This is a genomic window from Paraburkholderia sartisoli (assembly GCF_900107685.1).
GTDB classification, from domain to species: domain Bacteria; phylum Pseudomonadota; class Gammaproteobacteria; order Burkholderiales; family Burkholderiaceae; genus Paraburkholderia; species Paraburkholderia sartisoli.
In genome coordinates this window covers 975,082-1,031,885 of the sequence record NZ_FNRQ01000001.1, presented here as the reverse complement: position 1 = coordinate 1,031,885, position 56,804 = coordinate 975,082, and the positions used below count along the sequence as shown (strand labels likewise).

50 protein-coding genes and 2 tRNA genes (2 of these 52 only partly in view) are annotated in these 56,804 nt (G+C 63.4%); 21 read left to right on the top strand and 31 right to left on the bottom strand.

All coding sequences use genetic code 11. The features are described from left to right. On the bottom strand, positions 1 to 366 hold the 5' portion of the coding sequence (locus BLV45_RS04730; RefSeq protein ID WP_090529597.1) for a LysR family transcriptional regulator. 558 nt of this gene lie to the left of the window's left edge; the window shows 366 of its 924 coding nt (coding positions 1-366); it begins with the start codon at positions 364 to 366; its stop codon lies off the left edge, out of view. Positions 367 to 493: 127 nt separating this feature from the next. Between BLV45_RS04730 and BLV45_RS04725 the strand changes: the two genes are divergently transcribed. The 5 genes from BLV45_RS04725 (at position 494) to BLV45_RS04705 (ending at position 4,941) form a co-directional block, all read left to right on the top strand. Further along, entirely contained in the window at positions 494 to 1,462 is a 969-nt protein-coding gene (locus BLV45_RS04725; RefSeq protein ID WP_090529594.1) for a hypothetical protein, read from the top strand. Between the two features lie 96 nt (positions 1,463 to 1,558). Then, complete coding sequence (locus BLV45_RS04720) at positions 1,559 to 2,230, top strand: glutathione S-transferase family protein (RefSeq protein ID WP_218133527.1); 672 nt, start codon at positions 1,559 to 1,561, stop codon at positions 2,228 to 2,230. 373 nt (positions 2,231 to 2,603) lie between these two features. Continuing rightward, positions 2,604 to 3,284, top strand: coding sequence for an isochorismatase family protein (locus BLV45_RS04715; protein WP_090529591.1), 681 nt, complete (start codon positions 2,604 to 2,606; stop codon positions 3,282 to 3,284). Between the two features lie 312 nt (positions 3,285 to 3,596). Then, positions 3,597 to 4,235: a hydrolase gene (locus BLV45_RS04710; protein ID WP_090529588.1), complete on the top strand. Its 639-nt coding sequence runs from the start codon at positions 3,597 to 3,599 to the stop codon at positions 4,233 to 4,235. A 298-nt stretch (positions 4,236 to 4,533) separates the two neighbouring features. Then, positions 4,534 to 4,941, top strand: coding sequence for an OsmC family protein (locus BLV45_RS04705; RefSeq protein WP_090529585.1), 408 nt, complete (start codon positions 4,534 to 4,536; stop codon positions 4,939 to 4,941). Positions 4,942 to 5,066: 125 nt separating this feature from the next. On the opposite strand, the gene BLV45_RS04700 is transcribed toward BLV45_RS04705, so the two are convergent. The 4 genes from BLV45_RS04700 to BLV45_RS04685 all read right to left on the bottom strand — a co-directional run bounded on the left by BLV45_RS04700 (position 5,067) and on the right by BLV45_RS04685 (position 11,682). Further along, on the bottom strand, positions 5,067 to 8,087 hold the full coding sequence (locus BLV45_RS04700) for an FAD-binding and (Fe-S)-binding domain-containing protein (protein WP_090529582.1): 3,021 nt from the start codon (positions 8,085 to 8,087) through the stop codon (positions 5,067 to 5,069). A 24-nt stretch (positions 8,088 to 8,111) separates the two neighbouring features. Then, positions 8,112 to 8,861, bottom strand: a complete 750-nt coding sequence (locus BLV45_RS04695; RefSeq protein ID WP_090529580.1) for a 2-keto-4-pentenoate hydratase — start codon at positions 8,859 to 8,861, stop codon at positions 8,112 to 8,114. A gap of 37 nt (positions 8,862 to 8,898) precedes the next feature. Then, complete coding sequence (locus BLV45_RS04690) at positions 8,899 to 10,182, bottom strand: MFS transporter (RefSeq protein WP_090531118.1); 1,284 nt, start codon at positions 10,180 to 10,182, stop codon at positions 8,899 to 8,901. A gap of 279 nt (positions 10,183 to 10,461) precedes the next feature. After that, complete coding sequence (locus tag BLV45_RS04685; protein ID WP_090529577.1) at positions 10,462 to 11,682, bottom strand: pyridoxal-phosphate-dependent aminotransferase family protein; 1,221 nt, start codon at positions 11,680 to 11,682, stop codon at positions 10,462 to 10,464. 162 nt (positions 11,683 to 11,844) lie between these two features. Here BLV45_RS04685 and BLV45_RS04680 point away from each other — a divergent pair, with 162 nt between their 5' ends. Then, on the top strand, positions 11,845 to 12,570 hold the full coding sequence (locus BLV45_RS04680) for a GntR family transcriptional regulator (protein ID WP_090529574.1): 726 nt from the start codon (positions 11,845 to 11,847) through the stop codon (positions 12,568 to 12,570). Positions 12,571 to 12,780: 210 nt separating this feature from the next. Here the strand turns inward: BLV45_RS04680 and BLV45_RS04675 are convergent. The 15 genes from BLV45_RS04675 to BLV45_RS04600 all read right to left on the bottom strand — a co-directional run bounded on the left by BLV45_RS04675 (position 12,781) and on the right by BLV45_RS04600 (position 26,677). Then, a tRNA-Pro gene (locus BLV45_RS04675) sits at positions 12,781 to 12,857 on the bottom strand. 159 nt (positions 12,858 to 13,016) lie between these two features. Further along, positions 13,017 to 13,421 (bottom strand): MerR family transcriptional regulator, encoded by a 405-nt coding sequence (locus tag BLV45_RS04670; protein ID WP_090529572.1) that lies wholly within the window; start codon positions 13,419 to 13,421, stop codon positions 13,017 to 13,019. Between the two features lie 41 nt (positions 13,422 to 13,462). Then, positions 13,463 to 13,876 (bottom strand): integration host factor subunit alpha, encoded by a 414-nt coding sequence (locus BLV45_RS04665; protein ID WP_090529569.1) that lies wholly within the window; start codon positions 13,874 to 13,876, stop codon positions 13,463 to 13,465. A 57-nt stretch (positions 13,877 to 13,933) separates the two neighbouring features. Then, entirely contained in the window at positions 13,934 to 16,366 is a 2,433-nt protein-coding gene (pheT, locus tag BLV45_RS04660; RefSeq protein ID WP_090529566.1) for a phenylalanine--tRNA ligase subunit beta, read from the bottom strand. A 122-nt stretch (positions 16,367 to 16,488) separates the two neighbouring features. Next, positions 16,489 to 17,502 (bottom strand): phenylalanine--tRNA ligase subunit alpha, encoded by a 1,014-nt coding sequence (gene pheS, locus BLV45_RS04655; RefSeq protein WP_176954064.1) that lies wholly within the window; start codon positions 17,500 to 17,502, stop codon positions 16,489 to 16,491. A 166-nt stretch (positions 17,503 to 17,668) separates the two neighbouring features. After that, positions 17,669 to 18,028, bottom strand: coding sequence for a 50S ribosomal protein L20 (rplT, locus tag BLV45_RS04650; protein ID WP_006052502.1), 360 nt, complete (start codon positions 18,026 to 18,028; stop codon positions 17,669 to 17,671). A 29-nt stretch (positions 18,029 to 18,057) separates the two neighbouring features. Beyond that, positions 18,058 to 18,255, bottom strand: coding sequence for a 50S ribosomal protein L35 (gene rpmI, locus BLV45_RS04645; protein ID WP_090529561.1), 198 nt, complete (start codon positions 18,253 to 18,255; stop codon positions 18,058 to 18,060). A gap of 243 nt (positions 18,256 to 18,498) precedes the next feature. Further along, a complete protein-coding gene (gene infC, locus BLV45_RS04640) occupies positions 18,499 to 19,023 on the bottom strand; it encodes a translation initiation factor IF-3 (protein WP_090529559.1) in 525 nt (174 codons plus the stop codon). 49 nt (positions 19,024 to 19,072) lie between these two features. Then, positions 19,073 to 20,980, bottom strand: coding sequence for a threonine--tRNA ligase (gene thrS / locus BLV45_RS04635; protein ID WP_090529556.1), 1,908 nt, complete (start codon positions 20,978 to 20,980; stop codon positions 19,073 to 19,075). Positions 20,981 to 21,242: 262 nt separating this feature from the next. Then, positions 21,243 to 21,319 (bottom strand) — tRNA-Val (locus BLV45_RS04625). 106 nt (positions 21,320 to 21,425) lie between these two features. Further along, the gene (locus BLV45_RS04620; protein WP_090529553.1) at positions 21,426 to 23,669 is read right to left on the bottom strand and encodes a RelA/SpoT family protein; all 2,244 of its coding nucleotides are present in this window, start codon (positions 23,667 to 23,669) and stop codon (positions 21,426 to 21,428) included. A gap of 56 nt (positions 23,670 to 23,725) precedes the next feature. After that, positions 23,726 to 24,079, bottom strand: coding sequence for a RidA family protein (locus BLV45_RS04615; protein WP_090529550.1), 354 nt, complete (start codon positions 24,077 to 24,079; stop codon positions 23,726 to 23,728). 63 nt (positions 24,080 to 24,142) lie between these two features. Then, entirely contained in the window at positions 24,143 to 25,042 is a 900-nt protein-coding gene (locus tag BLV45_RS04610) for an alpha/beta fold hydrolase (RefSeq protein ID WP_090529547.1), read from the bottom strand. 286 nt (positions 25,043 to 25,328) lie between these two features. Next, entirely contained in the window at positions 25,329 to 25,970 is a 642-nt protein-coding gene (locus BLV45_RS04605; protein ID WP_090529544.1) for a CoA transferase subunit B, read from the bottom strand. Between the two features lie 2 nt (positions 25,971 to 25,972). Next, positions 25,973 to 26,677 carry a CoA transferase subunit A gene (locus tag BLV45_RS04600; RefSeq protein ID WP_090529541.1) on the bottom strand — a complete coding sequence of 235 codons (705 nt, stop codon included), beginning with the start codon at positions 26,675 to 26,677 and terminating at the stop codon, positions 25,973 to 25,975. Positions 26,678 to 26,895: 218 nt separating this feature from the next. Here BLV45_RS04600 and BLV45_RS04595 point away from each other — a divergent pair, with 218 nt between their 5' ends. Further along, positions 26,896 to 27,441, top strand: coding sequence for a PAS and helix-turn-helix domain-containing protein (locus BLV45_RS04595; protein WP_090529538.1), 546 nt, complete (start codon positions 26,896 to 26,898; stop codon positions 27,439 to 27,441). 91 nt (positions 27,442 to 27,532) lie between these two features. Here BLV45_RS04595 and BLV45_RS04590 read toward each other — a convergent pair whose 3' ends face one another. Together BLV45_RS04590 and BLV45_RS04585 are read right to left on the bottom strand one after the other, a co-directional pair. Further along, entirely contained in the window at positions 27,533 to 27,964 is a 432-nt protein-coding gene (locus BLV45_RS04590; protein WP_090529535.1) for an acyl-CoA thioesterase, read from the bottom strand. Between the two features lie 88 nt (positions 27,965 to 28,052). After that, positions 28,053 to 28,832: an SDR family oxidoreductase gene (locus BLV45_RS04585; protein ID WP_090529531.1), complete on the bottom strand. Its 780-nt coding sequence runs from the start codon at positions 28,830 to 28,832 to the stop codon at positions 28,053 to 28,055. Between the two features lie 186 nt (positions 28,833 to 29,018). Here BLV45_RS04585 and BLV45_RS04580 point away from each other — a divergent pair, with 186 nt between their 5' ends. Then, positions 29,019 to 30,692: an electron transfer flavoprotein-ubiquinone oxidoreductase gene (locus tag BLV45_RS04580; protein WP_090529528.1), complete on the top strand. Its 1,674-nt coding sequence runs from the start codon at positions 29,019 to 29,021 to the stop codon at positions 30,690 to 30,692. Positions 30,693 to 30,809: 117 nt separating this feature from the next. On the opposite strand, the gene aroC is transcribed toward BLV45_RS04580, so the two are convergent. The 3 genes from aroC to BLV45_RS04565 form a co-directional block, all read right to left on the bottom strand. Beyond that, complete coding sequence (gene aroC / locus BLV45_RS04575) at positions 30,810 to 31,910, bottom strand: chorismate synthase (RefSeq protein WP_090529525.1); 1,101 nt, start codon at positions 31,908 to 31,910, stop codon at positions 30,810 to 30,812. A gap of 169 nt (positions 31,911 to 32,079) precedes the next feature. Beyond that, positions 32,080 to 34,017 (bottom strand): MFS transporter, encoded by a 1,938-nt coding sequence (locus BLV45_RS04570; protein WP_090531115.1) that lies wholly within the window; start codon positions 34,015 to 34,017, stop codon positions 32,080 to 32,082. A gap of 159 nt (positions 34,018 to 34,176) precedes the next feature. Beyond that, complete coding sequence (locus BLV45_RS04565; RefSeq protein WP_090529522.1) at positions 34,177 to 34,632, bottom strand: CBS domain-containing protein; 456 nt, start codon at positions 34,630 to 34,632, stop codon at positions 34,177 to 34,179. 164 nt (positions 34,633 to 34,796) lie between these two features. Here BLV45_RS04565 and BLV45_RS04560 point away from each other — a divergent pair, with 164 nt between their 5' ends. From BLV45_RS04560 to BLV45_RS04550, 3 genes are all read left to right on the top strand, one after another. Then, positions 34,797 to 36,146, top strand: coding sequence for an O-acetylhomoserine aminocarboxypropyltransferase (locus tag BLV45_RS04560; protein ID WP_090531112.1), 1,350 nt, complete (start codon positions 34,797 to 34,799; stop codon positions 36,144 to 36,146). After that, positions 36,143 to 36,973, top strand: a complete 831-nt coding sequence (locus BLV45_RS04555; protein WP_090529519.1) for an alpha/beta fold hydrolase — start codon at positions 36,143 to 36,145, stop codon at positions 36,971 to 36,973. Before BLV45_RS04560 ends, BLV45_RS04555 begins: the two co-directional genes overlap by 4 nt. Before the next feature lie 169 nt (positions 36,974 to 37,142). Next, on the top strand, positions 37,143 to 37,463 hold the full coding sequence (locus BLV45_RS04550; protein WP_090531109.1) for a DUF962 domain-containing protein: 321 nt from the start codon (positions 37,143 to 37,145) through the stop codon (positions 37,461 to 37,463). Positions 37,464 to 37,517: 54 nt separating this feature from the next. On the opposite strand, the gene BLV45_RS04545 is transcribed toward BLV45_RS04550, so the two are convergent. Continuing rightward, complete coding sequence (locus BLV45_RS04545; RefSeq protein ID WP_176954093.1) at positions 37,518 to 38,819, bottom strand: YihY family inner membrane protein; 1,302 nt, start codon at positions 38,817 to 38,819, stop codon at positions 37,518 to 37,520. A gap of 99 nt (positions 38,820 to 38,918) precedes the next feature. Here BLV45_RS04545 and wrbA point away from each other — a divergent pair, with 99 nt between their 5' ends. From wrbA to BLV45_RS04525, 4 genes are all read left to right on the top strand, one after another. Next, positions 38,919 to 39,521, top strand: a complete 603-nt coding sequence (gene wrbA, locus BLV45_RS04540; RefSeq protein WP_090529515.1) for an NAD(P)H:quinone oxidoreductase — start codon at positions 38,919 to 38,921, stop codon at positions 39,519 to 39,521. Next, positions 39,518 to 39,946, top strand: a complete 429-nt coding sequence (locus BLV45_RS04535; RefSeq protein WP_090529511.1) for a DUF2069 domain-containing protein — start codon at positions 39,518 to 39,520, stop codon at positions 39,944 to 39,946. Before wrbA ends, BLV45_RS04535 begins: the two co-directional genes overlap by 4 nt. A gap of 147 nt (positions 39,947 to 40,093) precedes the next feature. Beyond that, positions 40,094 to 41,533 (top strand): FAD-binding oxidoreductase, encoded by a 1,440-nt coding sequence (locus BLV45_RS04530; protein WP_090529508.1) that lies wholly within the window; start codon positions 40,094 to 40,096, stop codon positions 41,531 to 41,533. 37 nt (positions 41,534 to 41,570) lie between these two features. After that, complete coding sequence (locus BLV45_RS04525) at positions 41,571 to 42,401, top strand: metallophosphoesterase (RefSeq protein ID WP_090529504.1); 831 nt, start codon at positions 41,571 to 41,573, stop codon at positions 42,399 to 42,401. A gap of 201 nt (positions 42,402 to 42,602) precedes the next feature. On the opposite strand, the gene BLV45_RS27405 is transcribed toward BLV45_RS04525, so the two are convergent. Both BLV45_RS27405 and BLV45_RS04515 read right to left on the bottom strand, forming a co-directional pair. Further along, entirely contained in the window at positions 42,603 to 42,758 is a 156-nt protein-coding gene (locus tag BLV45_RS27405) for a hypothetical protein (protein ID WP_176954063.1), read from the bottom strand. Between the two features lie 224 nt (positions 42,759 to 42,982). Further along, positions 42,983 to 43,921 (bottom strand): LysR family transcriptional regulator, encoded by a 939-nt coding sequence (locus BLV45_RS04515; protein ID WP_090529498.1) that lies wholly within the window; start codon positions 43,919 to 43,921, stop codon positions 42,983 to 42,985. 153 nt (positions 43,922 to 44,074) lie between these two features. On the opposite strand from BLV45_RS04515, the gene BLV45_RS04510 reads away from it, so the two are divergent. Genes BLV45_RS04510 through BLV45_RS04495 form a run of 4 tightly spaced genes read left to right on the top strand, consistent with a single transcriptional unit; the run spans position 44,075 to position 48,973 of the window. After that, positions 44,075 to 45,694 (top strand): efflux transporter outer membrane subunit, encoded by a 1,620-nt coding sequence (locus tag BLV45_RS04510; RefSeq protein WP_090529495.1) that lies wholly within the window; start codon positions 44,075 to 44,077, stop codon positions 45,692 to 45,694. Positions 45,695 to 45,707: 13 nt separating this feature from the next. Then, positions 45,708 to 47,909, top strand: coding sequence for an FUSC family protein (locus BLV45_RS04505; protein ID WP_090529492.1), 2,202 nt, complete (start codon positions 45,708 to 45,710; stop codon positions 47,907 to 47,909). Continuing rightward, entirely contained in the window at positions 47,899 to 48,099 is a 201-nt protein-coding gene (locus BLV45_RS04500) for a DUF1656 domain-containing protein (protein ID WP_090529489.1), read from the top strand. The genes BLV45_RS04505 and BLV45_RS04500 overlap by 11 nt, the downstream gene beginning before the upstream one ends. 13 nt (positions 48,100 to 48,112) lie before the next feature. Next, a complete protein-coding gene (locus BLV45_RS04495) occupies positions 48,113 to 48,973 on the top strand; it encodes an efflux RND transporter periplasmic adaptor subunit (RefSeq protein ID WP_090529486.1) in 861 nt (286 codons plus the stop codon). 980 nt (positions 48,974 to 49,953) lie between these two features. Here the strand turns inward: BLV45_RS04495 and BLV45_RS04485 are convergent. Next, positions 49,954 to 51,642 carry a methyl-accepting chemotaxis protein gene (locus BLV45_RS04485; protein WP_090529481.1) on the bottom strand — a complete coding sequence of 563 codons (1,689 nt, stop codon included), beginning with the start codon at positions 51,640 to 51,642 and terminating at the stop codon, positions 49,954 to 49,956. A gap of 433 nt (positions 51,643 to 52,075) precedes the next feature. Here BLV45_RS04485 and BLV45_RS04480 point away from each other — a divergent pair, with 433 nt between their 5' ends. Beyond that, positions 52,076 to 53,314, top strand: a complete 1,239-nt coding sequence (locus BLV45_RS04480; protein WP_090529478.1) for an MFS transporter — start codon at positions 52,076 to 52,078, stop codon at positions 53,312 to 53,314. Between the two features lie 328 nt (positions 53,315 to 53,642). Continuing rightward, positions 53,643 to 55,559 (top strand): propionate--CoA ligase, encoded by a 1,917-nt coding sequence (locus BLV45_RS04475; RefSeq protein ID WP_090529475.1) that lies wholly within the window; start codon positions 53,643 to 53,645, stop codon positions 55,557 to 55,559. A 153-nt stretch (positions 55,560 to 55,712) separates the two neighbouring features. Here BLV45_RS04475 and BLV45_RS04470 read toward each other — a convergent pair whose 3' ends face one another. Beyond that, on the bottom strand, positions 55,713 to 56,501 hold the full coding sequence (locus tag BLV45_RS04470; RefSeq protein ID WP_090529472.1) for a 5'-methylthioadenosine/adenosylhomocysteine nucleosidase: 789 nt from the start codon (positions 56,499 to 56,501) through the stop codon (positions 55,713 to 55,715). Further along, positions 56,498 to 56,804: the final stretch of a UvrD-helicase domain-containing protein gene (locus tag BLV45_RS04465; protein ID WP_090529469.1), read on the bottom strand. Its footprint extends 2,054 nt past the window's final position; 307 of the gene's 2,361 nt are visible here — the last part of the coding sequence; the start codon falls outside the window, past its right edge; its stop codon occupies positions 56,498 to 56,500. The genes BLV45_RS04470 and BLV45_RS04465 overlap by 4 nt, the downstream gene beginning before the upstream one ends.

Below are 56,804 nucleotides of genomic sequence, written 5' to 3'. Positions count from 1 at the left end.
ATCAACCTTCATGTGCGGATATGTCATCAGGAACGAGCGCACGGCGGGTGCGACGTGCCGCCGTCCGAAAGCCGACGGCGCGGCGATGGTCAGCACGCCGCGCGGCTCGGTATCGCTGCTCGACAGGAAATCGCGCGCTTCCGTCAACTCCAGCAACACGTTGCGCGCGGTGCCGAGGAAGTGCTGCCCCGCGTCGGTCAACACCAGCCTTCTCGTTCCGCGCCGGAAAAGCGGACGGCCCAGTTCGGCTTCGAGACCGTCGATCCTGCGCGTCACCGACGACACCGCGACGTCAAGCTCGCGCGCAGCCGTAGAAAAGTTGCCCGCTTCGACAACGGCGACAAACACCTCCAGGTCTTTCAGCATCCCGCCCCTCCACTTTTGCTTTTATTGCAATCCGACTTTGCATGTTAGCCGATTGTTTAGCGATTCACGCAAAAGCACAATCACACCATCGAATCGACGGCATGGTGCCGGGGAAAAGGAAACGATGATGAAAACTCGCAACAGGCATTTCAACGCACGGAAGCTGTGGACCGGCGCGGCGCTGGCGGCAACCTTGCTGGCGTCGAACCTGGCCATCGCCGCCGACATCACGTTCACCGCCAACCAGGCCTATCCGGAAAGCGTCACGTGGTCCGCCCGGCAACACGTCTTCATGGTGGGCTCGGTGCGGCACGGCACGGTTGGCAAGGTCACGCCGGACGGCCGCTACACGGTCTTCATCAAGGACAGCCGTCTCGTGTCCACGCTCGGTCTGCTGGTCGACGACCGGCGCAACGTGCTGTGGGTCACCAACGCCGACCCGGGCGCCGGCGAACGCACCAGCGAGGCCACGCGCGGCAAGCTGGCGGCCGTGGCGACCTACGACGCCACCACCGGCGCGCCGCGTGCGTATTACGACCTGTCGAGTCTCGATCCGGGTGCGCATCTGGCCAACGACCTGGTCCTCGACGCCCGCGGCAACGCGTACGTGACCGACAGTTTCGCGCCGGTCATCTATCGCATCGACACAAAGGGACACGCGTCGGTCTTCGCGCGCGACGCGCGCTTCAAGACCGGCGAAGGCTTCAACCTGAACGGCATCGCAATACACCGCGACGGTTACCTGCTGACGGGCAATTACAACTCAGGCGAGTTGTTCCGTGTCGACATCAACGACCCGTCGAAAATCGAACAGGTGAAGTTGCCGGAGCCGCTGAAAGGCGCGGACGGATTCAACCTGATCGACGGCAACCATCTGGTGGTCGTGCAAAACGCAGGGGTGGACCGCACCGTCGAACTGGTTTCCACCGATGGCTGGCAAACCGCCACGATCGTCCGCACGCAAAAGAGCGAACAGTCGATGCCCACCGCCGCCGTGAAAAAGAATGGCCAGGTGTACGTGCTGAACTCGCGGATAGACACGCTGTTCAAGCCGGATGCACCCAAGGTCAGCGAATACATCCTGCAGCAGTTCTAGACACGCACTTTCTCAGGCGTCTGGCAAAGTCCGCTGCTCCGCGGCCTTTGCCAATGCATGCCCTTGATCTGCTCAATTCAAACTGAAGGAATCCACATGTTGACTCTCTACTTCCACCCGACGCCGAACGGCACGAAAGTCGCACTGATGCTGGAAGAACTGCAGTTGCCGTACACCGTGCAGCCCATCGACATCTTCAAGGGAGAGCAGCACACGCCTGAATTCCTGAAGATCAATCCGAATGGAAAGGTCCCGGCGCTCGATGACGATGGCATCACGCTCTTCGATTCTCACGCGATCCTTCTGCATCTGGCGGAGAAACATGGCCGGCTGATGCCGTCCGCACCCGTCGAGCGCGCGGCTGCACTGTCATGGCTTCAACTCGTTGCGACCGGCCTGTCGCCGTTCTCCGGTCAAGCGGTGCATTTCCTGCACTATGCGCCGGAGCCGGTTCCGTATGCCCGCAACCGGTATCTCAAGGAAGTGGAACGGCATTACCGCGTGCTCGATCAACGGCTCGCTCACACGCCTTATCTTGCCGGCAGCGATTATTCGATTGCCGATATCGCGCTATGGGGCTGGGCAAATTCAGCGGCCTATATCTTCGGCGAACAGGGGCTTTCTGGTTATCGACATGTGAAACGTCTCGTCGATGAAATTTCGGCGCGCCCCGCCGCCGCACGCGTCAATGCGTTGAAGAGCAGCTTGACGCTCAAGACCGAAATGGACGATGACGCCCGGCGCGCGATGTTTCCGCAAAATCAATAGCGTCTGATGTTCGTGACGGGACAGAAGATGAACAGGTCATCGCGAACTATCGCGAGGTGCGCGAAGAAATAGAAATCGTTGGGATCCTGCATCGGGATGCATCCAGCGTTCCATTAATGAGACTCAGTGGACACCCCACGACGTCTACCGGACAGAGCGCCACGCGTCTATCGTGTTGACACGCGAACGAGGTCAATACGACCTGAACCGGGCAGGTGGTGTCAGTGCAACCGCGCCCGGCCGGCGTTTTCATATCGCGCCCGCCTGCTGCGCGGCGCTGTCACGCTGGGCCAGGTGGCTGCGTCGACCGGGTTCGCCTGAGTCCAGGATGTTCCGGGAACACCTGGCTGACTAACTGAACAGGAGTCGTCTCATGAGTGCACCCGCCAACTTCAATGGCCAACGTCCTGTCATCGATCCCAACGATGCAGCCATGCTGCTGATCGATCACCAGAGCGGCCTGTTCCAGACCGTGAGGGATATGAACGTCCCGGAACTGCGCGCCAACGTCACGACGCTCGCCAAAGTGGCGACGCTCGCGAAGATGCCGGTCATCACGACCGCGTCGGTGCCGCAAGGGCCGAACGGGCCGCTGATTGACGAAATTCATCGATACGCGGCGCACGCGAAATACGTGGCGCGCAAGGGCCAGATCAACGCGTGGGACAACCCCGATTTCGTGGCAGCCGTCGAGGCAACGGGCCGCAAGACGCTGATCATCGCCGGTACGATCACCAGTGTGTGTCTTGCATTCCCGAGCATCAGCGCGGTCCATGCGGGCTACAAGGTGTTCGCGGTGATCGACGCATCGGGTACGTACTCGAAAATGGCCCAGGAGATCACCCTGGCACGTATCGTCCAGGCCGGGGTCGTGCCGATGGACACCGCCGCGGTCTGTTCCGAGATCCAGCAAACGTGGCATCGCGAAGACGCGCTTCAGTTCGCCGAAGCGTACAGCGCGGTCTTCCCGGCCTACCAGCTACTGATCGAGAGCTATCAGAAAGCGCAGGACGTGCTGAAGAACAACGAACAACTGGATTCGGAACGCGCGTAAGGCGCCCCTATGGCGAGGCAGCGGTCAGCGTACACCGGCTCCTGAACAGGGGAGGAACCCGGCTACGCTGCGCGCCGCAGCGCGCGCATTTTCACGATCCACGCGTTGCGTCCGTACAGAGTCATTGCGTTCCGCAATGCGGACACGATGTTCGTCAAAACGCACTCACGTTCTGTGCGACAGTTCACCTATGCTACGAAAGCTGATCGAGTACTTCTGTCCCGAAACAGGCATCGACGGGGCCCGCCGTCTGGCACAACCCGACTGCGCCTGTTGAAAGACCACACTCACCTCTTAACCGGAGAAATAGCCATGGCTAGCGAACCCATTCGCGATCCCGCAAGCGATCATCTGTTGACCCCGCAAAACGCCGCCTTCATCGTCATCGACTACCAGCCTGTCCAGGTCAATTCGATCGCATCGATGGACCGCCAGCTGCTGGTCAACAACATCGTCGGCACGTCGAAAGCGGCGGTTGCCTACAAGCTGCCGATCATCCACTCGACGGTGAACGTGAAGACCGGCCTGAACAAGCCGCCCATCCCGCAATTGCGCGCGGTGCTGGGCGACTATCCGACATACGACCGGACCTCGATCAACTCCTGGGAGGACGTCGAGTTCCGCGCGGCGGTAAAAGCAACCGGCCGCAAGAAGCTGATCATGACCGCGCTGTGGACGGAAGCGTGCCTCACGTTTCCCGCGCTGGATGCACTCAAGGAAGGCTACGAGGTGTATGTGGTGGCTGACGCCGTCGGCGGGACGTCCGTCGCCGCGCACGATGCGGCGCTGCGCCGTATCGAGCAGGCAGGCGGCAAGATGATCAGCGTTACCCAGCTGTTCTGCGAATTGCAGCGCGACTGGTCGCGCAGTGAAACTGTTCCGGCATTCATTGACCTGTTCGTTGAAACAGGCGGCACTGCGGGGATCCAGTTCTCGTACGACCGTAGCTAAGCGGGACCCGGCGCGAGCGCCCATGGCGCCCGCGCCACGCCCGACGGACGTAGCGGGTGCGTCGAGCGCATCCTGTGAGCCGGCTCGACCCTCGATCGCCGGTTGCGACGTTGCCAGCCACGCCGCAACGATGACAATCAGGCAACCGGTACTTCGTATCCGGCTCGCAAGGAAGTCATCGAGCAGGCAAAGCAACGTTGGGAGGTCAGCGAATGTCCTCCCGTCCCCGGCGAAACCGGCCGGATTCCATTGCCGCCGCATCCCGCTTCGGCAGCGGATCACCCATGAGGACGACACCATGCCACTCGCCACCGCCACCGCCGAACTCGACATCGACACGCCTGACTATCTCGTGAGGATCGAGGCAGGTAACCACGCGCTCCTTGGCGACGAGGGACTACGCGAAGGCGGACAGGATCGCGCCCCCGCGCCGTTTGCATTCGTATTGTCCGGGCTTGTCGCGTGTACCGCGGCCACGCTCAGGATGTACATGCAGAAGAAAGCGTGGCCAGCTGGCCGTATTGCCGTCAATGCCAGTCTGCACGTGGATCGCGACGGCTCACAGTACATCCGCCGCACGGTCTCCGTTGATGCGCAACTGGAACCGGCCCAGCGCAAGCGTCTTGCCGAGGTCTGCGAGCGGACGCCGGTTACGCTATTTATCAAGCGCGGCACACGTATCGAGACGACCATGCTCGGGGAGTAAAGCAACCGCAACCACGTCCGACACCTCCCGAAAGGCACCGCGAATGGCTGCGAGCCGGCGAAAGTGAATGACCTCGCAGTACGAACGGCCTCAGGCTGGCCTGCACCGGCTCAACCCGTCCGCTGTCACTGCAAAGCCATCGCCAGCACACGCGCCACATGGATTGCGTCGATGCCCGCGCCGTCATGAATCTGATGCCGGCAACTCGTGCCATCCGCGACCACCACTGTGTTGTCGTCAACCTTGCGCACTGCCGGCAGCAATGACAGTTCCGCCATTGCCTGCGATGTAGCGTAATGCTCGGCTTCGTAGCCAAAGCTGCCCGCCATGCCACAACACGACGATTCCACCGTCGACACCTTCAGTTCAGGGATCCAGTTCAGCACGGTTTGCACCGGCGTGAACGCGTCGAAAGCCTTTTGATGGCAGTGGCCGTGAACAAGCGCCTGCTTCTTTGCCAGCGGCTTCAACGCAAGCTGCAAACGCCCTGCCTTTTCCTCATGCACCAGAAACTCTTCGAACAGAAACGCGTGCTTCGATAGCCGCTGCGCTTCCTCGCCGAAACCGTAGTGCAGAAACTCGTCGCGCAACGATAGCAAACACGACGGCTCCAATCCGACGACCGGCACACCACGCTCCACGAACGGCTTGAACAGATCGAGCATGCGCCGCGCTTCCTGCTTCGCTTCATCGACCAGTCCGACCGCGAGAAAGGTGCGGCCACAACATACCGGGCGCTCGCCCTGACGCGTATTGAAGTACACCGTGTAACCAGCCGCCTCCAGCACCCGTTGCGCGGCGCGCGCGTTGTCAGGTTCCATGTTGTTGTTGAACGTATCGACGAACAACAGCACTTCTTTCAGCACGCCACCTTGAGTCGGCCTGGCCGTCACTGCATTAGACAGAAACGGTTTCCTGAAGCGCGGCAACGCGCGTTCAGGCGCGAAACCCATCGAACGCTTGATCCATGCCGACAACAGCGGCACGTTGTCCGCCAGCGCCATCAGGCCCGGCACACGGCTCGCCGTTGCCGCATAGCGCGGCATGAAAGCCACCAGCCTGTCACGCAGACGCAGCCCGTGCCGTTTGACACGTGCCGCCCGCGCCTCGATCTTGAACTTCGCCATGTCGACGCCCGTCGGGCAATCGCGCTTGCAGCCCTTGCACGACACGCACAGGTCGAGCGTGTCCTTGACGTCGTCGCTGGCGAGTCCTGCTTCTCCGAGCTGCCCGGAGATGGCCAGGCGCAACGTGTTCGCGCGTCCCCGCGTCACATGCTGCTCATCCTTCGTCACGCGATAACTCGGGCACATGGTGCCCGCGTCGAACTTGCGGCAATGGCCGTTGTTGTTGCACATCTCGACGGCCTTCGCGAGACCGCCCGACAGATCGTTGCCGCTGCCCGGCTGTGTCTCCCGCCCCGTCAGCGGATCGCGTTCGACGTTCCACGCGGACCAGTCGAGCGCGGTCTCGATCCGGCGCGCTTCGTAGCCCGGTGCAAAGCGGAAATTGCGCGCGTCGTCCATCTTCGGCGGACGCACGATCTTGTCGGGATTGAAGCGGTTGTCCGGATCGAACAGCGCCTTGATCCCGGCGAACGCCTGATTCAGACGCGGCCCGTATTGCCACGCGACCCATTCGCCCCGGCACAAACCGTCGCCGTGTTCGCCGGAATATGCGCCCTTGTATTCGCGCACCAGCGCCGCCGCTTCTTCGGCGATGGCGCGCATTTTCACCGCGCCGTCGCGCCGCATATCGAGAATCGGCCGCACGTGCAGCGTGCCGACACTCGCGTGTGCATACCAGGTGCCTTCGGTGCCATAGCGGTGGAACACTTCGGTCAAACGGCGCGTGTATTCCGCCAGATGTTCGAGCGGCACCGCGCAATCTTCGATGAAGGAAACCGGCTTGCCGTCGCCCTTCATGCTCATCATGATGTTCAGTCCGGCTTTGCGGACCTCCCACAGCGCCTTCTGTTCATTCGCGGCGGGCATCTCGACGACCGAATCGGGCAAGCCCAGATCGGCCATCAACTCAGTGAGCTGTTTGAGCGAAGCAAGTTGCCCGTCACGGTCATCGCCCGCGAACTCCACCAGCAGGATCGCTTGCGGCTCGCCGACGAGCGCCTTCTCGATCACCGGCCGGAAGGCGGGATTGCTCATCGCCAGATCGATCATGGTGCGGTCGACCAGTTCCACGGCCACCGGCTTCAGCTTGACGATGTGCTGCGTGAGATCCATCGACTGCCAGAAGGTCGGAAAGTTGACCACGCCAAGCGTTTTATGCGTGGGTAGCGGTGCGAGCTTCAGCGTCAGTTGCCTGCTGAACGCCAGCGTGCCTTCCGAACCGACCAGCAGATGCGCGAGATTCGCGATGCCGTCGTCGGTATAGGCGCGCGGGTTCTGGCAATCGAACATGTCGATGTTGTAGCCCGCAACACGACGCAAGACTTTCGGCACGCGCGCCACGATTTCATCGCGCTCACGCTGGGCAATCTGCTTCACGCCTTCGACTATCTGCTGCAAGCGCAAGCCTCGCGGCGCCTCGCGCAATGAAGCGAAACGTGCTTCGCTGCCATCGGCGAGAATAGCGTCGATCGCGTCGACGTTGTGTACCATGTTGCCGTATTCGATCGAGCGCGAGCCGCACGAGTTGTTGCCCGCCATTCCGCCGATCGTGCATTGCGCCGCCGTCGAGACATCGACCGGAAACCACAGGCCATGCGGCTTCAACCATGCATTCAGATGATCCAGCACGACGCCTGGCTCGACCGTCACCGTTTGCGCGTCGGCATCGAACGCGACGATGTTGTTCAGCCACTTGCTGGTGTCGATCACCAGCGCTTCGCCGACGGTCTGGCCGCATTGACTCGTGCCCGCGCCGCGCGCGAGCAACGGTACCTTCTCGCTTCGTGCGATTTCCAGTGCGACGCGCAGATCGTCCTGGTCGCGCGGCACCACCACGCCAATCGGCGTGATCTGATAGATCGACGCATCGGTCGCATAACGGCCGCGGCTCGCTGCATCGAACAGCACGTCGCCACGCAACGACTTGCGCAGATGCTGCGCGAGCGGTGTCGTAAGACGCGCAGCGGAAGGCACCAGATGGATCGGCTTGACGAGCAAAGCGGAAGTGGAGTTCGACATATCGTCGGCCTGTAAGAAAACGGGCTAGTACAGCGTCAGGCTGAGCGGTGCGAGACCTTCGATGCGCCCACTCGCCATGCCCGCGCTCTGCGGGAAAAACATGCCGGTGTACGAACCGGTAGTGACAACCATCTCCGGCGTGACTGCGATGCCGCGCGACGTGGCGTGATTGACGAGCCATGTCAGCAGGCGTCGCGGATCACCGGCCGGATTGGCAGGCGTTGCCTTGACCACGTCCTGCCCGTCGAAACTGAATCGCAAGGATGGCGCCACGAACGGAAAGTCGTCGCGATACGCCGTAAACTCGCCGACGATCAGCGCACCGTGATTCTGCAAATCCGCGAGTTGAGCAAGCTTGTCGACCTTGGGCCACGCTGCATAACGGCTCGCCACGATTTCAATGGTCGTGCCGATCGAGCCGATCGCCGCGTGCACGTCGGCTTCGCTATAGGGTGTTGTCGACGGCTCGAAGCGGCGGTCGAAACGGAATGCGATCTCCAGTTCGAGCCCAAGTGGCGTGAAGGCTTCGCGTGGCAATCGTGCGCCATCGGCGTGCAAATCGTTTGCCGGCAACGGTGCGCCCTGGATCGGGCCGCTATCGGACTTCGCACCGATCTTCCAGCCACCGATCGGCGCGTCCAGAATGCGCAGGATGTCATGCTGGATCGCGCAGGCGGCGGTGCTGTCGGCGGGCGTTTGCTCAGGCGACAACGCATCGAGCGTCAGATGATTGCGGCGCGCATCGGCGAGACGCTGACTCAGTGATGTTGTCATTGTTTCAAAGGCGAAGAGAGGGAATGATGCATCTGGCTTACACGCTCACGGTCGTAACGTGTGCTTTGTCGGCCGCGTCGAGCGCGAATTTGCTTTCCGGCTGCATGCGGAACGCAAGCACCACGCCGATCGCCATCAACAGCATGCTGCCGACGAACGGCAACTCCCAGCTGCCGAAGTAGTCGATCAAAAATCCGCCGACCACCGGCGAGATGATCGCGGCCAATGCCGAGCCGGTATTCATCATGCCGCTCGCGGTGCCCGAGTATTCCGGCGCGATATCCATCGGGATCGCCCACATTGGGCCAATCGTCATTTCGGCGAAGAAGAAGCCTGACGCGAGACACGCCATCGACAGATACAGGTTGTGCGTGAACATGAGCGGAATGAGCGAAAGCAGACAGAACAGCATGCACACCGACACCATCCAGCTTCGCGCACGCTTCAGGCTGCGGGTGCGCGTGAAGATCCAGTCGGTGACGATGCCGCCGAGCGTGTCTCCGATCACACCGGCAAAGAACACGACCGATGCGAAGATCGCCGACTTTTGCAGTTGCAGGTGATAGCTGTGCAGGAAGTACTGCGGAATCCAGCTGAGGAACAGCCACAACGTCCAGCCGTAGCAGAAGTACACGATCGTGACCGGCCACATGCGGCGAAACAGTTTTCCCCACGGCACACCGGTTACTTTCGGCTTCGGCGCGGGCAGGACTTCGAGTTCTTCGGTCGTGATACGCGGATGATCTTTCGGATGTTCGGTGAACGTGAATGCCCACACCGCCACCCACAGCAAGCTGAACACGCCGCAGATATAGAACGATTCGCGCCAGCCCCAGGTCGCCATCACCAGCACGATCAAACCAGGCGCCACCGCATTGCCGATACGCGATGCCGCGTGTGTGATGCCCTGCGCGAAGCCGCGTTTCTCTTTCGCGACCCAGCGCGCCATCGCGGATGTCGCGGCGGGAAACGTGGCGCCTTCGCCGAAACCGAGCAGCACGCGCGCCGCCAGCAACGAAACCAGCCCACCGGCTAAACCGGTCAGCAACGTCGCCACGCCCCAGATCGCGCCGCAGAAAATCAGCGTGCGTTTCGCACCGAAGCGATCACTGACCCAGCCACCGATGATCTGAAAAATCAGATACGGATAGGCGAAGGCGGAAAACACCAGCCCCACTTCCGTATGCGAGAGTCCGAATTCCTTGCCGAATCCGGCGGCCGCGGTACTGACGTTGACGCGGTCGAGGTAAGTGATGAAGTACATGATGCATAGCATCACTAGAACGATACTGGTCGCACTGCTCACACGAAACCGCTTCATCGTCTCTCTCCATTGCAGTCTGTCGACGGCGCGCCTGGAATGGCGCACTGCGTCGTTGCCCGTCAGCGGCACGCGCTGTGGGTCCATCGCATGTTGTTCATGCGCCGCGTTCTATGCACGGCCTCTTGAGGGAAGTGCTCCCCGCCTTCCCTTGCTGCGAGATGCGTTGTTGCGTTGTTGCGTTGTTGCACGGATGCGCTGACGTACCGATGCGCGTGGTATCGATGTACGTCATGGCGCCGGCGGTTGCAGTTGCCGTTGCGCTGACGCGCCACACACTCAAGCCGCCGCTTTCATCCCCGAGGCTTTCGTCGGCTGGCTCAACCACGCCATGGCGGCAGGCAGGCCACTTTCCTCGAGCGGCACGCCCGCGAGCCGCAGCCCCATTTCGCAACCGGCCAGCGTCGCCAGCAGCGTCAGGTCGTTGCAGTCGCCGAGGTGGCCGATGCGGAACATGCGGCCTTTCATCTTGCCGAGGCCGGTGCCAAGCGACATGTCGAAGCGTTCGTAGATGATCTTGCGCACCGCGTCGGCGTCGATGCCCTCGGGCATCATCACGCCGGTGAGCACCGGGCTATACACAGCGGGATCCACGCACTGGATTTCCAGACCCCACGCGCGAACCGCACGGCGAGCGGCTTCAGCAAGACGCTCGTGACGGGCGAACACGTTGTCGAGCCCTTCACCGAGAATCATCTCCAGCGCCTCGTTGAGCCCATACAGCAGGTTCGTGTTCGGCGTGTACGGCCAGTAGCCGGTCTTGTTCATCTCGACGATGTCGGTCCAGTCCCAGAAGCTGCGTGGAAGCCTGGCTTCTTTGCTGGCGGCGAACGCCTTCGGCGAGATTGCGTTGAAGCTGATACCCGGCGGCAGCATCAAACCCTTTTGCGAACCCGACACGGTGACGTCGACGCCCCATTCGTCGTGACGATAGTCAGCGCAGGCGAGGCCCGAGATCGTGTCGACCAGCAGCAGCGCCGGGTGGCCGGCGGCGTCGATCGCGCGGCGCACAGCGGCGATATCCGACGTGACGCCCGTGGAGGTTTCGTTGTGCACGACACATACCGCCCTGATCGCGTGCTGGGTGTCGGCGCGCAGGCGCTCCTCGATCATTTGCGGCTGAACCCCACGCCGCCAGCCCTCGATGCCAGGCAGGCCAAGGAATTCAGGCTTCAGCCCGAGACTTTCCGCCATCTTTTTCCACAGCGTCGCGAAGTGACCGGTTTCGAACATCAGCACGTTGTCGCCTGGGCTCAGCGTGTTCGACAGCGCCGCTTCCCATGCGCCGGTGCCAGAGGCCGGATAGATCACCACCGGTTGTTGCGTCTTGAAGATTTTCTTGATGCCTTCGAGCACCTTCAGGCCGAGTTCGCCGAACTCCGGGCCGCGGTGGTCGATGGTTGGGTAGCTCATCGCACGGAGAATGCGATCGGGCACCGGGCTCGGACCCGGGATCTGCAGGAAGTGACGGCCAGCGGGGTGAAAGTCTAGCTTGAGCATTAGGCTCCTCCGATTGAATTTTGCATTCAAAAAACTATATCAGAGGAACTGTGACGCTCCCAAGACGAAAATCGCGTATCTGGACCGGTGTTTACCCGTGCTCTTAACTAATCTGTTAGCTTCCGATAAAATCCTGCCTAATACGATGTCGAGGGCTTTTGTATGCAAAATTCGGATTTCGACGCGGGTGTGGCCGCTTCCCCGCTGATGCCGAAAGTCGAGCGTCAGCGCTTGCACGACACGGTGGTGGAGCACATTCGCCGCTTTATCGTCGAAGGGGTGCTCGAGCCGGGCAAGAAACTGAATGAGCGCGAGTTATGCGAGACGCTCGGGATTTCGCGCACGCCGTTGCGTGAGGCGCTGAAGGTGCTGGCCGCCGAAGGGCTGATCGAGATTTCGCCGAACCGCGGCGCGTCGGTATCGAAGATGTCGGAAGCGGAGTTGCGCGAGACCTTCGAACTGATGAGCGGTCTTGAAGCTTTCTCCGGCGAACTGGCGGCGGAGCGGATGACGGCTGTCGAGCTTGCGGAGATCAAGGCGTTGCACTACGCGATGCTTGCGTGTCGCACGCAAAATGATCTGGCCGGGTACTACAGCCGCAACCAGGCGATTCACGACAAGATCAATGAGGCCGCGAGGAATTCAGCGCTGCGGCAGACTTATGTGGCTGTGAACCGGCGCTTGCAGGCGTTGCGGTTTCGGTCGAATTTTCAGATCCCCAAGTGGGATCGCGCGATTCATGATCACGATGAGATGTTGAAGGCGCTCGAGGCGCGCGATGGGAAGAAGTTGAGCGCGATTCTTCGGCAGCATTTGCTCGATAAGCGGGATGCGGTTTTGCAGGTGCAATCGAGGGAGGAAGTCGCGGGTTCGGTGTTGAAGGCTTAAGCGGTTTTTGCCTTGGGCCGAGGCATCCCATGACGGATGAATCAGCGGTGCGCCCGACAGCCACCCGGGGCTGCGCTCGCGTGGAGCATCTGCGTGGATTCGCACAGCGGATTGACACACTCCACAGACGCAGCTGTAAACGAGAAAGCCCGGGAACCTGAGTCAACATTGGCTTTCCCAATGCTGACTCAGGTTCCCGGGCTATATACTTGGTCGGGGCGAGAGGATTTGAACCTCCGACCACCTGCACCCCATGCAGGTACGCTACCAGGCTGCGCTACGCCCCGAACAGCATCAAAGTATAACAGAGCCTCTGCCCGATTAGAACCGCAGGCGCGCAACAAACAGCACTCACAGCGCGCGCGAATTTGAACCTCCGACCACCTGCACCCCATGCAGGTACGCTACTGGCTGCGCTGCGTTCCGGATTGAACCGCCGACCACGATCAATGGCTCAGCACATCGAGCACATGCAGCAGCTCCTTGCGCAACTGGTCGACATCGACGTTCGACGACGTCACCACAGGCTGCTCTGCCACCGGCTCTTCAAGCTCTTCGATCCCGGCAGGGCGACCATGACCGCCATGCGAATCGAGACGATTACGCGCGCCGTTGATCGTGAACCCCTGCTCGTACAGCAACTCGCGAATCCTGCGAATCAGCAGCACTTCATGATGCTGATAGTAGCGACGGTTACCGCGTCGCTTCACCGGCCTCAGCTGCGTGAACTCCTGCTCCCAATATCGCAGCACATGTGGTTTCACGCCGCATAGCTCGCTGACTTCACCAATCGTGAAGTAGCGCTTTGCCGGAATCGGAGGCAAGACGACTTTTTCGATCGTCGCTGTCATCGTCAGTTAGCCGTGGTGGTTGCGCAGGGAACGCGCGAAAACTACGAGCGCGAGAAGCTCGCCTCAGCGCCGCTTTCAACCAGCGCCTTCAACTTTTGACTTGCATGAAACGTCACGACGCGGCGCGCGGCGATCGGAATCGCCTCACCCGTTTTCGGATTTCTTCCGGGACGCTGCGGTTTGTCGCGCAACTGAAAGTTGCCAAACCCGGACAGCTTCACGCTGTCGCCACTCTCCAGCGCATCGCGAATCACCTCGAAGAACGCTTCGACCATGTCCTTCGCCTCTCGCTTGTTGAGTCCGACATTGTCGAACAGCAACTCGGCAAGTTCAGCCTTGGTGAGCGTCGGCGTTTCGGCCGGAGCAGTGACGGGTGATGTCGGAATATCGCGAATCATGGCGCTACGCTGCGCCGTAAGAAGGGCTTCGAAATCACTCGAGTTCATTTCGTTCATAATCTATAAAATGGCGCGATAACCAGAAACGTAAATGCGGAAACAGCCGTTTTAAGGTTATCCGCGCAACCGTGCGCCATATACTCGAGCCAGACGATCCACCAGGGTTTTAATGGCCAGATCGACCGTTTCATCCTGAAGTGTCCCGCCAGTATCTTGCAAGGTCACACGGAACGCAAGGCTTTTCTCGGTAGCCGCCAGGCCGCCGGAAGTGTTTGATTTTGGACGGAATTCGTCGAAAAGCGCAACCCGCTGAACGGTCTTGCAGGCGTCATCCGAAAGGGCCTTTTGCAGCTCGTCGAGCAGCGCCTGAGCCTCGATATTCTGATCGACGACAACCGCGATATCACGCCGGACTGGCGGAAATTTCGATACTTCCGACGGAGTCGGCAACGCGCGCTGAATTAATGCGTCCGCTTCGATTTCAAACAGAATCGGTGCATGCGGCAAATCATATTTCTGCATCCAGCGTGGATGAAGTTCGCCAATCCAGCCCACTGCCCGACTGTCGATTTCCACGCGCGCGCTACGCCCCGGATGCAGCGCCGGATGCTCCGCCTTCACGAATTTCGGCACCACCGGCGCGAACAGCGCCTCGAGGTCGCCCTTCACGTCGAAGAAATCGACAGCGCGCGACGGCGCCGCCCACTGCTCTTCGAGCGCGGGACCGTAAGCCAGCGCACCCAGCATCTTCGGCTGCGCGAAACCCTCGATCGCCAGTTCGCCCGCCTTGATCGCCGGATCGTGCAGAAACACGCGGCCGGCTTCGAACACGCGAACGCGATCCGCGCGACGGTTCAGGTTCGAACGCAGCACGTTGATCAGGCTGCCGAAGAGCGTCGTGCGCATCACCGAAAGCTGGCTCGCGATCGGATTGAGCAGGCGCACCGGCTTGTCGTTGCCGGCGAAATCCTGCTCCCACTCGGCGTCGACGAAGCTGAAATTCACCGTCTCCGCGTAGTCGCGCGCGGCGAGCGCGTGACGGATCGCGTGGATCGAGCGCTGCGTTTCGTTCGTCCGACGCATCTCGCTCGTCGCGACCGGCGGCCGGGCCGGAATCTTTTCGAAGCCGTAAATGCGCGCGACTTCTTCGATCAGGTCTTCTTCGATTTCGATGTCGAAGCGATACGACGGTGGCATCACCGCGAACGTATCGCCTTCGCGTTCGAACGTCAGGCCAAGGCGCGTGAAAATCCGTGCGATTTCCTCGGTGCCGATCTGCACGCCGATGATGCGGTTCGCGCGCGCGACGCGCATCTTCACCGGTACACGTTGCGGCACGTTGACGATCTGGTCGTCGACCGGGCCGGCTTCGCCGCCGCAGATGTCGAGGATCAGTTGCGAGATGCGCTCAATGTGCTCGACCGTCGTCGCGTAATCGACGCCGCGCTCGAAACGATGAGCGGCGTCCGTCGAGAAGTTGTACTTGCGCGAGCGGCCGCGAATGCTGTCCGGCCACCAGAACGCGGCTTCGAGATAGATGTGGGTGGTGTCGAGCGTGACGGACGTGCTGTCGCCGCCCATGATGCCCGCGAGGCTTTCGACGTGCTGCTCATCGGCGATCACGCCGACGGTTTCGTCGAGTTCGACCGTGTTGCCGTTCAGCAGCTTGAGCGATTCGCCACGACGTCCCCAGCGCACATCGATGCCGCCATGAATCTTGTCGAGATCGAACACGTGCGAAGGACGGCCCAGTTCGAGCATCACATAGTTCGAGATGTCGACGAGCGCGGAAATGCTGCGCTGGCCCGAACGTTCGAGGCGCTCGACCATCCAGGCCGGCGTCTTCGCGCGCGCGTTGACGCCGCGAATCACGCGGCCCGAGAAACGGCCGCACAGATCCGGCGCGGAAATTTTCACGGGCAGCGTTTCGTTCAGCGTGACGGCAACGGGCTTGATCTCGAGCGCATGCAGCCGCGCGCCGGTAATCGCCGACGTCTCGCGCGCGACGCCAAACACGGAAAGGCAATCGGCCTTGTTCGGCGTCAGCTTGATTTCGAAGATCGTATCGTCGAGATTCAGCGTCTCGCGGATGTCCTGGCCGATCGGCGTATCTTCCGGCAGGATCATGAGACCGCTATGATCTTCCGACAGCTTCAGTTCGCGTGCCGAGCACAGCATGCCCTGGCTTTCGACGCCGCGCAGTTTCGACAGCCTGATCGCGAACGGTGCGCCGCCCTCTTCGGCCGGCGGCAACTGCGCGCCAACCAGCGCCACGGGCACCTTGATGCCGGGCGCCACGTTCGGCGCGCCGCACACGATATTGAGCGTCGCGCCGGTGCCGGCGTCGACCTGGCAGACGTTGAGCTTGTCCGCGTCCGGGTGCTTGACCACTTCGAGCACGCGGCCCACGACGATCTTCGACGTCGGCGGCGCCGCAGGCGAAAGCCCTTCGACTTCGAGACCCGCCATCGTCAATGCGTGCGACAGCTCGCCGGTCGTCATCTGCGGGTCGACAAAGCTTCTCAGCCAGGATTCAGGGAATAGCATGGTTCTTTACGTTCTAAACAGGTTAGGTCCACGTCCGGCAGCGTGTTCGCGCCGAATCCACCGAAGGTGCAGCTTGCGGTGACGGCGCGCAGCCGTCAGCGTCACGGGTCACGTCGCGCGCGTCAGGCGAACTGCCGCAGGAAACGCAGGTCGTTTTCGAAGAACAGACGCAGGTCCTGCACGCCGTAACGCAACATCGTCAGCCGCTCGAGGCCGCTACCGAATGCAAAGCCGATGTACCGCTCCGGGTCGAGACCCATGTTGCGGATGACCGTTGGGTGAACCTGGCCGGAGCCGGAAATCTCCAGCCATTTGCCCGCGTTCTTGCCGTGTTCGAACATCATGTCGATTTCGGCCGACGGTTCCGTAAACGGAAAATAAGACGGACGGAAGCGCACGAGAATGTCGTCGCGCTCGAAGAATTTCTTGAGGAAGTCGGTGTAGACGCCCTTCAGGTCCGCAAAGCTGATGTTCTCGTCGATCCACAGGCCTTCGACCTGATTGAACATCGGCGAGTGCGTGGCGTCGCTGTCCACACGATACGTGCGGCCCGGCACGATGACCTTGATCGGCGGCGTGTTGGTGCGCGCGTAGCGAACCTGCATCGGGCTCGTATGCGTGCGCAGCAGCAACTGGCGGCCGTCGACATCCTTGCCGTCGATATAGAAGGTGTCCTGCATCGAACGCGCCGGATGATTTTCCGGGCTGTTCAGCGCAGTGAAGTTGTACCAGTCGGTTTCGATCTCGGGGCCGTCGGCCACGTCAAAACCAATGGAGTGAAAAATCTGTTCGACACGTTCCCACGTACGCATCACCGGATGCAGACTGCCTGATCCCATGCCCCGGCCGGGCAGCGTGACGTCGATGGCTTCGGCGGCGAGGCGCTGGTTCAGCAACACGTCGGCCAGCGCCTGGCGGCGTGCCGTCAGCGCGGCTTCCACCTGCTGCTTGACGGCGTTGATGCGTGCGCCTTCGGTCTTGCGAGTCTCGGGATCGAGCTTGCCAAGGCCCTTCAACAGCTCGGTCAGCGCACCCGACTTGCCGAGAAAACGGGCTTTCTCGTTTTCGAGCGTGGTGGTGTCGGTGGCCTGTTCGAAGGCCTTTTGCGCATCGGCGACAATCTGGTCCAGATCCATTGATCCCATCTTTTCAACGTCAGTGTTCAATGTTCAGTACGAGCGAAAACCGCCCGACCAACAAAAAAGGGGCTCGGTGAGGAGCCCCGTTTCTGTTGCAGCGTCACCGAGACTACCGGATCTTCGCTGCAACGAACCACGCAGTACGATGTGCTAACTAGCGCAATCAGGCTGCAACGGCGGCTTTCACCTGCTGAACGATCGCAGCAAAAGCGGCCTTGTCGAACACAGCCATGTCGGCCAGCACCTTGCGGTCGAGTTCGATCGAAGCCTTCTTCAGGCCGTTGATGAACACGCTGTACGTCATGTCGTGCTGACGCACCGCCGCGTTGATACGCGTGATCCACAATGCACGGAACACACGCTTCTTGTTGCGGCGATCGCGGTAGGCGTACTGGCCTGCACGCATGACCGCCTGCTTGGCGATGCGATAGACGTTATTGCGACGGCCGCGGTAACCCTTGGCCAGCTTGATGATCTTCTTGTGACGGGCCCGTGCGGTAACCCCACGTTTGACTCTAGGCATATCTAGCTCCTGTGAGTTTCAGTTAAGGGTTAAGCGAACGGCAGCATCGCGCGCACGGAGTTCAGATTGGAATCATGAACGGCCGTGGAACCACGCAGTTGACGCTTGTTCTTGGTGGACTTCTTGGTAAGAATGTGGCGCTTGAAGGCTTGACCGCGCTTGACGGTACCACCCGGACGCACCACGAAGCGCTTTGCAGCACTCTTCTTGGTTTTCATCTTAGGCATGACGAACAACTCCATTATTAGATGGATATGGGTGTGCGGTCGGCCCTGATGGCCCTGACCCGCCCTTCGAAACCCACTCCACTTGGTATGCAGCAGGCCGATGTTGCTGGCCGCCGCTTTTCAGGAAAGCGCCCGCTACGCGGACACACTTCCGAAACCTGCCTTCCGTCGATCACCGACGGGTACTGCCTGTTCTGCACGACAGCATCGACGTTGCGCACCGAACGATGCGCAGCGCGCTGCTTACTTCTTCTTTTTCGGGCCCAGCACCATGATCATCTGGCGCCCTTCCATCTTCGGCATCTGCTCGACCGCGCCGACTTCGTCGAGGTCAGTGCGCAGGCGCTCGAGCATGCGCATGCCGATTTCCTGGTGCGCCATTTCGCGACCGCGGAAACGCAACGTGATTTTCGTCTTGTCGCCGTCTTCGAGGAAGCGTACGAGGTTACGCAGCTTGACGTTGTAGTCGCCGTCATCGGTACCCGGACGGAATTTGACTTCCTTGACCTGGATGACCTTCTGCTTGAGTTTGGCCTCGTGTTGCTTTTTCGCTTCCTGGTACTTGAACTTGCCGTAATCCATCAAACGGCAGACCGGGGGAACCGCCTGCGGGGCGATTTCAACCAGATCCACGTCCTGCTGTTCCGACAGACGGAACGCATCAGCGAGTTTCACGATGCCGAGCGGTTCGTTCTCGACTCCGACCAGACGCACCTCGGGTGCAGTAATTTCACCGTTGATGCGATGCGCAGACTTATCAGTAGCGATGTTACGTTTCCTCTAAAAATTAAAAAAACGAGCCGCGCTGCCAGGTGGCTTACTTGAACGACTGGACGTCCTGTCGCAGACGCTCAATGAAGGCATCGACCGGCATCACACCCAGATCGACGCCACCACGGGCACGCACGGCTACCGTTTGTGCATCACGCTCTTTGTCGCCGACAACCAGCAGATACGGGACCTTTTCCAGCGTGTGCTCGCGTATTTTATAGCTAATCTTCTCGTTGCGCAAATCGGCCTCTACTCTAACCCCTTGTTTTTGCAACGTTTGGGCAAGAGATTGCGCATATTCGGCCTGACTTTCGGCGATATTCATCACCACAACCTGCATCGGAGCCAGCCACGACGGCATTGCACCAGCATGGTGCTCGATCAGGATGCCGAGGAACCGCTCCATCGATCCGACGATCGCCCGGTGCAGCATGATCGGCCGGCGGCGGCTGTTGTCTTCAGCCACGTACTCGGCGCCGAGACGCTCCGGCAACACCATGTCGAGCTGAAGCGTGCCGCACTGCCACGAGCGGCCAAGCGCATCCTTGATGTGGTACTCGACCTTCGGACCATAGAACGCGCCCTCGCCCGGCAGCTCTTCCCAGGTCACGCCGCAAGCGGTCAGCGCTTCACGCAGGCCCTGCTCCGCACGGTCCCAGGTTTCGTCCGTGCCGGCGCGCGCGTCGGGGCGCAACGACAGCTTGATGTCGACGCTGTCGAAGCCGAAGTCCCGGTACACGCTCATCGCGAGCGTATTGAACGCGATCGATTCGCTGATGAACTGGTCTTCGGTACAGAAGATGTGCGCGTCGTCCTGCACGAAGCCGCGCACACGCATCAGGCCGTGCAGCGCGCCCGACGATTCGTTGCGATGGCACGAGCCGAACTCCGCGTAACGCAGCGGCAGGTCGCGGTACGAACGCAGGCCGTGATTGAACACCTGCACGTGACCCGGGCAGTTCATCGGCTTGATCGCGTAATCGCGCTTTTCCGATTCCGTCGTGAACATGTTTTCACGATAGTTCTGCCAGTGACCGGACGCTTCCCACAGCGAACGGTCCATGATCATCGGCGTCTTGATTTCGAGGTAGCCGGCGTCGTTCACGCGGCGACGCATGTACTGCTCGACCTGCTGCCACAGCGTCCAGCCACGCGGGTGCCAGAACACCATGCCCGGCGACTCGTCCTGCATGTGGAAAAGATCGAGCTGCTTGCCGAGCTTGCGGTGATCGCGCTTCTCGGCCTCTTCGAGCATGTGCAGGTACGCTTCCTGATCTTCCTTCTTCGTCCAGGCCGTGCCGTAGATGCGCTGCAGCTGTTCGTTCTTCGAATCGCCGCGCCAGTAGGCGCCCGCGACCTTCATCAGCTTGAAGACTTTCAGCTTGCCGGTGGACGGCACGTGCGGACCGCGGCACAGATCGGTGAAACCGCCGTGCGAGTAGAGCTTGATTTCGTCGGTCGCGGGAATCGACTCGATGATCTCAGCCTTGTACTTCTCGCCGATGCTCTTGAAGTAATCGACCGCTTCATCACGCGACACGACGCGACGCGTAACGGGCTCGTCTTTCTTCGCGAGTTCCTGCATGCGCTTTTCGATCTTCTCGAGATCTTCCGGCGTGAAGGGACGGTTGTACGCGAAGTCGTAGTAGAAGCCGTTGTCGATGACCGGCCCGATCGTCACCTGCGCTTCCGGATACAGGTCTTTAACCGCGTACGCGAGCAGGTGAGCGGTGGAGTGACGAATGATGTCGAGGCCGTCCGCGTCCTTTTCGGTGACGATCGCGAGCGACGCGTCGTGATCGATCAGCGAAGACGTATCGACCAGCTCGCCATCGACCTTGCCGCCGAGCGCGGCTTTCGCGAGACCCGCGCCGATCGACGCCGCGACCTCAGCCACCGTTACCGGATGCTCGTACTGTCGAACAGAACCGTCAGGCAGACGTATCGAAACCATTGTGTTCTCCGTGAGGCCGATCCGCGGCACATGCCGCGATCAGGCGAGAAAACCAAAAAAAGCGAAAAAAAATGCGGCCCCGCTTTCGAGGGGCCGCATTCACATTTCCAGCTAACTGCAACGGCAAACCTGGTCCTCGACTAGCGCCGATCCGAAGTGATCCCGGTCAACGTTCGCGGTGTCATAACCGTATTCGCCTTATGCGCCGAAGCGCTTGTTGCCGCTTGCTACAAAACCCCGGCGAACCAGAGTTTCTTTTCGTTGGTAGGCTCGATTGGACTCGAACCAACGACCCCCACCATGTCAAGGTGGTGCTCTAACCAGCTGAGCTACGAGCCTGAAGAAACGAGATTATATGGAGCCCCTCGAAGCTTGGCAAGCACTTTTATGCGGTGACATTAAAAATCCTGACAGCGCATATCGACGTGTCCAAACGACCCATTTCTCAACCCTTGCGCGACGCACGAACGACGCCCGTCACCTCGCCGAGCAACGCACACGCGCGCTGAATCTGCGCGGCGCTCGACACCTCGACGGTGAACTGCATGAACGCCGCGTTACGCCGCGTCTGCGTCTTCACGCCAATCACGTTCATCTTCTCGCGCGCGAAAATTTCGGAGATGTCGCGCAGCAGGCCTTGCCGGTCCGACGCCTCGATCGTGAGGTCGACCGGATACACCGAGCGGCCATGGCCGCTCATCACGTCGGCGGACCATGCTGTCTCGAGCACGCGTTCCGGCGCACGTTCCGCCATGCGCAGAAACGTCGGGCAATTGCTGCGATGAATCGACATGCCCTTGCCGCGCGTGACGAATCCGCTAATGACATCAGGCGGCGCCGGACGGCAACAGCGTGCGAGCTGCGTGAGCAGCGCGTCGACGCCGACAACCAGCACGCCCGTCGATGCGCCATGCGCGACACTCGCACCGCTGCTGCGCTTCTCGAACTGCTCGGGCGCCTCGACGACCGGTTCGGGTGGCGGCGCATCGTGCAGCGCCTGCTCGACGAGACGCAGGCTGAACTCTTCCTTGCCCACCACCCAGAAGAGGTCGTCGGTTGTCTTGAAGCCGAGCTTCGCAGCAAGCTGATCGAGATTGACCGAGGTCTTGCCTTCGCGCTGCAACGTCTTTTCGATCATCGCCCGGCCGGTCGACATGTTCTCCTGCAGGTCGACCGCGTTGAACCACGCGCGCACTTTCTGACGCGCGCGCGAACTGCGCAGATAGCCGAGCTGCGGATTGAGCCAGTCGCGCGACGGTCCACCCTCCTTCACCGATACGATTTCGACGGTCTGCCCGTTCTGCAGCGGCGTGTTGAGCGGCACCATCGCGCCATCGACGCGCGCGCCGCGGCACCGATGGCCCAGCTCGCTGTGCAGGTGATACGCGAAGTCGACGGGCGTCGCGCCTTGCGGCAACGGAATCACGCGCGCCTGCGGCGTGAGCACGTAGATCTGGTCATCGTCGAGCGTCGCCTGGCGCAACTGCTCCCAGGGCTGGGCCGCGGGCCTGCCGCCGTGCTCGCCCTCGGAGACGTCGTCTTTCCACGCGAGCAGCTGGCGCAGCCACGCGATCTTCTCGTCGTACTTCTCGCTTGCGCTGAACTGGCCGCCGTAGCCGCGCGTGCCCGCTTCCTTGTAACGCCAGTGCGCCGCGACGCCGTACTCGGCGAACTGGTGCATCTCCTGCGTACGGATCTGCACTTCGAACGCCCGGCCGTCGTCGCCGATCACGACGGTGTGAAGCGACTTGTAGCCGTTCGGCTTCGGGCGCGAGATGTAATCGTCGAACTCTTTGGGAACCGGTTGCCACAGGTTGTGCACGATACCCAGAACCGTGTAGCAATCCTTGATGTCCGGCACGATGACGCGAAACGCGCGCACGTCATACAGCTCCGAGAAATCGAGCTCCTTGCCGTGCATCTTGCGCCAGATGCTATAGATGTGTTTCGGCCGGCCACTCACTTCAGCGCGGATATGCGCGGCCGCCAGTTCGTGTTGCAGACGCGCGATCGCCTCCTCAACGTAAGCCTCGCGCTCGATGCGCTTCTCGTCGAGCAGCTTCGCGATGCGCTTGTAGGTCTCGGGCTCCTCGAAGCGGAACGCGAGATCCTCGAGTTCCCATTTCAGCTGCCAGATGCCGAGCCGGTTGGCGAGCGGCGCGTAGATGTCGAGCGTCTCGCGCGCGACGTCCGGCGAAAGCGTGATCTTCGCTGCCGCGTAATACCGCAACGACTGCACGCGCGACGCGAGCCTGATCAGCACGACGCGGATGTCCTGCGCGAACGCGAGCAGCATCTTGCGCAGCGCCTCGACCTGCGCGCGCCGCGCGGCCTGCGCGTCGCGCCCCGTATCGGGCAGCGCGTTCTGCGCGGCACGCAGGCTCACCGTGCCCAGCCGCAACAGCTTGCGGACGTCGCTTACCAGTTGCGCGACCTCGTCGCCGAAGCGCCCGGCGATGATCTGCTCCGGATCCTTCAGATGCGGGGTTAGCGCGAACAGCGCCGCCGCCAGCACCGCCGGCGGATCCACGTTGAGCGTGCGCATGAGCGCCGCCGTGCCCGCGGCGTGATCCGCCAGCAGTTCGCCCGACGAAAGCCGCACCTCGCCCGCGTGCTCGCGCACGAACGCCATCGCTTCGTCAAAAGACGGCAAGGGGTTCGAAACGGTCGTGACGGTATCGGTATTCATGATGCGGTGCTTCGCCGGAAAAACCAGGCGTGACGAAAAACAGTTGCTGGATTCGATCAGCTACGCTGCGCGGCCACGACGACGACCTCGATGAGGCATGCCGGGTTCGCCAGCTTCGCTTCGACCGTTGCGCGCGGCGGCGTGGCGTCGGCGGCAACCCACGTATCCCACACGGCGTTCATGCCGGCGAAGTGAGCCATGTCGGAGATGTAAATCTGCACGGACAGCAGATGCGACTTGTCGCTGTTCACCTCGGCGAGCAGGCGGTCGATGTGGCCCAGCACTTCGCGTGTCTGGCCGGCGATGTCCTGGTTCGTGTCTTCGGCGATCTGGCCGGCGAGGTAGACGGTACCGTTATGCACAGCGGTTTCCGAAAGACGCGGGCCAACGTGGTGACGAATGACTGCCATGAAAAATCCTGTGATTGAGGTTGAAGATAACCGGTTGGGCAAACCGCGGCGCGCAACCCAATATTATGACGCGCCTGATGTTTCGCCGATGAAGAAGCGCCGCGCGATGTCAATCTGCTCGTCTGCGAGGAAAGCGGGTGCATGTCCGACGCCCGGGATTTCGACGCTCGATACAGCGCGCCCCTGCCCGATCATTTTTTCGACTGTTTCACGCGAAAGCAGATCGGACAACTCCCCGCGAACCACGAGCACCGGACCTTCGGTCGCCGCCAGCGAACGCCACAGCGCGGCTTCGCCCAGCGCTGTCATTTCTGGCGTTGCAGCGGCAAACGGCTGCGCGATGCGCGGATCGTAGCGAAGCTGCCACGCGCCATCGCGCTCGTGCAGCAACGGGGTATTGATCTCGCGCCACTCATCGGGCGTGAGCGGTCCGAACGACGCCGCGAGCAGCGCAGCGTAATCGATACCCTGCTGCAAGGCCTCGAAACGCGCCGGCTTGCCGAGATAGTCACCGATGCGCGAGAGCGCCACCGGCTCGACATGCGGCCCCACGTCGTTGACCAGCATCCTGCGGACCGGCGAATCCGGCACGCCCGCCAGCGCCATGCCAATCAGGCCGCCCATCGACGTGCCGAACCAGTCGACCGATTGCACATCGAGCCGCGCGATCAGCGTGATCATGTCGCTGACGTACTGCGGCACGGCATAGTAGTTGGGGTCGGAAAGCCATGAGGACAACCCCCGGCCCACCACGTCCGGGCACACCACGCGATACGTATCGGCGAACGCAGCCGCGAGCCGGTCGAAATCGCGCCCCGTTCGCGTGAGGCCATGCACGCACAGCAGCACGCGCGGATTGGCCGGATCGCCCCACTCGGTGTACGCGACACGATGCAGGCCACCCGGGCTTATGCACTGCACTTCATGCTGGCGAGGTGACGCGAAAGGTGTGGCGGTCGTCATCGGTGAGTCTCCTGGCCGGGGCGCGGCCGTTGTTCCGGAAGAGAATGCAGCGTGCCTGATATGCAGCCTCAGACAACCGCTCGACATGCAACCGATTGTAAACCGCTTTGCCGCGCGTCCGCCCCCTGGCCGAACGGTCTACGAGAGCCACACCCCGCGTCACTCCGGGCTGGCTCACACTGAACCCAAAAAGAAACGGGCGGAACTCACGTTCCGCCCGTCTTTATCAACATGGAGACGCATCGAGCCGATGCCGCCCCGATGTCTGTGCCCGAAACCGCGCCCGTCAGCCCACCGCGCTCACATCGAGCGGCGCGCCCGTCTTCGCCCTGATTTCATCCACGCTCACGCCCGGCGCCAGTTCGACCACCTTCAGGCCGTCGTCCGTGACGTCGATCACGCCCAGGTCCGTGATGATCCGGTCGACGACGCCCACGCCCGTCAGCGGCAGCGAACATTCTTCGAGGATCTTGTGCTGGTCGCCCTTCGCGACGTGTTCCATCAGCACGACCACGCGCTTGACGCCCGCGACCAGATCCATCGCGCCGCCCATGCCCTTGATCATCTTGCCCGGGATCATCCAGTTGGCCAGATCGCCCTTCTTGCTGATCTGCATCGCGCCGAGAATCGCCAGGTTGATGTGGCCGCCGCGAATCATCGCGAACGAATCCGCCGACGAGAAAATCGACGAGCCCGGCAGCGTCGTAACCGTCTGCTTGCCGGCGTTGATCAGGTCGGCGTCCACTTCTTCTTCGGTCGGCGACGGGCCGATGCCGAGCAGGCCGTTTTCCGATTGCAGCCACACTTCGACGCCCTTCGGCACGTGGTTCGCCACCAGCGTCGGCAGGCCGATGCCGAGGTTCACGTAAAAGCCGTCCTGCAGTTCCTTCGCCGCGCGCGCGGCCATTTCGTCACGATTCCATGCCATGATCAGTCTCCTTTCGCGCGGACGATGCGTTGTTCGATACGTTTTTCCGGATGCGCGTTCAGCACGATGCGCTGCACGAAAATGCCCGGCGTATGAATCGCGTCCGGATCGAGTTCGCCGGTTTCCACGATTTCCTCGACTTCCACGACGGTGATCTTGCCGGCCATCGCGCACATCGGGTTGAAGTTGCGCGCCGTGCGGCGATAGATCAGGTTGCCGGACTTGTCGGCCTTCCACGCCTTCACGAGCGCGACGTCGGCGGTCAGCGAATGTTCGAGCACGTAGTGGTTTTCGCCGAACTGGCGCGTTTCCTTGCCTTCGGCGATCAGCGTGCCGTAGCCGGTATTCGTGAAGAACGCAGGAATGCCCGAGCCGCCCGCGCGCAGCTTCTCGGCAAGCGTGCCTTGCGGCGTGAATTCGAGTTCGAGTTCGCCGGCGAGAAATTGCCGCTCGAACTCCTTGTTCTCGCCGACGTACGACGAGATCATCTTTTTGATCTGGCGCGTTTCCAGCAGCAGGCCAAGGCCGAAACCGTCGACGCCCGCATTGTTGCTGATACACGTGAGGCCCTTAGCGCCGGTGTCGCGCAGCGCGGCGATCAGCGCTTCGGGAATGCCGCACAGGCCAAAGCCACCGACGGCGAATGTCTGCCCGTCCTTGACGATGTCTTTAAGCGCGTCGGCCGCGCCTGGATAGACCTTGTTCATCAGTTTGTCCCTTCCTCGATTGGAATTCCGAAATCCGGATCGGTGCGATACCCGTGAATCATACGACGCCGCCGTGCCATCGTCCGGTTCAGCGGTGACTTCGCCACCTGTTGATCTGTTCGAAAGGGTACGATGGCGCGCCCATGCGGCACAATACGCAAAAGTACATAAGTATTTGTCACCGTATCCCGCCGCTTCAGGCTTCACCCGCGCACCTTATGCCCGCACTGGATTATCAAACCGCCTTTCATCTCGCGCCGATCGGGCTCGTGCTTTCGCGCGAGCGGATCATCGAGGACTGCAACGAGCAGCTGGCGTCGATTTTCCGCTGTCCGCGCGAATCGCTGATTGGACAGTCTTTTCAGGTGCTGTACCCGTCGCCGGATGAATTCGAGCGCATCGGCGAGCGCATTCAGTCGATCATGACCGCGCAGGGCAGCTACGCCGACGATCGCATCATGAAGCGCGCGGGCGGCGAACTGTTCTGGTGCCACGTGACTGGACGCTCGCTCGAGCGCACCGAGCCGCATGCAGTGGGCGTGTGGACGTTCGAGGATCTCAGCGCGACGCGGCGGGTCGCGGTCGAACTGACGCCGCGCGAACGGGAAATCGCCGCGCAACTGGTGACAGGCAAGACGAGCAAGCAGATTGGGCGGGCGCTGGATATCAGCTCGCGGACGGTCGACGTCTACCGGTCGCGCCTGATGCGCAAGTACGACACCGGCAACGCCACCGAACTGCTGCAACGGCTGCTCGGACATTGAGGCCTGCGTGCGGGTGCCGTGCGTGTCGGGGCGGCGATGTCAGAGGCCGGCTCCCGGTCGGGGGCGCCGTGCCCACAGCACAACAAACCGTTCAGGCCGCCTTCACGAGCGTGGCGTGCTCGATCGTCGAGCGCAACAGATCAGGAATCGGCACGGATTTGCCCGCCGCGTAGTCGATCCACACGCAGCGCGCGGCGCCGCGTGCATAGACGGTGTCGGGGTCGTCGGCACGGGTCAGCTTGAAAGCGGTGTCGAAGCTGCTGCGCCCGGGCGTGCCGACCGACATGCGACCGATCACATCGCCGGGATAGTGAAGCTGCTTCAGAAACTCCATCGATGCGTTGACGATAACAGGCCCCTGCCCTTCGCCGTTGCCGCCGGCGATGCCGAGCACCTCGAACCAGGAAATACGCACCTGCTCCATGTAACGGAAATAGACCGTGTTGTTCACATGGCCAAACGCGTCCATGTCGCCCCAACGGATCGGCATGGACATCTCAAAAACGGCGTGGTGTTCGCTCATCGTACTTCTTCTGCAGGTTGAAACAGAATCCGCGCGAGGGCCGGGAGCGGTTCGTGGACCACCCGGCCGCCGCGCCTATAAAGAACGCTCAGGCAAGGCCGAAGCCGTCGTCGGCGGTAATGATCGAGCCGTTGATGAACTGCGATTCGTCGGCCGCGAGCAGCAGAAGCAGGCCGTCCAGGTCTTCCGGCTTGCCGACGCGATGCCGCGGCAGCATGGAGACCAGCTTCTGCCCCTGCTCCGTCGACCAGTGATGGTGATTGATTTCCGTGTCGATATAGCCCGGGCAGATCGCGTTCACGTTGATGCCATGACGGCCCCACTCCAGCGCCATCGATTTGGTCATGTGGACGACCGCGGCCTTGCTCATCGAGTACAGGCCGATCTGCGGCAGCACCCGCAACCCGGCCACCGAAGCGATATTAATGATGCGGTACGCCGGTTTCTGCGCGCCGCCGCTGCCGCGCATCATCATCCGCTTGGCCACTTCCTGCGCGACGAAGAATGCGCCGCGGGTATTCGTGTCGAACACGTATTCGAAGTCGGCTGGCGTGACTTCGGAGAGCTTCTGGGTGGTCGAGACGCCCGAGTTGTTGATGAGAATGTCGATGGTGCCGGCTTCCGTCTCGGCGTGCGCCACCGCCGACTTGATGCTCTGGTAATCGGTCACGTCCAGCGAAACGACGTGCGCCGCGCCACCGGAAGCCTCGATTTCGGCGCGCAGCTCCTTCAGGCGCTCGGTGCGGCGGCTTGCCAGCACGACCTTCGCGCCCGCCTGCGACAGCACCTGCGCGAAGCGCTTGCCCAGCCCGCTCGACGCGCCGGTAATCAGCGCGACCTTGCCTTCCAGATTGATCGAACGGCCCATTGTCGTTCCTTTATTGAGTTCGGTTGATGCGGCGGCTGCCTGAACCAGGCATCCGCGAAGAAGGGTTAAACCGTATCACAAAAATAGAACGGTCGTGCTAATGTAGACGACTCGGGTTGCGGCGTCCAGGTCCTTCCCGGACAATACGATCCCGAAAAAAGCATTCTAACGGTAAGAGGAGCATCAATGACCCCCGCAAGTCTCATTGAACAGTACGGCCCGCGCGAGTCGATGGAATATGACGTGGTGATCGTCGGCGGCGGGCCCGCGGGGCTGTCCGCGGCGATCCGTCTGAAGCAGCGCGCGCAGGAGGCAGGCGTCGAAATCGGCGTGTGCGTGCTGGAGAAAGGCTCGGAGGTCGGTGCCCACATTCTTTCGGGCGCGGTGATGGACCCCCGCGCGCTCACCGAACTGATCCCCGACTGGAAGGAAAAAGGCGCGCCGCTCGACGTCGAGGTAACCGAAGACCGCTTCCTGTTCCTGTCCGAAACCAGCGCGAAATCAGTGCCGAACTGGGCGCTGCCGGATAACTTCAAGAATCACGGCAACTATGTGATCAGCCTCGCGAACGTCACGCGCTGGCTGGGCCAGCAGGCCGAGGCGCTGGGCGTCGAGATCTTCCCGGGCTTTCCGGCCGCCGAAATCCTCTACAACGACGACGGCTCGGTCAAGGGCGTCGCCACCGGTAATCTGGGCATTGGCAAGGACGGCGAGCCGACCGAAAACTTCCAGCTCGGCATGGAGCTGCACGCGAAGTACACCCTCTTCTGCGAAGGCGCGCGTGGGCACCTGGGGCGCCAGCTCAACGACAAATTCAGGCTGCGCGACGGCGTCGACCCGCAGGTCTACGGCATCGGCATCAAGGAACTGTGGGAAATCGATCCGGCGAAGCACAAGCCGGGGCTCGTGATCCACACCGCCGGCTGGCCTCTGCAAAACGACACGTACGGCGGCTCGTTCCTCTATCACATCGACAACAATCAGGTGATGGTGGGTTTTGTCGTCGGGCTCGGTTATTCGAATCCGTATCTGTCGCCGTTCGAGGAGTTCCAGCGCTACAAGACTCACCCGGCGATCCGCGCATTTCTCGAAGGCGGCAAGCGTGTTTCATATGGCGCGCGGGCGATCACCGCCGGCGGCCTGCTGTCGCTGCCGAAGCTGGTATTCCCGGGCGGCGCGCTGGTCGGCGACGATGCGGGCTTCCTGAACGCCTCGCGCATCAAGGGCTCGCATGCCGCGATCAAGACCGGGATGCTGGCCGCCGACGCCGCGTTCGACGCGGTCCAGGCCGGCCGTCAGGCCGATGAACTCGCGGCATACCCGGAAGCGTTCAGGACGTCGTGGCTGCACACCGAGCTGTACCGTGCGCGCAACTTCAAGCAGTGGATGAGCAAGGGCCTGTATCTGGGCACGCTGATGGTGGGGCTCGAGCAGAAGGTGCTGGGCGGCAACGTGCCGTGGACGCTGCATCATCAGCATTCCGATCACGAGATGCTCAAGCCCGCGTCACAGTGCAAGCCGATCGTGTATCCGAAGCCGGACGGCAAGCTGACGTTCGACCGTCTGTCGTCGGTGTTCATCTCGAACACGAATCACGAGGAGAACCAGCCGGCACATCTGACGCTGAAAGATCCGTCGGTGCCGGTGAACGTGAATCTGGCGACGTACGCGGGCCCGGAAGCGCGTTACTGCCCGGCGGCGGTGTATGAGTTCGTGAAGAACGACGACAACAGCGAGCGGCTCGTGATCAACGCGCAGAACTGCGTGCATTGCAAGACGTGCGACATCAAGGACCCGACGCAGAACATCGTCTGGGTCACGCCCGAAGGCGGTGGCGGGCCTAATTATCCGAATATGTGATCCAGCTGCGCCGTGATGCAGTAAAAAGCCCCGCTCGGTCGCGGGGCTTTGTGTTTTACGGCGCCTGCATCATTCGCCGTACGAAAGCGCTGTGCAGCGCGAGCCGACGTCAGCGCCTCAAGGCGCGCTTGCCGCGATCTTCGGCGTGGTGACGACGACGTCGCCACATTGCGCGCGATGCCGCAGCGCGTGATCGATCATCACCAGCGCGAGCATCGCCTCGGCGATCGGCGTCGCGCGGATGCCGACGCACGGATCATGACGCCCGAACGTTTCGACGACAGCCGGTTGCCCGGCCTTGTCGATCGAGCGACGCGGCGTACGAATACTCGACGTCGGCTTGATCGCGATCGAAACCGTCACGTCCTGCCCGGTCGAAATACCGCCGAGCACGCCGCCCGCATGATTGCCGACGAAGCCTTCCGGTGTCAGTTCGTCCCCATGCACCGAGCCGCGCTGCGCGACGCTCGCGAAGCCCGCGCCGATCTCCACGCCCTTCACCGCGTTGATGCCCATCATCGCGTGTGCGATGTCGGCGTCGAAACGGTCGAAGAGCGGTTCGCCGAGGCCCACCGGCACGCCTGATGCCACCACGTTGATACGCGCGCCGATCGAGTCGCCATCCTTGCGCAGCGCGTCCATATATGCTTCGAGCCGCGGCACGATGTCGGCGTTCGGCGCGAAGAACGGATTCTCGCGCACATGCGACCAGTCGACGAACGGCACGTCGATCTCACCCAGCGCGCTCATGTAGCCGCGAATCTCGGTGCCGAAGCGCTCGCGCAGCCATTTCTTCGCGACCGCACCCGCCGCGACCGCCGGCGCCGTCAGACGCGCCGACGAACGGCCACCGCCGCGATAGTCGCGGATGCCGTATTTCTGCCAGTAGGTGTAATCGGCGTGCCCCGGCCGGAACGTATCGGCGATGTTGCCGTAATCCTTGCTGCGCTGGTCCGTGTTGCGGATCAGGAGCGCGATCGGCGCGCCGGTGGTCGTGCCTTCGAAGACGCCCGAGAGAATCTCGACCTTGTCCTCTTCCTGGCGCTGCGTCACGTGGCGCGACGTGCCCGGCTTGCGGCGATCGAGTTCGAACTGGATGTCGGCTTCCGTCAGGGCCATTCCCGGCGGACAGCCATCGATGACACAGCCGATTGCCGGACCATGCGATTCGCCAAAGGTCGTGACGGTGAAAAGCGTACCAAGGGTGTTGCCGGACATGAGCGTCGTCCAAAGAAAGGCGGGGAAGCCGCTATTATGCCAGCCCGTCCGCCCGTACGCGCCCTCCGGCGAGCGGCGCGGGCCGTGGGCGAACGCCCGCGACCATCAGGAAACGCGTACCCGGACCGGGCCGTAAGGCCACGCTAACCCGACGACCGTGGCGCCGCGGCTATTTACGCGCGCCGCGCAACTCAGTCACGATCTGCTGCAAGCCTTCCGGCGTCACGGTGGCCGGATCGAGCGGTTCGCCGACCGCGAGCGTCAGACGGCTCATCATGCCCTTGCGAACTGGCCGCGGCAGGTGCGCGGACTCGTGCCGCGAAAACACGCTGCCCCACAGCCCGCGCAACGCCATCGGGATGACCGGAACCGGCGTGCGCTGGATGATTTCGCTCACGCCGTGCCGGAATGGATTCAGATCGCCCGTACGGGTCAGCTTGCCTTCGGGGAAGATGCACACCAGATCGCCTTCGGCGAGCGCTTTCGCACAGGCCTCGTAGGCACGCGTGAGCATCTCCGGGTTCTCGTGCGCGGGTGCGATCGGGATTGCCTTCGCCTGACGAAACAGCCAGCCGGCGAACGGCGAGCGGAAAATCCGGTAATCCATCACGAAACGGATCGGCCGCGGGCTCTCGGCCATGATGACGACCGCATCGACATAGCTCACGTGATTGCACACGAGCACCGCGCCGCCCTCTTCGGGGATACGTTCGGCATGCACGAGGCGGATGCGATAAAACGTGTGGACCAGCAGCCACGCGACAAAGCGCAGCAGAAACTCCGGCACCAGCGAATAGATATACGTGGCGACGACGATATTGAGTATCGCCGTCACGAGAAAGAGGCCAGGAATGCCGACGCCCGCCGCGCCCAGCGCAACCGCCATCAGCGACGACACGATCATGAACAGCGAATTCAGGATATTGTTCGCCGCGATGATGCGCGCGCGATGGCCGGGCTGGCAGCGGCTCTGGATCAGTGCGTAGAGCGGCACGCTGTAGAAGCCGCCGAACATCGCGAGCAGGAAAAGGTCCGCGAGGATACGCCAGTGCGGCGGCAGCGAAAGAAACTCGCCGACCGTGAGCAGATGCGTGGCCGGTGGAAGCGCGTGGCTCGCGAAGTACAGGTCGATGGCGAACACGCTCATGCCGATCGAGCCGGGTGGCACGAGGCCGATTTCGATGCGGCGTCTCGACAGCCGTTCGCACAGCAGCGAGCCGGTGCCGATGCCGATCGAAAACGTGCCGAGCAACACCGTGACGACATCCGGGTTCGCCGAGAGCACGTCCTTCGCGAAGGTGAAAAACGACGACAGGAACGTGGCGCCGACGAACCACAACCACGAAATGCCGAGCAGGCTCAGGAACACCGTGCGGTTTTCGCGGGCGAGTTTCAGATTGCGCCACGTTTCGCTGACCGGATTCCAGTTGATGCGCAGCTCCGGATGCGGCGCGGCCGACTCCGGCACGGCACCCGACACGAGCCGCCCGATCAGTGCAATCGCCACGCACCCGCACGCGAGCACCATGGCGCCGTATTCGACAAAGCCGGCTGCCGCTCCACCGACGATCGTTCCGATCAGGATCGCGACGAACGTGCCCATCTCGACCATCCCGTTGCCGCCGACGAGCTCCTGCTTCGACAGATGCTGCGGCAGATACGCGTATTTCACCGGCCCGAACAGCGTGGAATGGACGCCCATCAGGAACGTGCAGACATACAGCAGCGCCGCGCTGTGAAGCACGAATCCCGCCCCGCCGATCAGCATCACGCCGATCTCGAACGTCTTCACGAAACGCGTGAGCATCGCCTTGTCGTACTTGTCGGCGATCTGGCCCGAGGTGGCCGAGAACAGGACAAACGGCAGGATAAACACGGCGGCAATCAGAAAGGCGGCCGTCTTCGCGTCGACACCCGAAAACCGCGCGGTCTGAAACGTGACCAGCGACGAGAAGCCGATCTTGAAGACGTTGTCGTTCATCGCACCGAGAAACTGCGTCCAGAAAAACGGCGCGAAGCGGCGCTCCCGCAACAGGCGGAACTGCGATTCGTGTTCCCCGCCAGGACGGCTGGCGCGACGGACTCCGGGCAATGGGCGATCGTTCATGAAAACGGTGATCAGGACGTGAAGCAAGGGCGACGGGCGCCCCGCGCGGACACAAAAAAAGCGCACGCTTTCGCGCGCGCTTTCTGCTCAGGTTCCATCTTTACCGCAGCGACGCATTGAACGCGGACGGCGCTCTGCCCTGTCCGCTCCGGCGAGCGCTCAACGCGTCTGTTCCGGCTCCTGCTCGGGCCAGTCGCGGATATACGCCTTCAGCATGCGATTTTCGAAACCCTGTTCCTCGACGACCGCCCTCGCGACGTCGTAGAACGAGATCACGCCCATCAGCGTGCGACTTTCCATCACGGGCAGGTAGCGAACGTGATGCTCGAGCATCATGCGGCGAACTTCGTTCACATCCGTTTCCGGCGTGCAGGTGAGCGGATGGTCGTCCATGATCTTGCGGATCGTCGACGTGCCGACGCTGCCACCATTCTGGCGCAGCGTCAGGATGATTTCGCGGAAGGTCAGCATGCCGACCAGATCGCCGTATTCCATGACGACCAGCGAGCCAATGTCGTGCTCGGCCATGGTGTTGACTGCTTCGCTCAGCGCGGTATCGGGCGTGACGGTGAAAAGCGTGTTGCCCTTGACCTTGAGGATGTCGCTGACTCGCATGATTGTCTCCTGTGATGCCTTAAAGCCTGACTGACTTTCGATCCTAGCGGAAAGGGGTGCAAAAGGAAAGCGGGCAAACCGCATGCGGACGCGCCCGGGCCCCGGTGATACGATGGCCCCCACTTTCATCCTTCGCCGGGCCCGCCGTGGCTCCGCCGCTCACGATGTCCGCCAACCGTTTCGACACGCTTGCGCTGCACGCCGGCGCTGCTCCCGACCCGACGACCGGCGCCCGCGCCACGCCGATCTACCAGACCACCTCGTTTTCGTTCCGCGACGCCGACCACGCCGCATCGCTCTTCAACATGGAGCGCGCCGGCCACGTGTATTCGCGGATGTCGAACCCGACCGTCGCCGTCTTCGAGGAGCGCGTCGCCGCGCTGGAGAACGGTGCCGGCGCGATCGGCACCGCCAGCGGCCAGGCCGCCCTGCACCTTGCGATCGTCACGCTGATGGGCGCCGGCTCCCACATCGTGGCATCCAGCGCGCTTTACGGCGGCTCGCACAACCTGCTGCACTACACGCTGCGGCGTTTCGGCATCGAGACGACGTTCGTCAAACCGGGCGACCTCGACGCCTGGCGCAGCGCGCTACGCCCCAATACGCGGCTGCTGTTCGGCGAAACGCTCGGCAACCCGGGCCTCGACGTGCTGGATATCGCCGCGGTCGCGGGCATTGCCCATGCGCACCGCGTGCCGTTGCTCGTCGATTCGACGTTCACGACGCCGTACCTCATCAAGCCGTTCGACCTCGGCGCCGACTACGTCTACCACTCGGCGACCAAGTTTCTCGGCGGACACGGCACGACGATCGGCGGCGTGCTGGTCGATGGCGGCACATTCGACTTCGAGGCGTCCGGACGCTTTCCCGAAATGACCGAACCGTACGAGGGCTTTCACGGCATGGTGTTCGCCGAGGAAAGCACCGTCGCGCCGTTCCTGCTGCGGGCCCGCCGCGAGGGCCTGCGCGACTTCGGCGCGTGCCTGCATCCGCAGGCCGCCTGGCAGCTGTTGCAGGGCATCGAGACGCTGCCGCTGCGCATGGAGCGCCACGTCGCGAACACGCGCAAGGTGGTCGCGTTTCTGGCCAGCCACGCCGCCGTGCAATCCGTCGCGTATCCGGAACTGGAATCGCATCCGGATCACGCGCTCGCGAAGCGTCTTTTGCCGCGTGGCGCGGGCGCGGTATTCAGCTTCAACCTGCAGGGCGACCGCGCCGCCGGGCGCCGGTTCATCGAAGCGCTATCCCTTTTCTCGCACCTCGCGAACGTCGGCGACGCGCGCTCGCTCGTCATCCATCCCGCGTCGACGACGCATTTCCGCATGGACGCCGCCGCGCTGGCCGCCGCCGGAATCGCCGAAGGCACGATCCGGCTGTCGATCGGCCTGGAAGATCCCGACGACCTGATCGACGACCTCAAGCGCGCGCTGAAGGCATCGCAGAAATCCGCCGGCACGGGCGCCGCGAAGGGCACCGCACCCAGGGAAGGCGGCGCGCGCAAGGAGTCCGCATGATTCTCGACGTTCACGGCCAGTCCGCGTACGCCTACACCGGCGGCAAGCCGTTCGATCCGGCGCTCCCGACAGCCGTGTTCATTCACGGCGCCGAACACGACCACAGCGTATGGGCGCTGCAGACCCGCTACTTCGCGCACCACGGCTTCGGCGTGCTCGCGGTCGACCTGCCGGGGCATCACCGCAGCCGCGGGCCCGCGTTGCGCGACATCGGCGCGATGGCCGACTGGCTGGCCGCGCTGCTCGACGCGGCGGGTGTCGCGCGCGCGTTCTGCGCGGGCCACAGCATGGGCTCGCTCATCGCGCTCGATTTCGCCGCGCGTTACCCCGAGCGCGCGACCCATCTCGCGCTGCTCGCCACCGCCGCGCCCATGGCCGTTTCTGACGCGCTGCTCGACGCGGCCGCGAACCGCGAGCCCGACGCCATCGCGATGGTCAACCAGTGGTCGCACTCGACCATCGCCGCCAAGCCGTCGTGCCCAGGCCCGGGCTTCTGGCTGCACGGCATGAACCAGCGGCTGATGGAGCGCGTTGCCGCCACCGGCGAACCCCGCCTCTTTCATGCGGACTTCAGCGCCTGCAACGCTTATACCGAAGGCATCGCGCGCGCCGCGCAGGTGCGATGCCCCGTGCGGTTGATCGTCGGCCAGCGCGACGCCATGACGCCGCCACGCGCCGCGCGGACGCTCGCCGACGCGTTTGCGGCCGCCGGAACCGCCGTCGACACCGTCACGCTGGACGCGGGGCATGCGCTGATGACGGAGCAACCTGACGCAACGCTCGACGCCCTCTTCACGTTTGCATCCCGCCCCGCCACGACTACCTGAACCTGCCCGACAGCCACCACGATAGCGAATCCCACCGGCGCGCACCATCGGCCGGAAGGCCAGGTTGCGCCCTTGATCCGATAGCAGCACAATGAATTCAGTCACCCGGCAGCACGTGCATGGCGCACGCGGCGTGTACCGGCCGGGCATGGAAGAAACGGAGGCGATGATGGCGCATACCACTCATACCGGTCACTTCGCGAGTTTCGCGGAGTTCTATCCGTTCTACCTGGAAGAGCATCGTCACCCGGTGTCGCGCCGGCTGCATTTCGTGGGCTCGCTGGGCGTGATCGGCTTTCTTGCGATGGCGCTCGCCACCGGCGGCTGGGTATGGCTGCCGGCCGCCCTCGTCTGCGGTTATGGCTGCGCGTGGATCGGGCATTTCTTCTTCGAGAAGAACCGTCCCGCCACCTTCCGCCATCCGATATACAGCCTGATGGGCGACTGGGTGATGTTCAAGGACATCTGCACCGGGAAAATCCCGCTTTAGCGGGATGGCGAGCGGCAAACCTGTGTTCGGGCCGTAGTCGCGACGGCCGCCGAACTACGCTGCCTGATGCGGCATCGCTCGCCGTTGCGCGTCGTCCTCGGCGCCGTCGGCCGTGCGTGCCGCGGCCCGCGTCACCAGCAGCGAGGCGAGCGAAATGTCGAGCCTGTCGTTGTCGAGCGCGGCGAGCAGCGATGCGCCATCCACGCGCGTCGAATCGAGATTCAACTGGTACTCCAGTTCCGGGCGGTCGATGACGAACATCGCGAACAGGTGCGCAACGGTAATCTGGTTCGGGTTCGCGACCAGCAGAAAGCGCGGCTGCGCGCCGTTTTCCTCGAGGTGCGCAACCCACTCGCGGTTTTCGAGTTCGCGCGTGATACGGATGGTCGTATCCATGTTGCGACGAAGCATGCGTGCGAGTTGCTGGATCGTATAGCCCGGCTTGCCGGCTTCACGCGCTTCCGAGAGCCGTGCCAGCAGTTCGAGACCGTCGAACAGGTCGCTGCCGGGAAACTGCGGCCGGTGGAACTGGCCGGTGCGGATAGCCGGCAACGCCGAGGCGATCATCGCGCCCGCCAGCGTGACGAACCAGCTGAGATACATCCAGAGCAGGAACATCGGCAGCGCGGCGAACGCGCCGTAGACCGCCGTGTACGTGGGGATGCGCCGGATGTAATAGCCAAAGCCGCGCTTCGCGAGTTCGAAGGCGAGCGCGGCGCACAGGCCGCCGACCACCGCGTCGCGCCATTCGACCCGGCAGTTCGGCAGATAGACGTACAGCATCGTGAACGCGAGCGCGGTGAGCGGCAACGCGGCGCCCGCCAGCGCCCATTCGATCACGGTCGGCATGTGCTGCACGCCCGTGAACGCCATCGACTGCGTGAAGAGATAGGAGGAAATCGACAGGCTGAAACCGATCAAGAGCGGGCTTAGCGTGAGAATCGCCCAGTAGACCAGCACGCGCTGCGCGAAGGGTCGCGGCTTGCGCACGCGCCAGATCACGTTGAAGGCGGATTCGACCGTCATCATCGTCATCACCGACGTGAGGAACAGGAAGATCATGCCCATCGTCGTCAGGCCCTTGGCCTTCGACGCAAATTCGTTCAGCCAGTTGAAGATCTGGTTGTTGATCTGTGCGGGCATCAGATGGTCGGCCAGGAAATCCTGCAGCGACATCTGGAACGACGCAAAAATCGGGAACGCGGTGAACAACGCGAACGCGACCGTCGCGAGCGGGACAATCGCGAGCATCGTCGTGAACGTGAGACTGCCGGCCACCTGCGGAATACGGTCTTCGCTGCTGCGTTGCGCGGCGAATTGCGCAAGACGCCGGATCACGTCGAGATCGACACGCATTCTGGACAACAAAAGCACCTCCTTCGGCGCGGTAAACCGCCCGCCGCGCAACGTGCGCGCGGACCCAACCCCTATAATACCCGTTCACCGACGAGGCCTATGAAAGACATTCTTGTGCTCTATTACAGCCGTCATGGCGCCACGCGCGAGCTTGCGCTGGCGATCGCGCACGGCATCGACAGCGTGCCGGGCATGCAGGCGCGCGTGCGTACCGTGCCGCCGGTTTCGACCGTCTGCGAGGCGACACAGGCGGACATTCCCACCGAAGGGCCGCCGTATGTCGAACTGCGCGATCTCGAGGAATGCGCCGGGCTCGCGCTCGGTTCGCCCACCCGCTTCGGCAACATGGCCGCTTCGCTCAAATATTTCCTCGATGGCACGACGCCGCAGTGGCTTTCCGGCGCGCTCGCGGGCAAGCCGGCCTGCGTGTTCACGTCGACGGGCAGCCTGCACGGCGGACAGGAAACCACCCTGCTTTCCATGATGCTGCCGCTCCTTCACCACGGCATGATGATCCTCGGCATTCCGTACACCGAGAGCACGCTCACCACCACGCAGACGGGCGGCACGCCCTACGGCGCGTCCCATTTCGCGCGCGCGGGCTCGGCCGAACAGGGTATTTCCGCCGACGAAAAAACGCTCGCGATCGCGCTGGGGACACGCGTTGCCCGCGCGGCTTCGATGCTGAGTGGCCAGCCATGAACACGCCGCAGGTACCGCCCGCCAGTGCCACGGCCACGCCATTAACCACGCCCGTTGCGGCGCGACGCGGCTTCGCACACGGCGCGTCGGCGACGTTGATCGCGCTGATCGCGTTGTCGATCGCGTGGGAATGGTGGCTTGCGCCGCTGCGTCCCGGTGGCTCGGCGCTCGTGCTGAAGGCCGTGCCGCTATGTTTCGCGCTTGGCGGCGTGCTGCGCCATCGCGTGTATACGTTGCAATGGGCTTCGATGCTGGTGCTGCTCTATCTCGCGGAAGGCATCGTGCGCGGCATGACCGATGCGGGCCTGAGCGCACGGCTCGGCTGGCTCGAAACGGCGCTCGCGGGCGTTTTCTTTGTCTGCGCGCTCGGCTATGTCGCGCCCTACAAACGCGCGGCGAAGCGCGCGAAGAAAGCCGCCGTCTGAGTTGCGACCAGGCACACGCGGAAACGCCAACTGAAATGCGCGTGCCGGTCGCATGCGCCTCGCACGCAAGACAGGAACCCCACGCACCTCGCACGCAAGACAGGCACCCTACGCACCGAAGCCCGCAACACACGCTGACCGACCATCATGAGCCAACCCGCCGAAGCCTCCCGCCATCACCCGTTCGTCGCCGCATGCCGCGCGGCCATTGGCGCCGCGCACGTCCTGACGGACCCGCACGACACCGCGCCGTACGTCACCGACTGGCGTCGCCGCTACACCGGCGCGACGCTCGCGGTGCTCTGCCCGTCGTCGGCTGAGGAAGTGGCGACGCTCGTCAGGCTTGCCGTCGAACACCGCATCGTGATCGTCCCGCAAGGCGGCAACACCGGACTCGCGGGCGGCGCGACACCCGACGCCAGCGGCGAGCAGGCCGTGCTGAGCCTGAAGCGCCTGAACCGCATTCGCGACATCGATCCGCACAACAACACGATCACCGTCGAAGCAGGCGTCGTGCTCGCCGAGGTCCAGGCGCGCGCGCAGGAAGCCGGCCGGCTGTTTCCGCTCAGCCTCGCGGCCGAGGGCAGCTGCACGATCGGCGGCAATCTCGCGACGAACGCGGGTGGCACCGGCGTGCTGCGTTACGGCAACACGCGCGAACTGTGTCTCGGCCTCGAAATCGTCACCGCGCAGGGCGAACTCTGGGACGGCCTGCGTGGCCTGCGCAAGGACAACACCGGCTACGACCTGCGCGACCTCTTCATCGGCGCCGAAGGCACGCTCGGCATCATCACCGCCGCCGTCATGAAGCTGCATCCGCAACCAGCGGCGCGCGTCACGGCGCTCGCGGCGCTTGCGTCGCCGCATGCGGCGCTCGATTTTCTCGCGCTCGCGCAGCGCTTTGCCGGGCCCCTGCTGACCGGCTTCGAACTGATGTCGGATTTCTGCCTGAGGCTCGTCGGCACGCATTTCCCGCAGATGCGCTATCCGTTCGCCGAACCGCACGCGCAGGCCGTGCTCCTCGAACTGTCCGACAGCGAGAGCGAGGAACACGCGCGCGCCCTCTTCGAACGGCTGATGGAACATGCGCTCGAGGAAGGCCTCGTCGAGGATGCGGTCGTCGCGGAAAACATCGCCCAGTCGCGGGCGTTCTGGAACCTGCGCGAACATATTCCGCTCGCCCAGGCCGAGGAAGGATTGAACCTCAAGCACGACATCGCCGTGCCGATCTCGCGCATCGGCCACTTCATCGACGAAACCGATGCGGCGATCGCGCAGCACGTGCCGGGCGCGCGCATGGTGACGTTCGGCCACCTCGGCGACGGCAATCTGCATTACAACGTCCAGGCACCCGCAGGTGTCGACGCCAGGGCGTTTCTGAAGCAGTATCAGACATCGATCAGCCAGATCGTCTACGACAGCGTGCATCGGCATCGCGGCAGCATCAGCGCGGAACACGGCCTCGGGCAGCTGAAAATCGACGAGGCGATGCACTACAAGCAACCCGTCGAGGTTCAACTGATGCGCACGCTCAAGGCCGCGCTCGATCCGCTCAATCTGATGAACGCCGGCAAGGTGATACGCTGAGATCCGGCGCATCGATCTTGAAGAAGGAGCCGTGTCCGTGAAAATTCGCGTTCTGTCCGACCTGCATCTCGAAAGCGACGAGCCCGAAGTGATCCCGCACGCGAACGCGGATCTGGTGATCCTCGCGGGCGACATCCACAACCATGCGCTCGGCCTGCGCTGGGCGGCGGAAACGTTCGACGGCGCCGCGCCCGTCGTGTACGTGCCGGGCAACCACGAGTACTACGACGGGGAATTCGGCGCGCTGGAGTCGGCCATGCACGACGCGGCGCACGCGGTCGATAACGTCCACTTCCTGAACAATGCTTCGCTGGTCGACCCCGACGGCCGCTGGCGCGTGCTCGGCACCACGTTGTGGACCGACTTCGAGCTCTACGGCGCGAGCGACGCAGCGCGCGCGGAATCGATTGCCGCGGCTGAACGCGTGATGCTCGATTTTCGCGGACTCATCCAGCTCACGTGGCCGCACGCGCCGGACGCCGGTAACGAGGACAGCGCCACCGCTGGCCCACGCGACTTCACGCCCGCCGATTCGCTCGCGCTACACCGGCGCGCGCGCGCCTGGCTCGAAGCGGAACTGGCGAAGCCGTTTGCCGGCAAGACGATCGTCGTGACCCACCACGCGCCGCACCGGCAGAGTCTCGCCGCCCGTTACGCCGACGACCGCGTGTCGGCGGGCTTCGTCAACGACCTGCCGGAACTCGTCCGGGCGCCCGTCGCACTGTGGATTCACGGCCACACGCATACCCCGTTCGACTACACGGTGAACGGCACGCGTGTGGTGTGCAACCCGCGCGGCTATATCGACCGTCGTAGCCGACAACCCGAAAACCCCGATTTCGCGTGGGACAAGGTGGTGGAAATCTAGCGCCGCAGGTTCTTCGGCGGCCTCACGTGGGCGTCGATCCGGCGCTGCGATTGCGGGAGCGTGAAGGGCTGGCGCGCAAGGACTGCGTGCCCGCAGGCAAATTCGTGTGGTGTCGCGTGGGCGGCAGACGCCTGCCCACCGACAAACCGGGTCCGATCAAAGCGCCATCGTGACGAGGTGTCACGAGCGCAGGCGATCCGGTCAGCGAATGTCGGAGCGGTCCGAACGGACGGGACGGGACACCTTGACCGGCACGAGTTGGGGTTGCGGGCGCAGGGTGCGCAGCAGATTACGCCAGGCGGCGATTCCGATCAGTCCGAGCATGACGGCGATGCCGACGAGCAGATGCGTATCCATGGAATTCCTCTTCATCCGGTTCAGGTGATGCGATTGATTCGTGTGCCGCGCATGCATATCAGATCGACTGGTCGATCAGTACACCCGTCACACGTTAGCAAATCGATTCGCGGGAAGAAGTAAGGAAATGTTGCGATGCCCCACGGGTGTAACAGCACGCAACCGGACGCGCCCATTCGGTTAGATAGCCACACGCGCAGTCACGCGCGCGCTCACCAGCACGGTCACGTCCGCGCGAAGCGGCGCAACTCGGCCTGATCGGTGGCAAGCGTCACCGGCAGTTCATCGCGCATGAACTCGACCCACGTGCGGATTTTCGCGTCGAGATACTGGCGCGACGCGTAGAGCGCGTACACGTTCATTTCCTGCGACGTGTATTCCGGCAGGATCCAGACCAGACCGCCGCTACGCAGGCCGCTGATCGCCGAGTAGATCGGAATCAGGCCGACGCCCATGCCTTCGCGCACCGCCACCGCCATCGCTTCGGCGACGTTCACCTGAAACGTCGCCGGCCCGAGGAATATCGATTCCTGGCCGTTCGGGCCATCGAAAATCCATTCGTCGGACGGAAAAACCGGCGTCACCATCTGCAGGCAGGTGTGTTTCGCGAGATCGGCGGGCGTTTGCGGAATGCCGTTGCGCTCCAGATAAGCCGGCGACGCGCAGGCGATGCTGAACGCGCTGCCGAGTCGCTGCGAAACGAGGCCGGAATCCGGCAGGCCGGTCGCGAGCGTGAGCGACACGTCGTAGCCTTCGTCGAGCAGATCAGGCATGCGCTGCGCGAGCGTCAGCTCGACGTGTACATCCGGATAGCGCTGCTGATAACGGCCGACGGCGGGCACGACGTAGTGCTGGCCGAAGCTCGTCATCCCGTGTATTTTCAGCTTGCCGGACGGGCGGGCGTGAGCGTCGCTCGCCTCCGCCTCCGCCTGGTCGACGTACGCGAGAATCTCCTCGCAGCGCTGCAGATAACGCTCGCCCGCCTCGGTCAGCGCGATGCGTCGCGTCGTGCGGTTGAGCAGCCGCGTGCGCAGATGCGCCTCCAGATCGGACACCGCGCGGGAACAATAGGCGGTCGTGGTATTCAGATGCTGCGCGGCGCCCGTGAAGCTGCCTGCCTCCACGACCCGGACAAAGACGCGCATGTTTTGGAGCGTATCCATATATCCTTCCTTTGACCGGTCGATTGTTACATGAATCGCAAGAGCGATTATCTCAATTCCCGTAAAAATGCCTTTCATTTTTACGGGTTATTCAGCAATCGCTGAAAAAATATAATGATGCACAGTGTTCTATCGTCATTTGAGGAGCAAATCGTGCAGTCTCCGGTATCCAGATGGATCGTTCCGCTCAGCTTTCTTACGATCTCATTAATAATCACTGGCTGTGCCAGTACCGGAGGCATCGCGCCGCAGGCGCACGGGCTCGACTCCTCCACGCTCGACGCCGGCGCGGCGATCCGCGCGGCCAACGCGGACGCGAAATGGCCCGCCGCCGAGTGGTGGCGCGCCTATAACGATCCGCAACTGAACGCATGGATTGCAGCCGCGCAGGAAGGCAATCCGACGCTCGCGGTCGCACAGGCGCGCGTGCGCGAGGCACGCTCGCTCGCGGGCGTGGCCGCCGCGGCGCTTTCGCCGCAGGTAAAGGGCGATCTGTCGCTCCAGCGCCAGCACTGGCCGGACAACGTCTATTACGGTCCGGGTCCGCTCTCCGACGCGAACACCTGGAACAACACCGGCACGATCAGCCTCTCGTACCATCTCGACCTGTGGGGCCGCGACCACAACAACGCCGAACGCGCGCTGGACATGGCGCACGCGTCGGCCGCCGACGCCCGCGCCGCCCAGCTCGAACTCGAAGCGAACATCGTGCGCGCATACGTCCAGATGTCGATGAATTACGCGCTGCTCGACATCGCGAAATCGACGGTCGACCAGCAGCACCGCATTCTGGATCTCGCGACGAGGCGCCTGAAAGGCGGCCTCGGCACACAACTCGAGGTGAGCCAGGCCGAAACACCGCTGCCTGAATACGAACGTCAGATCGACGTCTACGAAGAAGCGATCGCCCTCGGGCGCAACCAGCTCGCCGCGCTCGCGGGCAAGGGCCCGGGCGCCGGCGAATCGATCACGCGCCCAACCATCGGGCTCGCGGCGCCGGTCGGCCTGCCTTCGACGTTGCCGGCCGAGCTCATCGGTCACCGGCCGGACGTCGTCGCCGCCCGCTGGACGGTCGCCGCGCAGGCGCGCGGCATCGACGTCGCGAAGGCCGGCTTCTATCCGGACATCAACCTGCTCGCGTCGGTCGGCGGCTTTGCGGCGGCTGGCCCGATGTTCCAGTTCCTGCATGCGGCGAACGGCGGATGGACGGCGGGCCCCGCGCTGTCGCTGCCGATCTTCGAGGGTGGCCGGCTGCGTGCGCAGCTCGGTGCGGCGTCCGCCGGCTATGACGTCGCCGTCGACCAGTACAACCAGACGATCGTGAGCGCGCTCAAGGATATCGCCGACCAGATCGTGCGGATGAAATCGCTCGAGACACAGGCGAAGGACGAACAGCGCTCCGTCGATGCGGCGCGCCGGAACTACCAGCTGTCGGCGGAGGGTTACCGGCGCGGCCTGACCGACTACCTGAACGTACTCATCGCGCAGACGCAACTGCTGCGCGCGCAGGAAGGCGTCGCGCGCGTGCAGGCCGAACGGATCGGCGTGCAGGCTTCGCTCGTGACGGCGCTTGGCGGCGGCGTCATTGAACCGGAAGACGGCCCCGATACCGCCGCAACGCTGCCCGCGCACGGACGCGGCAAGAAGACGCCGGCACCGGCCGCGCCAGACGCGCCGGCCACGCCGGTTGCATCGACGACGCCCGCCGCCGAGCCCGCTGCCACCGCCGCCACCGCCGCCACGCGGCCGGCCGGCACGGCGTCACCGAAGTAAGCGCGGCGCTCCCATGTCCACGCCTCTTTCCTCCGCCCCGTCGCCGCTCACCGCGTTCTATACGGCCGCTGCCGACTGGGCCCGCACCGACGGTCGCACCTGGATCTACATGTTCAAGGCGATCGTCGCGGCGCTGCTCACGCTCGCCATTGCGATGAGGCTCGACCTGCCCCAGCCGCGCACCGCGATGACGACCGTGTTCGTCGTGATGCAGCCGCAAAGCGGGATGGTGCTCGCGAAGAGCTTCTACCGGATTTGCGGCACGCTCGTCGGGCTTGTCGTGATGCTCGCGCTGCTCGGGCTTTTTTCGCAGCAGCCAGAGCTTTTCATGATCTCGACCGCGCTCTGGGTCGGCATCTGCACGGCCGGCGCGGCGCGTAACCGCAACTTCCGCTCGTATGGCTTCGTGCTCGCGGGCTACACGGCCGCGCTGATCGGCATTCCGGCCTCGCAGCATCCGGACGGCGCGTTCCTGTCGGCGCTCACGCGGGTGGCCGAGGTCACGCTTGGCATCCTGTGTTCGGGCGCCGTCAGTGCGCTCGTGTTTCCGCAGCATGCGGGCGAACAGATGCGCTCCACCGTGCGCGCGCGCTTCAGCGCGTTCGTCGAATACGTGTCGGGCGCGCTGTCCGGGCGCGTGCCGCGCGAGCAGATCGAGGCGACGAACGCGCGCTTCGTCGCCGATATCGTCGGCTTCGAGGCGACCCGCAGCGTGGCCGTGTTCGAGAGCCCGGAATCGCGGATGAAAAGCGGGCGTCTGTCGCGGCTGAACAGCGAGTTCATGACCGCGTCGACACGTTTTCATGCGCTGCATCAGTTGATGAACCGTCTGCACCAGACGGCCGCCGCCGATACCATCGCCGCGCTCGAACCGTACTTCAAGGAAATCGCGCCGCTGCTCGCGAAATCGGGCGCGGGCGAGCCGGTGCTGACCGCGGCCGACGCCGCTTCCGCGGCCGCGCAACTCGATGCGTACAAGGCCGCGCTGCCGAAGCGCATCCGTGCGACGCGCGCCGAGCTCGAGACGAAACCCGAGTGTCCACTGCTCGACTTCGACACGGCGAGCGAGCTGCTGTATCGCTTCGTCGACGACCTGCATGCCTACGCGGCCACGTATGCGTCGCTTGCCGTCGATACGCATGAGCGCGAACGCTGGATCGAGCGCTACGAGCCGAAGACCAATGCGATCGCGGCGGGCGTCGCGGGCCTGCGCGCGGTCGTCGTGATGCTGGTGCTCGGCGCGTTCTGGATCGCGACCGCGTGGCCGAGCGGCACGACGCTCGTGCTGAACGCGGCGGCGATCTGCGCGCTGGCGTCGTCGTCGCCGTATCCGACGCGCACCGCGTTCCAGATGGCGGCGGGCACCGTGCTTTCGACGATCATGGGGATGATCGTCACGTTCGGCATCTATCCGCACATCGACGGCTTTCCGCTGCTCGCCCTTGCGCTCACGCCGTTCCTGCTGCTGGGCGTGTTCATGACGACGCGGCCGAAGCTGGCCGGCTACGGCGTCGGCTATTGCATCTTCTTCTGTTTCCTCGCGGGTCCGGACAACCTCATCCACTACGACCCGACGAGCTTCATGAACGACGCGCTCGCGCTCGTGATGTCGATGCTGGTGTCGGCGATTGCGTTCGCGGTGCTGCTGCCGCCGTCGACGCCCTGGCTGCGCAACCGGCTCTTCCACGATCTGCACCGCCAGGTGGTGCTGAGTTGCCACGGGCGGTTCGCGCGCCTGCGTTCACGCTTCGAGAGCGGCGCGCGCGACCTGATGTTCCAGATCAACGCGCTCGCCGAGGGCGAACCCGAGCTGAAGCTGAACACGCTGCGCTGGCTATTCGCGGTGCTGGAAGTGGGCAACGCGGTCATCGACGTGCGCCGCGAGCTCGCGACGCTGCCCGCCGAACCGCGCTACGCCGAATCAACGCCGTGGCGGGTGGCGATCCGCACGATGCGCGACGCGCTCGCGGCGCTCTTCGACCATCCGCGCGCCGGGCGCATGGACGCAGCGCTGCTCGCCACCGCCGACGCCATCGCGTCGACGCAACTGGTGCTCGCGACGTTTACGCCTTCGCGCGAAGAGCGACACCAGTTGCAACGCATTCTGAGTCATCTGCATTTCATACGTACCGCGCTGCTCGATCCGCAGTCGCCGCTGGAGGCACTGGTGGGCGGCCGCGGCGAGGAGCTTGAGGGAGAACGCCATGCCACGTGAAATTTCCGTTCTGGATGCCTATATTCCGGCCATCGTGCTGCTGTTCATTGCCGGTGCCGCGCTCACGTGGGTACTGGACCGCGTGATTGCCTGGACGGGCCTGTACAGCGTCGTCTGGCATCCATCCTTATTCAGGGCGAGCCTGCTCGTCTGTGTGTGCGGGGTGCTTGGCCTCGCCGTTTATCGTTGATCAGAGTCGAAACATGACCATCCGGAAAATCATTGGCTTTCTCGCGACGCTTGCGATCTTTGCAGTTGCGATCTTTATTGGCCGCGCGCTGTGGGTGCATTACATGGACGAACCGTGGACGCGCGACGGCCGCGTGCGTGCCGAGGTGATCAACATCGCGCCGGACGTTTCGGGTGCGGTGGTGGAACTGCCGGTGCATGACAACCAGCTCGTCAGGAAGGGCGACCTGCTGATGCAGATCGATCCGTCGCATTACCAGATCGCGGTCGAACAGGCGCAGGCGGCGGTTGCGGCGCGCAAGGCGGAACTGCAGGCACGTCGCGACGATGCAAAGCGGCGCGCGGATATGGACAGCCTGGTGGTATCGAAGGAAAGCCGCGAAAACGCGTCGCATTCGGCGACGGCGGCCGAGGCGCAGTATCAGCAGGCGATTGCCGCGCTGGATGCGGCGAAGCTGAATCTCGCGCGCACGCGGGTGGTGGCGCCGGTGGATGGGTATGTCACGAACCTGTCGGTGTATCGCGGCGATTATGCGACGGCGGGCGTCGCGAAGTTCGCGATCGTCGACAGTCATTCGTTCTGGGTTTATGGCTATTTCGAAGAGACGAAGTTGCCGCGGGTGAGGATCGGCGACAAGGCCGAAATCCGGCTGATGAGCGGCGGGGTGTTGCAGGGGCATGTCGAAAGCATTTCTCGCGGGATTTATGATCGCGATAATCCGCAGAGCCGCGAGTTGCTGGCTGATGTGAATCCGACGTTTAACTGGGTGAGGCTGGCGCAGCGGGTGCCCGTCCGGGTGCGGATTGATCACGTGCCGGAGGGGGTTGTTCTTTCTGCTGGGACTACTTGTACGGTTGTTGTTTCGCCGCGTTGAAGCTGGGGTTTTTTTGTTGTTCTGGCTTTTTTGTTGTTCTGGCTTTTTGGCCTTTCCTTGAATTCATGTCGGTCTATTAGCGTCGCCCCTTTGGCGGGGCGGCATTCCGGTTTTTTCGTGCCGAAGCTGGGTTTTCCTTTGGCCTTTCCTTGAATTCATGTCGGCCTATTGGCGTCGCCCCTGTGCGGGGCGGCACCTACTTTTCTTTGTCTTCCAAAGAAAAGTAGGCAAAAGAAAGGCGCTCCGAAAACTCACCTTTTCCAGGTGCATCATCGTTGGGGAATGGCACCCCGTGAGATGTCGCCCCCGCGCTCCAGGCCACACGGGTCCGCGCACGATCTGATCTCCCGCACAGCACCACCCGTGACACAGGGCTCATTCATCCCACTCCGCACTACGTGCGTCGCGGAGCGCCCGCTCAACGGTGCCGACATCAGGGGCCAAAAAATCGCCGGTTGCAATCGAGAGCGCGATTGTGGCGGCGATTGCAATCACAATTCGGATGCGAGTGCGGACGCGACTTCGATTGCGGATGCGGATGCGGATGTGGGTGTGGGTGTGGGTGTGGGTGTGGGTGTGGGTGCCGGTGCCGGTGCCGGTGCCGGTGCCGGTGCCGGTGCCGGTGCGGGTGGGGGTGCGCGGGAGGGGTTATGCCGGTCGGCGACGCGCGTAGCGCGGAGTCGGGTGGATGACGGCTTTGTCACGGGCACTGAACGCGCGCGGGATGGAATCGCGTGGGGACCCATGTCGGGTGAAGTGCGGGGGGAGACACTTCATGGGTTGCCATTCCCCGCTGAAGATGCGCCTTGAAGAAATGAGTTTTCGAAGCGCCTTTCTTTTGCCTACTTTTCTTTGGAAGACAAAGAAAAGTAGGTGCCGCCCCGCACAGGGGCGACGCTAATAGACCGACATGAATGCAAGGAAAGGCCAAAAAGCCAGAACAACAAAAAACCCCCAGCTTCGGCACGAAAACCCTTACCTTATAGCCTGAACTTCCCAACCATCCCCTTAAGCGCCCTCGCTTGATCATCAAGCGATCTCGCCGCGGCAGTAGCCTGCTCCACCAGCGCGGCATTCTGCTGTGTCCCGGAATCCATCTGCGTCACCGCGTTATTGATCTCTTCGATCCCCGAACTCTGCTCGGCGGACGCAGCCGAAATCTCCCCCATGATGTCCGTCACCCGCTTCACCGCCTTCACCACCTCATCCATCGTCAGACCCGCATCCTGCGCCAGCGTCGAGCCGTTCCCCACGCGCTCAACCGACGCACTGATCAACGTCTTGATCTCCTTCGCAGCCGCCGCGGATCGCCCGGCAAGATTTCTCACCTCGCCCGCCACCACCGAAAACCCGCGCCCGTCCTCGCCCGCCCGCGCCGCTTCCACCGCGGCGTTCAACGCGAGAATGTTCGTCTGGAACGCAATCCCCTCGATCACGCCAATGATGTCGCCAATGCTGCGCGCGCTGTCGTTGATCGCGCTCATCGTCGCAACGACCCGCCCCACCACCTCGCCACCCTTCTCCGCAATCTCCGATGCATTGTTCGCCAGCGTGCTCGCCTGCTTCGCGTTGTCCGCGTTCTGACGCACCGTCGACGTCAGCTGCTCCATGCTGCTCGCCGTGCGCTCCAGCGCAACCGCCTGCTGCTCGGTACGACGCGACAGATCAAGATTGCCCATCGAAATCTCACCCGACGCCGCCGCGATCGCCTCGGCGCTCGCGGCGATGTCGGCAACCGTCGTCGACAGGCCGGCCTGCATGTCGCGCAGCGCGGACAGCATGCTCGACGTGTCCTTGCGCCCGAGCACGATGTGGTTCGACAGATCACCCGCCGCGATGCGGCTCGCGATTTCCTTCGCGTACACCGGCTCGCCACCCAGCTGGCGCGCAAGACGACGCACCACCCATTCGCTCACGAAGAACGCAAGCACCATCAGCGCAATCGTCATCACGGCCATCATCACGAACGACGAGCGATAGATGAACGCGGACGCCTCGATGGTCGCTTTCGCCGCCTTGCCGCGCTGGGCAACGAGTTCGTCGACGAGCTTCTCGAGCTTGCCGGTCTCGACCAGCAGCGACACGTCCTGCGTGCCAACCTGCCAGTTCATCTGCGAAAGATCGAGCGGCTGCGCCTTCACGAGCGTCACGAACGCGCGCAGGTTGCCGCTCCATGCCGTGACGGCGGCGGCGAACTTCTTCTGCTGCGCAACGGCCACGCTGTCCGACGGGTCGACATACTGCTGCAACGTGTTCAGCTCGGTGTTGATCGACGAAAGACCCGTCTCGATGTCGCTGCCGAGTTCGTCGCGCTCCTTGCCCGTGGTCGCGGTCAGCAGCATTTTCTGCGCGCGGCTGGCGCGCAGCACGTAACCGCGCGCCTCCTCGGCGGCACGGCTCGCGACGTGCCCCTGATCGTAGATCGAACGCGTCGAGCCATTCAGACGGCTGATCTGCGTCAGCGAAAACACGCCGATCGCCAGCGTGCCAGCCAGCAGCAGCGCAAACGCCAGCCGGAGCGTGGCCTTCACCGAAAGACCCGAAAGACGGCCGGCACGCTGGCGCGTGTGCGCGGCGCCTTCCGTGCGACCGCTGTCCCCCCAAACTCCCGCACCCAACTTCGGATCCGTCTGCGCGCCTGGTTGCCTGCCCAGCGAAACTGCTTTCATTCTTTCATTCCCCCGCTTCCGAATGCTGGCCGCCGGAAAGGTCAGTTCCGGCATTTCCGCTTGTCTATCCGGGTCTACGGCAACATCCGCTGCGATCTTTAATGCCGCTCAGATCCGCCGCCCCTTGCCCACCCGGCCTTGTGAGCCGCGTGTACGCGCTGGGGTTATACACGTCCAAAAAGTCCGCCGGAAGAATCTGCCGAAATAAAGGCCCACTATTCGGAACACTTTTGCACCGTTTTGGTGTGATTAACCGACAAGTCGCTGTCCGATTCGCGACAAATCTTGGCCGGACAATTCTTCCAAGCCAAACTACACTAGTCGGACTAGCAGAAAAATCTGACAAAAAGATCCTGATGACTGCGTCCTGATGTCGCGGCGCCGGAGACCGCCCCGCCCCGAGACCATTTTTCCCCAGCCCTTTTCGATACTTATGGAAACGAGCCTCGACAAAAGTACCCTGAGTGCCGCGCCTGCTGTTGCTGCCGCCGCCAGGCCGCAGCGCACGATCTACTCCGTGCTCGGCGCCATCAGCTTCACGCATATGCTCAACGACATGATCCAGTCGTTGATCCTCGCCATCTATCCGATGCTGAAGGACAACTTCTCGCTGTCGTTCGGGCAGATCGGTCTCATCACGCTCGTCTACCAGATCACTGCCTCGCTGCTGCAACCGATCGTCGGCAGCTATACGGACAAGCATCCGAAACCGTATTCGCTGCCGGTCGGCATGGGCTTCACGCTGTCGGGCCTGCTGCTGATGTCGGTCGCGCCGAACTTCGGCGTGCTGCTGGTGGCGGCGGCGCTGGTCGGCTGCGGCTCATCGGTGTTTCACCCGGAATCGTCGCGGGTGGCGCGCATGGCCTCCGGCGGCAAGCACGGCCTCGCGCAGTCGCTGTTTCAGGTCGGCGGGAATGTCGGCTCGTCGCTCGGGCCGCTGCTCGCCGCGCTGATCGTGATTCCGCACGGACAGGGCAGCATCGCGTGGTTCTCGGTGGCCGCGCTCGTCGCGATCGTCGTGCTGACGCAGATCGGCCGCTGGTACAAACAGCACCCCGCCACGAAGCGGACGCGCGGCGCGCAGGCCGGCCATCCGACGCTTTCGCGCAACAAGGTGCTGATGGCCGTGGGCGTGCTCGTGCTGCTGGTGTTCTCGAAGTACTTCTACCTCGCGAGCATCAACAGCTACTTCACGTTCTACCTGATCGACCGCTTTCATCTGCCGATCCAGGCGGCGCAGATCCATCTGTTCGTGTTCCTCGCGGCCGTCGCGGCCGGAACGATGATCGGCGGCCCGATCGGCGACCGTATCGGCCGCAAGTACGTGATCTGGGTGTCGATTCTCGGCGTCACGCCGTTCACGCTGCTGCTGCCGTACGCGAACCTGTTCTGGACCGGCGTGCTGACGGTCGTGATCGGCGTCGTGCTCGCGTCGGCGTTCTCCGCGATCCTCGTGTATGCGCAGGAGCTGATTCCGGGCAAGGTCGGCATGGTCGCCGGGCTGTTCTTCGGTCTCGCGTTCGGGCTCGGCGGCGTCGGCGCGGCCGTGCTCGGCCAGCTGGCCGACGCGACGAGCATCGCGTACGTCTACAAGGTCTGCTCGTTCCTGCCGCTGATCGGCGTGTTGACGGTGTTCCTGCCGAACCTCGAACGCGGGAAGGTCAAGGCCTGAGCACATCGCGCCTGATTCGCCCGCTGTCTTTCGAGGCGCCGCATCGCGGCGCCTTTTCTTTTGGCGGGCCGGATCGCTGGGGGCGCTTGTCGGGTTGCTCGTCGGGTTGCTTGTCTGGCCGCTTGTCGGGCCGCATACCAGCCCGCATGTCAGGCTCAGGCGCGGCGCACTGAGCGCGAGTCATGGTGAACCCGCGTTGTTCGACGGTACACCGCTGCTCTATGCTGTGCGCACGCACTGTCCGCGAGCCGTCTGCCTGGCCGGAAGTCGCAGGCGCATGGAAGCCGGTCGCTGTCCCGCTCAACGCTTCACAGAAGGATCGCCGCAGATGAGCCGTTATCGCGATTTCCACCGCCGCTCGATCGATGACCCTGAAGCGTTCTGGGGCACCGAAGCACAACGCATTCACTGGGAAACGCCGTTCGACACCGTGCTGGACCGCTCGAACCCGCCGTTTTCGCGGTGGTTTACAGGCGGCCGGACGAACCTGTGTCATAACGCCGTGGACCGGCATCTCGTCGCGCGGGCGCAGCAGAACGCGCTCGTCTACGTCTCGACCGAAACCGGCATCGAACGCCGCTACACATACGCCGAGCTGTACGCCGAGACCAACCGGATGGCGGCGGTGATGCGCTCGCTCGGCGTGAAACGCGGCGACCGCGTGCTGCTCTATCTGCCGATGATCCCCGAAGCCGTGTTCGCGATGCTCGCGTGCGCGCGGCTCGGGGCGATTCACTCGGTCGTGTTCGGCGGCTTCGCGGCGGGCAATCTCGCGGCCCGCATCGACGACGCCAAACCCGCGCTGATCGTCACCGCCGACGCCGGCGCGCGCGGCGGCCGGGTGATCGACTACACGCCGCTCGTCGACGAGGCGCTCGCGCGCGCGCAGCACCAGCCGCCGCACGTGCTGCTGATCGACCGGCAACTCGCGCCGGAGCGGCTCAACGCGAGCTATCTCGTCGCGTACGAGCCGCTGCGCGAGCAGTTTTTCAACGCGCACGTGCCGTGCGAATGGCTCGAATCGAGCGAGCCCTCGTACGTGCTCTACACGTCGGGCACGACTGGAAAGCCGAAAGGCGTGCAGCGCGACGTCGGCGGCTATGCCGTGGCGCTCGCGGCATCGATGGAATATATCTTCGAAGGCCGCGCCGGCGACACGATGTTCACCGCGTCGGACATCGGCTGGGTGGTCGGGCACAGCTACATCATCTATGCGCCGCTGATCGCGGGACTCACGACGATCATGTACGAAGGCACGCCGGTTCGCCCTGACGGCGGCATCTGGTGGCGTCTCGTCGAGCAGCACGGGATCAACCTGATGTTCACCGCGCCGACCGCGCTGCGCGTGCTGAAGAAGCAGGATCCGAAGCTCATGAAAGCCGCCGACCTGTCGAGCCTGCGCACGCTGTTCCTCGCCGGTGAGCCGCTCGACGAACCGACCTCTTCGTGGATCGCGGACGCGCTCGGCAAACCGGTCGTCGACAACTACTGGCAGACCGAAACCGGCTGGCCGATTCTCGCGATCCAGCGCGGCGTCGAGGCGCTGCCGCCGAAGCTGGGCTCGCCCGGCGTGCCGGTTTATGGCTACAACCTGTCGGTGCGCAACGAAAACACCGGCGAGCCATGCACGCCGGGCGAAAAAGGCGTGATCACGCTCGGCTATCCGCTGCCGCCGGGCTGCATGACGACCGTCTGGGGCGACGACAAACGCTTCGTGGACACCTACTGGTCGAGCGTGCCGGGGCAGCAGCTCTATTCGACCTTCGACTGGGGTGTCCAGGACGACGACGGCTACGTGACGATCCTCGGCCGCACCGACGACGTGATCAACGTCGCGGGCCACCGGCTGGGCACGCGCGAAATCGAGGAAGCGTTGTCGGGCCACGCGGCGGTCGCGGAAGTGGCGGTCGTCGGCGTCGCGGACAAGCTGAAGGGACAGGTGGCGCTGGCGTTCGCCGTGCTGCGCGAGCCGGACCGTTACGCAGACCCCGCCGCGCGCAACGCGCTGGAAGCGGATCTGGCGGCGACCGTGGGCCGGCAACTCGGCGCGATCGCACGGCCCGCGCGCGTGCATGTGGTGACGATGCTGCCCAAGACGCGCTCCGGCAAGCTGCTGCGGCGCGCGATCGCGGCGCTGGCCGAAGGCCGCGACCCGGGCGACCTGCCGACGATCGAAGATCCGGCCGCGCTCGGACAGATTCGCGCGGCGCTGGAGGAGGTGGCGGGCCAGGGTGGGGCGGGTTGAAGCGCCGGGTTAAGGTGTGGCTGGGTTAAGGCAGTTAAGGCAGTTAAGGCAGTTAAGGCAGTTAAGGCAGTTAAGGCAGTTAAGGCAGTGAAGCCAGGCTGGGGCAAACCGGGTTAAAGCGCCGGTGTGAAGTAGCGCTGGCGTCCCCGCCGCCTACCCCCGCGCCTGAAAGAACCGCGACAGAATGCCGGTCGAATACGCACCGGCAATTTCCACGAGGAACGTGGCGAACGAAGCCGGCGCGTGCGCATCGGCCGTATCTGAAATGGTGCGCACGATCGCACATGGCACGCCATACTCGAAGCACACCTGCGCGAGCGCCGCGCCTTCCATCTCGACCGCGAGCGCGTCGGGCAATGCGTCACGCAACGCCTGAACCGCCGCGGCGCTCGCAACAAACTGGTCGCCACTGACAATCAGCCCGCGATGGACGCGCGGATTTTGCGTGCCGAAGCGCGTTGAAAGCGCGCTGCCCTCCTCCGCGACAAACCGTTCGCAGGCCGCGTTGAGTTGCGCCGACAGCGTGCTGTCCGCGGCGAAGCGCGCAACGCCTAGCAGCGGCACTTCGAAGCGCGGAAAGAGCGGTGACGCGTCGAGATCGTGTTGCAGCAGCGTGTCGGCGACGACGATGTCGCCGATCCGCACGTCTTTCCCGACCCCGCCCGCGACACCCGCGAACACGATTTCCTGAACGTCGAAGACGTGAATCAGCGCGCTGACCGTCGCCGCGGCCGCCACCTTGCCAACCCGCGCAAGCGTCACGACGCACGGCGTGCCATGCACGGTGCCCACGTGATAGTCGCGCTGGCCGTGCGTGACGGTGCGCACGCCGGATTCAGCGCGCATCGCGCCCAGCAGGTCGCCGAGTTCCTGCGGCAGCGCCGCCAGCACGCCAAGCGGGCGACGCGTGGCCTCCCCGGCCGACAACGGTGTCGTGCTCATTCCACCGCCTGCAGTTTGGCGACGGCAAGCGCGAGCCATTTCTCGCCGTGCCGCTTGAACTTGACCTGCGCCTTCGCATCGGCGCCGCCGCCTTCGAGCGCCGTGATCGTGCCTTCACCGAACTTCGTATGGAACACCTGCTGGCCGACACGAAAGCCGGTTTCCGCGGCCCGCTGGGCGTTCGCGAACGCCGGCAGCGGCGCGGAAGTCGACGCCGTGCCGCCCGTATAGCCCTGCTGGCGATCCGGTCGCGCGAACCAGTCGCGCCCATAACCGGCGTTATCCGACCGGCCACCCCAGCGC

Bases quoted from the DNA above. Each gene is read 5' to 3' on its own strand.
- BLV45_RS04725 (WP_090529594.1), top strand. From the start codon at position 494: ATGAAAACTCGCAACAGGCATTTCAACGCACGGAAGCTGTGGACCGGC.
- BLV45_RS04720 (WP_218133527.1), top strand. From the start codon at position 1,559: ATGTTGACTCTCTACTTCCACCCGACGCCGAACGGCACGAAAGTCGCA.
- BLV45_RS04715 (WP_090529591.1), top strand. From the start codon at position 2,604: ATGAGTGCACCCGCCAACTTCAATGGCCAACGTCCTGTCATCGATCCC.
- BLV45_RS04710 (WP_090529588.1), top strand. From the start codon at position 3,597: ATGGCTAGCGAACCCATTCGCGATCCCGCAAGCGATCATCTGTTGACC.
- BLV45_RS04705 (WP_090529585.1), top strand. From the start codon at position 4,534: ATGCCACTCGCCACCGCCACCGCCGAACTCGACATCGACACGCCTGAC.
- BLV45_RS04700 (WP_090529582.1), bottom strand. From the start codon at position 8,087: ATGTCGAACTCCACTTCCGCTTTGCTCGTCAAGCCGATCCATCTGGTG.
- BLV45_RS04695 (WP_090529580.1), bottom strand. From the start codon at position 8,861: ATGACAACATCACTGAGTCAGCGTCTCGCCGATGCGCGCCGCAATCAT.
- BLV45_RS04690 (WP_090531118.1), bottom strand. From the start codon at position 10,182: ATGAAGCGGTTTCGTGTGAGCAGTGCGACCAGTATCGTTCTAGTGATG.
- BLV45_RS04685 (WP_090529577.1), bottom strand. From the start codon at position 11,682: ATGCTCAAGCTAGACTTTCACCCCGCTGGCCGTCACTTCCTGCAGATC.
- BLV45_RS04680 (WP_090529574.1), top strand. From the start codon at position 11,845: ATGCAAAATTCGGATTTCGACGCGGGTGTGGCCGCTTCCCCGCTGATG.
- BLV45_RS04670 (WP_090529572.1), bottom strand. From the start codon at position 13,421: ATGACAGCGACGATCGAAAAAGTCGTCTTGCCTCCGATTCCGGCAAAG.
- BLV45_RS04665 (WP_090529569.1), bottom strand. From the start codon at position 13,876: ATGAACGAAATGAACTCGAGTGATTTCGAAGCCCTTCTTACGGCGCAG.
- pheT (WP_090529566.1), bottom strand. From the start codon at position 16,366: ATGCTATTCCCTGAATCCTGGCTGAGAAGCTTTGTCGACCCGCAGATG.
- pheS (WP_176954064.1), bottom strand. From the start codon at position 17,502: ATGGATCTGGACCAGATTGTCGCCGATGCGCAAAAGGCCTTCGAACAG.
- rplT (WP_006052502.1), bottom strand. From the start codon at position 18,028: ATGCCTAGAGTCAAACGTGGGGTTACCGCACGGGCCCGTCACAAGAAG.
- rpmI (WP_090529561.1), bottom strand. From the start codon at position 18,255: ATGCCTAAGATGAAAACCAAGAAGAGTGCTGCAAAGCGCTTCGTGGTG.
- thrS (WP_090529556.1), bottom strand. From the start codon at position 20,980: ATGGTTTCGATACGTCTGCCTGACGGTTCTGTTCGACAGTACGAGCAT.
- BLV45_RS04620 (WP_090529553.1), bottom strand. From the start codon at position 23,669: ATGAATACCGATACCGTCACGACCGTTTCGAACCCCTTGCCGTCTTTT.
- BLV45_RS04615 (WP_090529550.1), bottom strand. From the start codon at position 24,079: ATGGCAGTCATTCGTCACCACGTTGGCCCGCGTCTTTCGGAAACCGCT.
- BLV45_RS04610 (WP_090529547.1), bottom strand. From the start codon at position 25,042: ATGACGACCGCCACACCTTTCGCGTCACCTCGCCAGCATGAAGTGCAG.
- BLV45_RS04605 (WP_090529544.1), bottom strand. From the start codon at position 25,970: ATGGCATGGAATCGTGACGAAATGGCCGCGCGCGCGGCGAAGGAACTG.
- BLV45_RS04600 (WP_090529541.1), bottom strand. From the start codon at position 26,677: ATGAACAAGGTCTATCCAGGCGCGGCCGACGCGCTTAAAGACATCGTC.
- BLV45_RS04595 (WP_090529538.1), top strand. From the start codon at position 26,896: ATGCCCGCACTGGATTATCAAACCGCCTTTCATCTCGCGCCGATCGGG.
- BLV45_RS04590 (WP_090529535.1), bottom strand. From the start codon at position 27,964: ATGAGCGAACACCACGCCGTTTTTGAGATGTCCATGCCGATCCGTTGG.
- BLV45_RS04585 (WP_090529531.1), bottom strand. From the start codon at position 28,832: ATGGGCCGTTCGATCAATCTGGAAGGCAAGGTCGCGCTGATTACCGGC.
- BLV45_RS04580 (WP_090529528.1), top strand. From the start codon at position 29,019: ATGACCCCCGCAAGTCTCATTGAACAGTACGGCCCGCGCGAGTCGATG.
- aroC (WP_090529525.1), bottom strand. From the start codon at position 31,910: ATGTCCGGCAACACCCTTGGTACGCTTTTCACCGTCACGACCTTTGGC.
- BLV45_RS04570 (WP_090531115.1), bottom strand. From the start codon at position 34,017: ATGAACGATCGCCCATTGCCCGGAGTCCGTCGCGCCAGCCGTCCTGGC.
- BLV45_RS04565 (WP_090529522.1), bottom strand. From the start codon at position 34,632: ATGCGAGTCAGCGACATCCTCAAGGTCAAGGGCAACACGCTTTTCACC.
- BLV45_RS04560 (WP_090531112.1), top strand. From the start codon at position 34,797: ATGTCCGCCAACCGTTTCGACACGCTTGCGCTGCACGCCGGCGCTGCT.
- BLV45_RS04555 (WP_090529519.1), top strand. From the start codon at position 36,143: ATGATTCTCGACGTTCACGGCCAGTCCGCGTACGCCTACACCGGCGGC.
- BLV45_RS04550 (WP_090531109.1), top strand. From the start codon at position 37,143: ATGGCGCATACCACTCATACCGGTCACTTCGCGAGTTTCGCGGAGTTC.
- BLV45_RS04545 (WP_176954093.1), bottom strand. From the start codon at position 38,819: ATGCGTGTCGATCTCGACGTGATCCGGCGTCTTGCGCAATTCGCCGCG.
- wrbA (WP_090529515.1), top strand. From the start codon at position 38,919: ATGAAAGACATTCTTGTGCTCTATTACAGCCGTCATGGCGCCACGCGC.
- BLV45_RS04535 (WP_090529511.1), top strand. From the start codon at position 39,518: ATGAACACGCCGCAGGTACCGCCCGCCAGTGCCACGGCCACGCCATTA.
- BLV45_RS04530 (WP_090529508.1), top strand. From the start codon at position 40,094: ATGAGCCAACCCGCCGAAGCCTCCCGCCATCACCCGTTCGTCGCCGCA.
- BLV45_RS27405 (WP_176954063.1), bottom strand. From the start codon at position 42,758: ATGGATACGCATCTGCTCGTCGGCATCGCCGTCATGCTCGGACTGATC.
- BLV45_RS04515 (WP_090529498.1), bottom strand. From the start codon at position 43,921: ATGGATACGCTCCAAAACATGCGCGTCTTTGTCCGGGTCGTGGAGGCA.
- BLV45_RS04505 (WP_090529492.1), top strand. From the start codon at position 45,708: ATGTCCACGCCTCTTTCCTCCGCCCCGTCGCCGCTCACCGCGTTCTAT.
- BLV45_RS04500 (WP_090529489.1), top strand. From the start codon at position 47,899: ATGCCACGTGAAATTTCCGTTCTGGATGCCTATATTCCGGCCATCGTG.
- BLV45_RS04495 (WP_090529486.1), top strand. From the start codon at position 48,113: ATGACCATCCGGAAAATCATTGGCTTTCTCGCGACGCTTGCGATCTTT.
- BLV45_RS04485 (WP_090529481.1), bottom strand. From the start codon at position 51,642: ATGAAAGCAGTTTCGCTGGGCAGGCAACCAGGCGCGCAGACGGATCCG.
- BLV45_RS04480 (WP_090529478.1), top strand. From the start codon at position 52,076: ATGGAAACGAGCCTCGACAAAAGTACCCTGAGTGCCGCGCCTGCTGTT.
- BLV45_RS04475 (WP_090529475.1), top strand. From the start codon at position 53,643: ATGAGCCGTTATCGCGATTTCCACCGCCGCTCGATCGATGACCCTGAA.
- BLV45_RS04470 (WP_090529472.1), bottom strand. From the start codon at position 56,501: ATGAGCACGACACCGTTGTCGGCCGGGGAGGCCACGCGTCGCCCGCTT.